This is a genomic window from Zunongwangia mangrovi (assembly GCF_900112105.1).
GTDB lineage: Bacteria > Bacteroidota > Bacteroidia > Flavobacteriales > Flavobacteriaceae > Zunongwangia > Zunongwangia mangrovi.
This window is the reverse complement of the sequence record NZ_FOKV01000008.1, coordinates 115,343-173,013: the sequence shown is the minus strand read 5'-3', so window position 1 is coordinate 173,013 and position 57,671 is coordinate 115,343. Positions and strand designations below refer to the sequence as shown.

At 36.1% G+C, this 57,671-nt stretch carries 53 protein-coding genes and 6 tRNA genes (2 of these 59 running past the window's edge); 21 read left to right on the top strand and 38 right to left on the bottom strand.

The annotated features are described in order from the left end of the window. Window positions 1-123, bottom strand: partial view of a M1 family metallopeptidase gene (locus tag BM201_RS15465; protein WP_092544223.1) — the 5' portion only. The gene continues 1,992 nt to the left of window position 1, outside the view; only the first 123 of its 2,115 coding nucleotides appear in the window; it begins with the start codon at window positions 121-123; its stop codon lies off the left edge, out of view. 162 nt (window positions 124-285) lie between these two features. Here BM201_RS15465 and recG point away from each other — a divergent pair, with 162 nt between their 5' ends. Both recG and pheT read left to right on the top strand, forming a co-directional pair. Beyond that, a complete protein-coding gene (gene recG, locus BM201_RS15460) occupies window positions 286-2,385 on the top strand; it encodes an ATP-dependent DNA helicase RecG (protein WP_092544221.1) in 2,100 nt (699 codons plus the stop codon). A gap of 98 nt (window positions 2,386-2,483) precedes the next feature. Next, complete coding sequence (gene pheT / locus BM201_RS15455; protein ID WP_092544219.1) at window positions 2,484-4,910, top strand: phenylalanine--tRNA ligase subunit beta; 2,427 nt, start codon at window positions 2,484-2,486, stop codon at window positions 4,908-4,910. A gap of 82 nt (window positions 4,911-4,992) precedes the next feature. Here pheT and BM201_RS15450 read toward each other — a convergent pair whose 3' ends face one another. Next, window positions 4,993-5,577, bottom strand: a complete 585-nt coding sequence (locus tag BM201_RS15450; RefSeq protein ID WP_092544217.1) for a DUF4136 domain-containing protein — start codon at window positions 5,575-5,577, stop codon at window positions 4,993-4,995. A 195-nt stretch (window positions 5,578-5,772) separates the two neighbouring features. Between BM201_RS15450 and BM201_RS15445 the strand changes: the two genes are divergently transcribed. The 3 genes from BM201_RS15445 (at window position 5,773) to BM201_RS15435 (ending at window position 7,046) form a co-directional block, all read left to right on the top strand. After that, window positions 5,773-6,507 carry a hypothetical protein gene (locus BM201_RS15445; RefSeq protein ID WP_092544215.1) on the top strand — a complete coding sequence of 245 codons (735 nt, stop codon included), beginning with the start codon at window positions 5,773-5,775 and terminating at the stop codon, window positions 6,505-6,507. Window positions 6,508-6,604: 97 nt separating this feature from the next. After that, entirely contained in the window at window positions 6,605-6,853 is a 249-nt protein-coding gene (locus BM201_RS15440) for a putative signal transducing protein (RefSeq protein ID WP_092544213.1), read from the top strand. After that, window positions 6,846-7,046: a hypothetical protein gene (locus BM201_RS15435; RefSeq protein WP_092544211.1), complete on the top strand. Its 201-nt coding sequence runs from the start codon at window positions 6,846-6,848 to the stop codon at window positions 7,044-7,046. The genes BM201_RS15440 and BM201_RS15435 overlap by 8 nt, the downstream gene beginning before the upstream one ends. Window positions 7,047-7,186: 140 nt before the next feature. Here BM201_RS15435 and BM201_RS15430 read toward each other — a convergent pair whose 3' ends face one another. Then, window positions 7,187-8,215 (bottom strand): 3-oxoacyl-ACP synthase III family protein, encoded by a 1,029-nt coding sequence (locus tag BM201_RS15430; RefSeq protein WP_092544209.1) that lies wholly within the window; start codon window positions 8,213-8,215, stop codon window positions 7,187-7,189. A 139-nt stretch (window positions 8,216-8,354) separates the two neighbouring features. On the opposite strand from BM201_RS15430, the gene BM201_RS15425 reads away from it, so the two are divergent. Then, on the top strand, window positions 8,355-10,817 hold the full coding sequence (locus BM201_RS15425) for an alpha/beta hydrolase family protein (protein WP_092544207.1): 2,463 nt from the start codon (window positions 8,355-8,357) through the stop codon (window positions 10,815-10,817). A 126-nt stretch (window positions 10,818-10,943) separates the two neighbouring features. Here the strand turns inward: BM201_RS15425 and BM201_RS15420 are convergent, their stop codons facing one another. Beyond that, window positions 10,944-12,251, bottom strand: coding sequence for an ABC1 kinase family protein (locus BM201_RS15420; RefSeq protein ID WP_092544205.1), 1,308 nt, complete (start codon window positions 12,249-12,251; stop codon window positions 10,944-10,946). Between the two features lie 53 nt (window positions 12,252-12,304). Beyond that, window positions 12,305-12,979 (bottom strand): TetR family transcriptional regulator C-terminal domain-containing protein, encoded by a 675-nt coding sequence (locus tag BM201_RS15415; protein ID WP_092544203.1) that lies wholly within the window; start codon window positions 12,977-12,979, stop codon window positions 12,305-12,307. 222 nt (window positions 12,980-13,201) lie between these two features. Between BM201_RS15415 and htpG the strand changes: the two genes are divergently transcribed. Both htpG and BM201_RS15405 read left to right on the top strand, forming a co-directional pair. Beyond that, window positions 13,202-15,085: a molecular chaperone HtpG gene (gene htpG, locus BM201_RS15410; RefSeq protein WP_092544201.1), complete on the top strand. Its 1,884-nt coding sequence runs from the start codon at window positions 13,202-13,204 to the stop codon at window positions 15,083-15,085. A 209-nt stretch (window positions 15,086-15,294) separates the two neighbouring features. Next, entirely contained in the window at window positions 15,295-16,116 is an 822-nt protein-coding gene (locus BM201_RS15405; RefSeq protein WP_092544199.1) for a hypothetical protein, read from the top strand. Window positions 16,117-16,181: 65 nt separating this feature from the next. Here BM201_RS15405 and BM201_RS15400 read toward each other — a convergent pair whose 3' ends face one another. Then, window positions 16,182-18,410, bottom strand: a complete 2,229-nt coding sequence (locus BM201_RS15400; RefSeq protein ID WP_245758668.1) for a tetratricopeptide repeat-containing hybrid sensor histidine kinase/response regulator — start codon at window positions 18,408-18,410, stop codon at window positions 16,182-16,184. A 147-nt stretch (window positions 18,411-18,557) separates the two neighbouring features. Between BM201_RS15400 and BM201_RS15395 the strand changes: the two genes are divergently transcribed. Together BM201_RS15395 and BM201_RS15390 are read left to right on the top strand one after the other, a co-directional pair. Further along, entirely contained in the window at window positions 18,558-18,917 is a 360-nt protein-coding gene (locus BM201_RS15395) for a DoxX family protein (protein WP_092544195.1), read from the top strand. A gap of 1 nt (window position 18,918) precedes the next feature. After that, a complete protein-coding gene (locus BM201_RS15390; RefSeq protein ID WP_092544193.1) occupies window positions 18,919-19,497 on the top strand; it encodes an alpha-ketoglutarate-dependent dioxygenase AlkB family protein in 579 nt (192 codons plus the stop codon). Here the strand turns inward: BM201_RS15390 and BM201_RS15385 are convergent. Continuing rightward, complete coding sequence (locus BM201_RS15385) at window positions 19,494-20,276, bottom strand: S1/P1 nuclease (protein WP_092544191.1); 783 nt, start codon at window positions 20,274-20,276, stop codon at window positions 19,494-19,496. The two genes, BM201_RS15390 and BM201_RS15385, sit on opposite strands and share 4 nt — an antisense overlap. 124 nt (window positions 20,277-20,400) lie before the next feature. On the opposite strand from BM201_RS15385, the gene BM201_RS15380 reads away from it, so the two are divergent. The 8 genes from BM201_RS15380 (at window position 20,401) to mqo (ending at window position 27,618) form a co-directional block, all read left to right on the top strand. Further along, on the top strand, window positions 20,401-21,261 hold the full coding sequence (locus BM201_RS15380) for an SPFH domain-containing protein (RefSeq protein WP_092544189.1): 861 nt from the start codon (window positions 20,401-20,403) through the stop codon (window positions 21,259-21,261). Window positions 21,262-21,263: 2 nt separating this feature from the next. Next, window positions 21,264-21,746 (top strand): hypothetical protein, encoded by a 483-nt coding sequence (locus tag BM201_RS15375; RefSeq protein ID WP_092544187.1) that lies wholly within the window; start codon window positions 21,264-21,266, stop codon window positions 21,744-21,746. Next, entirely contained in the window at window positions 21,743-22,645 is a 903-nt protein-coding gene (locus tag BM201_RS15370; RefSeq protein WP_092544185.1) for an alpha/beta hydrolase, read from the top strand. Before BM201_RS15375 ends, BM201_RS15370 begins: the two co-directional genes overlap by 4 nt. A gap of 3 nt (window positions 22,646-22,648) precedes the next feature. Next, window positions 22,649-22,819: a type II toxin-antitoxin system antitoxin gene (locus BM201_RS15365; RefSeq protein WP_092544183.1), complete on the top strand. Its 171-nt coding sequence runs from the start codon at window positions 22,649-22,651 to the stop codon at window positions 22,817-22,819. After that, window positions 22,819-23,634 carry an HAD family hydrolase gene (locus tag BM201_RS15360; RefSeq protein ID WP_092544181.1) on the top strand — a complete coding sequence of 272 codons (816 nt, stop codon included), beginning with the start codon at window positions 22,819-22,821 and terminating at the stop codon, window positions 23,632-23,634. The genes BM201_RS15365 and BM201_RS15360 overlap by 1 nt, the downstream gene beginning before the upstream one ends. Window positions 23,635-23,813: 179 nt before the next feature. Continuing rightward, entirely contained in the window at window positions 23,814-25,079 is a 1,266-nt protein-coding gene (locus tag BM201_RS15355) for a DUF819 family protein (RefSeq protein WP_092544179.1), read from the top strand. A 142-nt stretch (window positions 25,080-25,221) separates the two neighbouring features. Beyond that, the gene (locus BM201_RS15350) at window positions 25,222-25,971 is read left to right on the top strand and encodes a DUF4369 domain-containing protein (protein WP_092544177.1); all 750 of its coding nucleotides are present in this window, start codon (window positions 25,222-25,224) and stop codon (window positions 25,969-25,971) included. Window positions 25,972-26,109: 138 nt separating this feature from the next. Continuing rightward, the gene (gene mqo, locus BM201_RS15345; protein ID WP_092544175.1) at window positions 26,110-27,618 is read left to right on the top strand and encodes a malate dehydrogenase (quinone); all 1,509 of its coding nucleotides are present in this window, start codon (window positions 26,110-26,112) and stop codon (window positions 27,616-27,618) included. 135 nt (window positions 27,619-27,753) lie between these two features. Here mqo and BM201_RS15340 read toward each other — a convergent pair whose 3' ends face one another. From BM201_RS15340 to idi, 5 genes are all read right to left on the bottom strand, one after another. Beyond that, on the bottom strand, window positions 27,754-28,443 hold the full coding sequence (locus BM201_RS15340) for a hypothetical protein (RefSeq protein ID WP_139219254.1): 690 nt from the start codon (window positions 28,441-28,443) through the stop codon (window positions 27,754-27,756). A gap of 329 nt (window positions 28,444-28,772) precedes the next feature. Then, window positions 28,773-28,846: transfer RNA gene (locus BM201_RS15335), tRNA-Thr, on the bottom strand. 12 nt (window positions 28,847-28,858) lie between these two features. Continuing rightward, the gene (locus tag BM201_RS15330; protein WP_013070668.1) at window positions 28,859-29,125 is read right to left on the bottom strand and encodes a hypothetical protein; all 267 of its coding nucleotides are present in this window, start codon (window positions 29,123-29,125) and stop codon (window positions 28,859-28,861) included. 85 nt (window positions 29,126-29,210) lie between these two features. After that, complete coding sequence (locus BM201_RS15325) at window positions 29,211-29,621, bottom strand: 6-pyruvoyl trahydropterin synthase family protein (protein WP_092544171.1); 411 nt, start codon at window positions 29,619-29,621, stop codon at window positions 29,211-29,213. Then, window positions 29,621-30,136 (bottom strand): isopentenyl-diphosphate Delta-isomerase, encoded by a 516-nt coding sequence (gene idi / locus BM201_RS15320; RefSeq protein ID WP_092544169.1) that lies wholly within the window; start codon window positions 30,134-30,136, stop codon window positions 29,621-29,623. The genes BM201_RS15325 and idi overlap by 1 nt, the downstream gene beginning before the upstream one ends. Before the next feature lie 162 nt (window positions 30,137-30,298). Between idi and BM201_RS15315 the strand changes: the two genes are divergently transcribed. The 3 genes from BM201_RS15315 to BM201_RS15305 all read left to right on the top strand — a co-directional run bounded on the left by BM201_RS15315 (window position 30,299) and on the right by BM201_RS15305 (window position 34,369). Further along, window positions 30,299-31,888 (top strand): peptide chain release factor 3, encoded by a 1,590-nt coding sequence (locus BM201_RS15315; RefSeq protein WP_092544167.1) that lies wholly within the window; start codon window positions 30,299-30,301, stop codon window positions 31,886-31,888. Window positions 31,889-32,174: 286 nt separating this feature from the next. Then, complete coding sequence (locus tag BM201_RS15310; RefSeq protein ID WP_092544165.1) at window positions 32,175-33,542, top strand: alanine/glycine:cation symporter family protein; 1,368 nt, start codon at window positions 32,175-32,177, stop codon at window positions 33,540-33,542. Between the two features lie 269 nt (window positions 33,543-33,811). After that, a complete protein-coding gene (locus BM201_RS15305) occupies window positions 33,812-34,369 on the top strand; it encodes a hypothetical protein (RefSeq protein ID WP_139219252.1) in 558 nt (185 codons plus the stop codon). A 24-nt stretch (window positions 34,370-34,393) separates the two neighbouring features. Here the strand turns inward: BM201_RS15305 and BM201_RS15300 are convergent, their stop codons facing one another. The 26 genes from BM201_RS15300 to BM201_RS15175 all read right to left on the bottom strand — a co-directional run. Next, entirely contained in the window at window positions 34,394-34,708 is a 315-nt protein-coding gene (locus tag BM201_RS15300) for a DUF3467 domain-containing protein (protein WP_084839970.1), read from the bottom strand. Between the two features lie 188 nt (window positions 34,709-34,896). Then, window positions 34,897-39,198 (bottom strand): DNA-directed RNA polymerase subunit beta', encoded by a 4,302-nt coding sequence (gene rpoC / locus BM201_RS15295; RefSeq protein WP_092544161.1) that lies wholly within the window; start codon window positions 39,196-39,198, stop codon window positions 34,897-34,899. A gap of 76 nt (window positions 39,199-39,274) precedes the next feature. Then, window positions 39,275-43,087: a DNA-directed RNA polymerase subunit beta gene (rpoB, locus tag BM201_RS15290; RefSeq protein WP_092544159.1), complete on the bottom strand. Its 3,813-nt coding sequence runs from the start codon at window positions 43,085-43,087 to the stop codon at window positions 39,275-39,277. 131 nt (window positions 43,088-43,218) lie between these two features. Next, on the bottom strand, window positions 43,219-43,596 hold the full coding sequence (gene rplL / locus BM201_RS15285; RefSeq protein ID WP_092544157.1) for a 50S ribosomal protein L7/L12: 378 nt from the start codon (window positions 43,594-43,596) through the stop codon (window positions 43,219-43,221). Window positions 43,597-43,653: 57 nt separating this feature from the next. Continuing rightward, on the bottom strand, window positions 43,654-44,175 hold the full coding sequence (gene rplJ / locus BM201_RS15280) for a 50S ribosomal protein L10 (RefSeq protein WP_092544155.1): 522 nt from the start codon (window positions 44,173-44,175) through the stop codon (window positions 43,654-43,656). A 9-nt stretch (window positions 44,176-44,184) separates the two neighbouring features. Continuing rightward, window positions 44,185-44,883, bottom strand: a complete 699-nt coding sequence (gene rplA / locus BM201_RS15275; RefSeq protein ID WP_092544153.1) for a 50S ribosomal protein L1 — start codon at window positions 44,881-44,883, stop codon at window positions 44,185-44,187. A gap of 19 nt (window positions 44,884-44,902) precedes the next feature. Next, window positions 44,903-45,340, bottom strand: coding sequence for a 50S ribosomal protein L11 (rplK, locus tag BM201_RS15270; protein ID WP_092544151.1), 438 nt, complete (start codon window positions 45,338-45,340; stop codon window positions 44,903-44,905). Between the two features lie 70 nt (window positions 45,341-45,410). Next, a complete protein-coding gene (nusG, locus tag BM201_RS15265) occupies window positions 45,411-45,962 on the bottom strand; it encodes a transcription termination/antitermination protein NusG (RefSeq protein WP_092544149.1) in 552 nt (183 codons plus the stop codon). Between the two features lie 7 nt (window positions 45,963-45,969). Continuing rightward, window positions 45,970-46,167, bottom strand: coding sequence for a preprotein translocase subunit SecE (gene secE / locus BM201_RS15260; RefSeq protein WP_092544147.1), 198 nt, complete (start codon window positions 46,165-46,167; stop codon window positions 45,970-45,972). 15 nt (window positions 46,168-46,182) lie between these two features. Then, window positions 46,183-46,255: transfer RNA gene (locus BM201_RS15255), tRNA-Trp, on the bottom strand. Between the two features lie 56 nt (window positions 46,256-46,311). Continuing rightward, on the bottom strand, window positions 46,312-47,499 hold the full coding sequence (tuf, locus tag BM201_RS15250; RefSeq protein WP_092544145.1) for an elongation factor Tu: 1,188 nt from the start codon (window positions 47,497-47,499) through the stop codon (window positions 46,312-46,314). Window positions 47,500-47,556: 57 nt separating this feature from the next. Continuing rightward, window positions 47,557-47,628: transfer RNA gene (locus BM201_RS15245), tRNA-Thr, on the bottom strand. A 100-nt stretch (window positions 47,629-47,728) separates the two neighbouring features. Then, window positions 47,729-47,801: transfer RNA gene (locus BM201_RS15240), tRNA-Gly, on the bottom strand. A gap of 38 nt (window positions 47,802-47,839) precedes the next feature. Beyond that, window positions 47,840-47,922, bottom strand: a tRNA-Tyr gene (locus BM201_RS15235). A gap of 194 nt (window positions 47,923-48,116) precedes the next feature. Next, window positions 48,117-48,190 (bottom strand) — tRNA-Thr (locus BM201_RS15230). Between the two features lie 98 nt (window positions 48,191-48,288). Next, the gene (gene hpf, locus BM201_RS15225; RefSeq protein WP_092544143.1) at window positions 48,289-48,591 is read right to left on the bottom strand and encodes a ribosome hibernation-promoting factor, HPF/YfiA family; all 303 of its coding nucleotides are present in this window, start codon (window positions 48,589-48,591) and stop codon (window positions 48,289-48,291) included. Between the two features lie 33 nt (window positions 48,592-48,624). Further along, window positions 48,625-49,518 (bottom strand): tyrosine-type recombinase/integrase, encoded by an 894-nt coding sequence (locus tag BM201_RS15220; RefSeq protein ID WP_092544141.1) that lies wholly within the window; start codon window positions 49,516-49,518, stop codon window positions 48,625-48,627. 114 nt (window positions 49,519-49,632) lie between these two features. Next, window positions 49,633-49,827, bottom strand: coding sequence for a 30S ribosomal protein S21 (rpsU, locus tag BM201_RS15215; protein WP_013070650.1), 195 nt, complete (start codon window positions 49,825-49,827; stop codon window positions 49,633-49,635). Between the two features lie 178 nt (window positions 49,828-50,005). Next, on the bottom strand, window positions 50,006-51,190 hold the full coding sequence (locus BM201_RS15210) for an acyl-CoA dehydrogenase family protein (RefSeq protein ID WP_092544139.1): 1,185 nt from the start codon (window positions 51,188-51,190) through the stop codon (window positions 50,006-50,008). Between the two features lie 128 nt (window positions 51,191-51,318). Then, a complete protein-coding gene (locus BM201_RS15205; protein WP_092544137.1) occupies window positions 51,319-52,173 on the bottom strand; it encodes a helix-hairpin-helix domain-containing protein in 855 nt (284 codons plus the stop codon). A 27-nt stretch (window positions 52,174-52,200) separates the two neighbouring features. Further along, window positions 52,201-54,285 carry an amino acid carrier protein gene (locus BM201_RS15200; RefSeq protein ID WP_092544275.1) on the bottom strand — a complete coding sequence of 695 codons (2,085 nt, stop codon included), beginning with the start codon at window positions 54,283-54,285 and terminating at the stop codon, window positions 52,201-52,203. A 156-nt stretch (window positions 54,286-54,441) separates the two neighbouring features. Further along, window positions 54,442-54,672: a PspC family transcriptional regulator gene (locus BM201_RS15195; RefSeq protein ID WP_092544135.1), complete on the bottom strand. Its 231-nt coding sequence runs from the start codon at window positions 54,670-54,672 to the stop codon at window positions 54,442-54,444. 13 nt (window positions 54,673-54,685) lie between these two features. After that, window positions 54,686-55,963 (bottom strand): DUF2851 family protein, encoded by a 1,278-nt coding sequence (locus BM201_RS15190; RefSeq protein WP_092544133.1) that lies wholly within the window; start codon window positions 55,961-55,963, stop codon window positions 54,686-54,688. Between the two features lie 64 nt (window positions 55,964-56,027). Then, window positions 56,028-56,768 carry an SGNH/GDSL hydrolase family protein gene (locus tag BM201_RS15185; RefSeq protein ID WP_092544131.1) on the bottom strand — a complete coding sequence of 247 codons (741 nt, stop codon included), beginning with the start codon at window positions 56,766-56,768 and terminating at the stop codon, window positions 56,028-56,030. Between the two features lie 85 nt (window positions 56,769-56,853). Further along, on the bottom strand, window positions 56,854-57,342 hold the full coding sequence (locus BM201_RS15180) for a Gmad2 immunoglobulin-like domain-containing protein (protein ID WP_092544129.1): 489 nt from the start codon (window positions 57,340-57,342) through the stop codon (window positions 56,854-56,856). A gap of 12 nt (window positions 57,343-57,354) precedes the next feature. Then, window positions 57,355-57,671, bottom strand: the 3' portion of a protein-coding gene (locus BM201_RS15175) for an alanine/glycine:cation symporter family protein (RefSeq protein WP_092544127.1). 1,771 nt of this gene lie beyond the right edge of the window; 317 of the gene's 2,088 nt are visible here — the last part of the coding sequence; its start codon lies beyond the right edge, outside the window; it ends in the stop codon at window positions 57,355-57,357.

Here is a 57,671-nt window from a genome sequence, read left to right as displayed (position 1 = left end):
AATACTTACCTCAGCATTCACCTTTTTAAAATCTACAAACTCGATTTGATTTTCTGGAGTTACCGATTGTGCCTGCGTTAAAAAAGCATTTAAAAATATAAGGGAAAAGAATATTTTCTTCATTACTGGAAACTGTCGTTTGGTACTGCCAAATTACAAAATTTAATGCCAGAGGCTTCGATTTACCGCCAATCTTTCGGCAGTAATCAATGATCGCTAAAAAGAAATAGCATAAAATGTGCCTGAAATAATTCTAAAATTAGGCATTTTAATATCTTCGTTTTTATGAATTCTAATATTCTACAAACTCCGATCGATTATTTAAAGGGCGTTGGCCCCAATCGTGCCGATGTGCTACGGAAAGAATTAGGAATTCATACCTACCAGGATCTGGTGAATTTTTTCCCTAATCGCTATCTCGACAAAACCCGCTTTTATAAAATTGCCGAATTACAACGAAACTCGGCTGAAGTGCAGGTGGTGGGAAAAATAGTGAATATTAAAACTGTAGAGCAAAAACGAGGAAAACGCCTGGTTGCCGATTTTGTAGATGAAACCGGCCGTATGGAACTGGTTTGGTTTAGAGGCCATAAGTGGATTCGAGAAAACCTGAAATTAAACACGCCATACGTAGTTTTTGGAAAAACCAACTGGTTTAATGGCATCTTTAGTATGCCGCATCCCGAAATGGATACGCTCGCCGATTTTAAAAAGCAGCTTCGCGCGGCGATGCAGCCCATTTATCCTTCTACGGAATTATTACAGAAAAAAGGGATTACCAATCGCGTGGTAAATAAAATGCTGCAACAGCTTTTTACGGAAACCCAGGCGCGATTTTTTGATACGCTAAGCGAAGAAATTAAGAACGAATTTAAGCTAATTTCGAAAGCTGAAGCCCTTTTTAATATCCATTTTCCTAAGAATGCCGAGTTGCTCGCAAAGGCACAGTTTCGCTTAAAATTTGAAGAGCTTTTTTATATTCAGTTGCAATTATTGCTGAAAAATCAGCTGAGAAAACAAAAAATAAAAGGCTTTGTTTTTGGCGAAATTGGAGAAAATTTCAGCGGATTTTACAAAAATCACTTGCCTTTTGATCTTACCGAAGCTCAAAAAAGAGTGATCAAGGAAATTAGGGCAGATCTTGGAACCGGCGCACAAATGAATCGTTTATTACAAGGGGACGTAGGTTCTGGAAAAACCATTGTGGCTTTAATGAGCATGCTAATTGCGATTGATAATGATTTTCAGGCCTGTTTGATGGCTCCAACAGAGATTTTAGCGATTCAGCATTACCAGGGATTAGTCGAACTATGCGAAAAAATGGATCTTTCTATTTATTTGCTTACCGGTTCATCCAAAAAAACGCATCGACGTGAGCTACATGAAAAACTTGAAAGTGGCGAGATCGACATCTTAATTGGTACGCACGCACTGTTAGAAGATAAGGTAAAATTCAACAATCTTGGCTTAGCAATTATCGATGAGCAACATCGTTTTGGTGTCGCGCAACGAGCAAAATTATGGCGAAAAAATAAAATTCCGCCTCATATTTTAGTAATGACAGCTACTCCTATTCCGCGTACTTTGGCGATGAGTTTATATGGAGATCTGGATATTTCAGTAATCGACGAATTACCACCGGGAAGAAAACCGATAAGAACAGTACATCGTTTTGATAGCAATAGATTGAAAGTTTTCCGCTTTCTAAAAGAAGAAATCGACAAAGGCCGGCAGGTTTATGTGGTGTATCCTTTAATTCAGGAATCTGAAAAAATGGATTATAAGGATTTGATGGATGGGTATGAAAGTATCGCCAGGGAATTCCCTGATTATCAAATTTCAATAGTTCATGGGCAAATGAAACCTGCAGATAAAGATTACGAAATGCAGCGCTTTGCGGAAGGAAAAACCGAAATTATGGTCGCAACCACCGTGATAGAAGTTGGCGTAAATGTTCCCAATGCCAGTGTGATGGTTATAGAAAGTGCTGAAAGATTTGGGCTTTCACAATTGCACCAGTTACGCGGACGTGTTGGACGTGGCGCCGAGCAGAGTTACTGTATTTTAATGACCGGCCATAAATTATCGAACGATAGCAAAACAAGATTAGAAACTATGACGGCGACCAACGATGGTTTCCAAATTGCTGAAGTCGATCTAAAACTCCGCGGCCCGGGAGATATTATGGGAACACAACAAAGTGGTGTACTTAATCTTAAGATTGCAGATATAGTGAAGGATAACGACTTACTAAAAACAGCACGGCATGTAGCTCAAAAAGTGCTTAAAGAAGATCCAAAACTGGCCTTAGAAAAGAACAAAATTTTACGATTTACTTACGGCCAATTAGCCAAGCATCAAAACATCTGGAATTATATTTCCTGATTGTAGAAATTAGCCAAAAATCCCTTAGAATTTTACAAACCTTAGATTATGCCAAAATAATTGGTAATGCTATCTTTGTGGATTGTAAAATTACTTAGATGAAGATTTCATACAACTGGTTAAAACAATTTATAAAGCTTCCTGAAGATGCCGAAAAAACCGGAGAATTACTAACAGATCTTGGTTTAGAGGTTGAAGGAATTCAGAGTTTCCAAAGTGTAAAAGGTGGTTTAGAAGGTATCGTGGTTGGGCACGTTCTTAGTTGCGAAAAGCATCCAAATGCCGATAAACTAAATCTTACCAAAGTAAATATTGGTGATAACGAAGAAGTACAAATTGTTTGTGGTGCACCAAATATTGCTGCCGGGCAAAAGGTTCCGGTTGCAACTATAGGAACTGTTCTTTACGATGAAAAAGGTGAAGAATGGAAGATCAAAAAAGGAAAAATTAGAGGCGAATCTAGTTTTGGAATGATCTGTTCTGAAAAAGAAATCGGAGTTGGCAGTAGCCACGAAGGTATTATGGTGATGGATGCAGATCTTATCCCGGGAACACCTGTGGCTGAAATTTTTAATGTTGAAAATGATAAGGTTTTTGAAATTGGTTTAACGCCAAACCGTGCCGATGCCATGGGACATTGGGGTGTTGCCAGAGATCTAAAAGCAGGTTACCAGCAAACCAACAAAACCTTAGAGTTAATCACGCCATCGGTAAGTAATTTTCATGTAGACAGCCGTAGCTTAAGAATCCCGATCTTTGTTGAAGATTCTTCATTGGCACCACGTTATTGTGGGATCACGCTAAGCGATGTGAAAGTTGGTGAATCTCCTAAATGGTTACAAAATCGTCTAAAAGCAATTGGCCTTACGCCAAAAAACAATATCGTAGATGTTACTAATTATGTAATGCACGAGCTTGGGCAACCACTACACGCTTTTGATGCGGCCAAAATAACAGGAAACGAGATTCACGTAAAAACTGTTGAAGCCGGTACAAAATTCACCACTTTAGACGAAGTTGAAAGAGAACTGCACGAAGAAGATCTTATGATCTGTGATAAAGAAAAACCTCTTTGTATTGCCGGAGTTTTTGGCGGATTGCATAGCGGAGTTTCACAAAACACCACTCAGATTTTCTTAGAAAGTGCTTATTTTAACCCGGTTAGCGTGCGTAAAACTGCTAAAAGACATGGTTTAAATACCGATGCTTCTTTTAGGTTTGAACGTGGCATCGATCCTAGCATTACAGAATACGCATTAAAACGTGCCGCTCTTTTAATTACTGAATTGGCCGGTGGAGAAATTACCAGCGATATCGACGATCTTTATCCTAAGAAAATCGAAGATTTCCAGGTATTCTTAACCTTCGATAAAGTAAACAAACTAATTGGTGAGAATCTTGAAGAAGAAACCATCAAATCGATCTTAGCTTCATTAGAAATTCGCGTGAATAACGTTACTGAAACCGGTATGGGATTAACGATTCCTTCTTACCGTGTAGACGTTCAGCGAGAATCTGATGTTATCGAAGAGATCCTTAGAGTTTACGGTTATAACAATATAAAATTCAACGAAAAGTTTAATGCTTCGGTTTCTATTTCATCGAAATTCGAAGATTATAAACTTCAAAATATAATCGCTAATCAACTTGTTGGGCAGGGATTCTACGAAACGATGGCCAATTCTCTAACCTCGCCATCGCATTTAGAACTTACCGAGCAGTTAAAAAGCGAATACAATGTTGAAATGCTGAATCCGCTTAGTGGTGATCTTTCAGTAATGAGACAATCGATGCTTTTTAGTGGTTTAGAAAGTATTCGATATAATTTAAACCGAAAAAGAAGAGATCTTAAACTTTTTGAATTTGGTAAAACCTATCACAGCTACGTTAGCGGTCGTGTAGAGAACAAGCACTTATCGATATTTGTGAGCGGTGATAGATCTACTGAAAGCTGGAATGCAGCTGCACAAAAAGGAACTTTCTTTTATTTAAAAGGAGTGATTGAGGCAGTTTTCCAAAGATTAGGCATTAAAACTCTAAAATCTGGAGCTTCTAAATCTGATATTTTTGCTGAAGGTTTAATGTTAAGTTCTGCGAAATCGAAGTTGGTAGAATTCGGGGTAATAAAAAAATCGATCCTGAAGCATTTTGATATCGATCAGGAAGTTTTATTTGCAGATTTTAATTGGGATGCAGTAATCGAAATTGCTAAAACCCAATCGAATAAATTTGTTGACATCCCTAAATATCCGGCAGTACGACGCGATTTCGCTTTACTTTTAGATGAAGCGATTTCGTATGCTGAAATTGAAACTATTGCTACACAAACTGAAAAGAAATTACTTAAAGAAGTAAATCTTTTCGACGTGTACCAGGGTGATAATCTTCCGGAAGGCAAAAAGAGTTATGCGGTAAGTTTTACTTTTCAGGATGAAAATAAAACGATGACAGATAAGCAGATCGACAAGATTATGAGTAAGCTTCAGTATCGTTTCGAAAATGAATTGAAAGCGAAACTACGATAAATTCCGAAGAAAAAATCTATAAAAATAAAGGCTGAAATTCGATAATTTCAGCCTTTATTTTTTTCAGTATGTATTGATATGATTACGGAAATTGTTTGAAAATTTCGTCTACATATTTCCTTACATCGCGCTCTGTTCTGCGATCATCGATCTCAACTTCATTGGTTGTTCCTCTCCAGATAATCTTGTTGTTTTTTCGGTTTATGAAATCAATTACAATAGACCTGGATGAATAAGGCACCTGCTGAATATTATCGCCAGTAATACGCTGTATGGTATAATAATCCTTATACATAAAAGGCTTGTAATAATCACCTATGTAAAAATCTGGACGATAATAAGAATAACTGGTATACACAGGGTCTGCATTAACCTCAACCTTATCATCGAACATCGTGTGCACATAGATTAAAACCTGCGGCTGATCTTCTTCATAGCGATAACCTTCGTCATCCATATTTTCGTTGATAGTATTTACAATTTCAGAATTAATTTCTTCATTATTGTAACCGGGTGTGCTAATCTTATTCTTATTAGGCAAAAATGCGTAAGTTGAATAATTCTTGAGATCTTTTGGGTTCTCGCCAACTTCTATAGATTTTCCCCCTCCGCAACTTGCTAAAAGGATAACAATCGATAAAAGTCCGCTCCATTTAAGTAGTTTCATAATTTAGGAATTTTACTGCATAATAATAGCTTATGCGCATTTCCCAAAATGATTTAGCATTGTTTAGACATAATTTTAACAAGCATTTAGAAACGTATAAAGTAAAGAAGCTGTTGTCAAATTTATCAATTAACAGCTAAGAGATTGGTATTTAAACCGATATTGTATATTTTAGTGGCACATGCAAAGTGATTGATGATGATGAACTTTCCCCGAACCAACATTGAAAAACAACTTTTAAGATCGCGAAATAAAAGAACTTCTGAAGATCGATTTTTAGCTGAAATTAATTCGGTTTTCAAACAAAATGAAGATAGAGATCAGGATATTTTAAAAGCATTAGAAAATGCTGGTGAAGAAAATATCTCAAATTCATTGAATTTCGACCTGCTGGAATCTAATCGCATTTTTCATATAAGCGATATCCAGAAAATATGTATCGATTACCGATTACGTTTCTTAAGCTCTTCTCTTTTTAAAGCTGAAATTCCTTACGATGCCATTATGGCGATTCGAAAACTGGAAAACGATCACAACACCAGTCTTTCTGGTTTTAGAATTATCGCTCCTGCCCGATTATTTAAATTAGAAAATGCAGATGACCCTTTATTAATGGCACCTATGGGTAACGAATATTACTACCTGGTTCATAAATGGGGGAACGATCTTCATCCTTTTAGAAAATTATTAATGTGGCCATTTAAGCAATTAGAGAATTTTATCTTTTCGATGTTTCTACTAAGTTTAGCCATTACCTATTTAATTCCGCAGGAAATTTTCGCACACGGCGGTAAACAAACAACAACTGAATTTTTAATGATCTTGTTTTTTGTGTTTAAATGGGTTGGCGGTCTGGCTATTTTCTATGGCTTTAAAAAAGGAAAAAATTTTAGTGAATCGATCTGGGACAGTAAATACTACAACGCCTAAAACCCCACAACAACTGCCTATAAATAACGTTAAACTCTAATTAAATAGGGCTTTTAAAATACCCAATATTTGTATTTTAGAATCTTAAATTGATATTATGAGCAATAACGAAACATACGAAAGGGTTTACACCGGTAGCGAGGTAAACGTACAATATTTACAGGAATTATTTAATAAATCTGGAATTTCTAATCGTGTACGTAACGATATGGAATCTGGTTTAAGAGCAGGTTTTGGTGGCGGAATCCCAGGACAGGTTCAGCTTTTTGTAATTAAAAGTCATTTTGATGAAGCTGCCGCTATAGTAAAAGCGACATTCCCAAATGATGTAGCCGAACATGAGTAAAGAAAAATTGCCTTCTAAAGGCCGTAATTACGCGTATCTAGCCGTTGGTATTTTTTCGCTTGGATACGGTGCATATCGCGTGATTAGTTTATACGAAAATTACCAGAAATATGAACTTCAGTTTGCGATTGCTATTGGCTTTGTAGCTGCTGGAGTAATTTGTATCTATAGGTTTTTTAAATCTTTAAAGTAAACTACCTCGTGGCGAGTCCTCGAGGCATTTGTTGGAAACAAATTTTTAATTTCGAGGCAAGCCTCTGGGTATTATACCCTTTGGCGGTGCCAATAAAAAAGCGGCTTTTAGCCGCTTTTTTATGTTTTCGATCTATTATTTTACCACTCGATTACAGCACTAGCCCAGGTAAATCCACTACCAAAAGCAGCTAAAACAAGTGTATCGCCTTCTTTTATTTTCCTCTCTTCCCATGCTTCAGTTAAAGCAATAGGAATAGACGCTGCGGTTGTATTCCCATATTTCTGAATATTATTATATACCTGATCGTCTCTTAATTTGAATTTCTGCTGAATGAATTGCGAAATCCTAAGATTAGCTTGATGCGGAATTAGCATATCAATATCACTTACGTCCATTCCATTAGCTTTTAATCCTTCCATAATAACTTCAGAAAAACGAACCACGGCATTTTTAAATACAAATTGGCCGTTCATATAAGGATAATAAGGAATATCTTTCAACTGGCTTTCATCTCCTGCCGCCTTATTTTCAGCAATGATCTCTGGAACCCAATGATTGGTACTAGGCCCTTTTAGACTTAGTTCTAATGCATGTTTCCCTTCAGAATGTAAATGAGTAGATAAAACTCCCTGCCCATTATGGTCACTTCTGGTTAATACCGCTGCTCCTGCTCCATCTCCAAAGATCACAGAAACAGAGCGCCCACGTGTTGTAAAATCTAAACCACCACTATGATTTTCACTTCCTATTAAAAGGACATTTCTATACATTCCTGTCTTGATAAATTGATCTGCTACAGAAAGTCCATAAATAAAACCACTGCATTGATTACGAACATCCAGTGCGGGGCAGGTATGGATATCCAACATTTCCTGTATTTGCACACCGCACCCAGGGAAATAATAATCTGGGCTTAAAGTCGCAAAGATGATCAAATCTATATCGTCTTTACTAATATTTGCTCTTTCTAAGGCAATTTTGGCAGCTTTTGCTCCCATTCCTGCCGTAGTATTTCCATCGCCTTTTTTAATATGCCTTCTTTCTTTAATTCCTGTTCGTTCCTGTATCCAGGCATCATTAGTATCCATTATTTTGGATAGATCATCATTGGTCACCACATTCTCTGGCACATATTTTCCTAATCCGGCAATTTTAGACTGATACATTCAGTTTATTTTTAAATTATTAAAAATTTATCCTCTTAAATTTAGTAAATATCTAAATTCTTAGGCTTGCAATATAGTAAAGATTAACATTTTATAGAATATCTTATCTTAGTACAACTAATATTCTAAAACCAATCCAATGAAAAAACAAATCATCGTTTATTTTCTATGCTTTGCTGCTTCTATTTTCAGCAATTATGCACAGGAAAATCTCACTTATCAAAAGCCACCAAAACCAATATTAGATCTGGTAGACGTGCCATTAGCTCCCGGAACTTATATTAATAGCAAGGGAGATCTTATGTTATTTCTTTACCGCGATCAATACAAGACTATTGCAGAACTAAGCGAGAAGGAATTACGTCTTGGTGGTTTACGAATTAATCCGGTAACCAATATTAGTAGCCGGGCTCGCTATTACAACGATATAAAAATAAAAGCTTTTAAAGCTGATGAACCTACAAACGTAAAAGGTTTACCTGAGAACCCAAGAATAGCAAATCTTAGCTGGTCCCCAAATGAAAAGAAACTCGCCTTTACACATACCTCTGAAACCGGAGTAGAATTATGGGTTATAGATATTAAATCTGCCACAGCCAAAAAACTTAGCGATGCTAACTTAAATGCCAATATGGGAAATACTATTAACTGGTTTAAAGATAGTGAAGCAATACTTGTTAAAATGCTGCCGGCAGATCGTAAAGAACTTATAGACGAAGCTATGGCAGTGCCAACAGGACCAACGGTTAGTGTAAGCGATGGTAAAGAAGCACAAAATAGAACGTATCAGGATCTTCTGAAAGACCCGAATGATGAATATAATTTTGAGCAGCTTGCAAGATCTTCTTTATTTAAAGTTGATCTGGATGGACATACCGAAGAATGGATGAAAGCTAAAATGTACGATGATATAAGCTTTTCTCCAGATGGGGAATATGTTATGATAACTACCATTAAAAAACCATTTTCTTACCTGGTGCCTTATTATAGATTCCCTGCAGAAACCAATATTTATACAACCGATGCCAGCCTGGTAAATATGGTGAATGATGTACCGCTTTTGGAAGATCTGCCACAAGGTTTTATGTCTACTCAGGAAGGTCGCAGAAGCCTAAATTGGCGAGCAGATAAACCTGCGACTTTAATTTACGCCGTGGCTTTGGATGGTGGTGACCCTGAAGTTGAAGTAGATCATCGCGACCAGGTTTTTATGTTAGAAGCTCCATTTGACGGAGAAGGAAAGGCTTTCTTCAAAACCATAAATCGCTATAGCGGAATTATGTGGGGTGATGATAAAACTGCTATTGCCATGGATTACTGGTGGAATACAAGAAATAGAAAAACCTACCTGATCGATCCATCGAAAAATAATGAAGATCCTAAAGTTCTTTTTGATAGAAATTACCAGGACGTTTACAGTAATCCAGGAAATTTTGTAACGCATAAAAATGACTTCGGAAGATATGTTTTAGAACTTGACGGGAAAGATGCTTATTTAATTGGTGCTGGCTATTCTGAAAAAGGACAATATCCATTTATTGATAAAATTGATTTATCAACTGGCAATACCAACCGACTTTACCAATCTACTTTTGAAGATAAAAAGGAAAGTATCGTTGAAGCTTTAGATATGGACAAAGGTGAAATACTGGTAAGAATTGAAGCTTCAACAGAGTATCCTAATTATTATATTAGAAACATCAAGAAAAAAATTGGTTTGCAGCAAATCACTAATTTTGAAAATCCTTTTAAAAGTTTAGAAGAAGTAAGTAAAGAAGTGATCACCTACAAGCGTGAAGACGGTTTAGAGCTGAACGGGACACTTTATTTACCTGCGGGATACGATAAAGAAAATCCTGAAAAACTACCTATGATCATGTGGGCATATCCAAGGGAGTACAAGGATAAAAATTCAGCTTCACAAAACACTAGTAATGCAAATGATTTTACCTATCCTTATTACGGTTCTCCTATTTATTGGGTAAATAAAGGTTATGCCGTTTTAGATGATGCCGCGTTCCCAATTATTGGCGAAGGTGACGAGCAACCAAATGATACTTTTAGAAAACAGTTGGTAGACAATGCGGCTGCGGCTATCGACGCGGTAGATAAGATGGGATTTATCGATCCAGATCGTGTTGCAGTTGGCGGGCACAGCTATGGTGCTTTTATGGTGGCTAACCTATTATCACATTCTGATCTTTTTGCTGCCGGAATTGCGCGAAGTGGAGCCTACAATAGAACATTAACGCCATTCGGTTTCCAGAGTGAAGAGCGAAATTACTGGGAAGCACCAGAAGTTTACTATACCATGTCTCCATTTATGCATGCCGATAAAATGAAAACTCCCTTACTGTTAATTCATGGAGAAGCCGATAATAATTCGGGAACCTATCCTATGCAAAGCGAGCGCTATTTTAACGCATTGAAGGGACTTGGGGCTACTGCCAGACTAGTAATGCTACCTAAAGAAAGTCATGGATACAGTGCAAAAGAATCGGTTTTACATGTTCTTTGGGAACAAGATGAGTGGTTAGAAAAATATGTAAAGAATAAACCAAAAACCGATGTAAAAGCCAGTAAGGAAGAAATCCAGGATTAGTTAAAACCAACACTAATTTTTAAAAGCCTTCTGAAAATTTTCAGAAGGCTTTTTTTAATAAGAAAAGCGCAATTTCTAAGAATAAAATTGCGCTTTTCAACCTAACCAATAAATCAAAATATTACACTATAAGTAATCACGGAATCTATTTATTTCTACTTTAGCTTCCAGATCATGTAATAAGTTATAAAGTCCGAAGAAAGTCCTGTTTATATAAAGAAAATGCTTACTTCCGCGATTCCCGTTCATCTTTCTCAATTCTTCGTCCTTGCTGTATTTCTCACTCAATTTTGTAATCGAATTCCAAAAGCTCTCATCTGAAAAGTCAAAAGTTTCAGAGTGAAACGGACTCGTAAATAAATTCAGCATTTCATGAAATAATGCCGAAAAATATCGAATCTCGTTTTCAGTATCGTCTTTCCTTAAAATTTCAAGTTCATATAATTTCTCATTGAAAAATTCAGGATTATTAATGTTTTCTTTTTTAGCTAATTCAAAATAAGGCACATAAAAATCATCTGGCACTTTCTTAATACAACCAAAATCGATAGCGATCAAATTTCCTACTTTATCGACTAAAAAATTACCGGGATGAGGATCGGCATGCACTTCTTTTAACCCATGCATCTGGAACATGTAAAAATCCCACAAGGCCTGTCCTACCTTATTTGCCTTTTCCTGATCTTTATTTGATTTGGCAAAGTCACTTAGATGCTGGCCATCCATCCAATCCATCGTAATAATTCGCTCGCTGGATAGTTCTTCGTAATATTGCGGAAACTTAAGATTTGGAATGTGAGCACAAGCTTGCGAAATCTCCTTACTCTGCTTCACTTCCAAAATATAATCTGTTTCTTCTAACAGCTTCCCTTCTACTTCTTTAAAGTATTTTTCGGAATCTTTTCCCTGAAGATTAAACATTCTGGTCGCAATTGGTTTTACCATTGCTAAGTCTGAACTTATACTATCGGCCACCCCGGGATATTGGATTTTCACAGCAAGTTTTTTCCCATTTTTTGTTGCCCGGTGTACCTGCCCAATACTTGCAGCATTAACAGATTGCGAAGTAAATTCGTCGTATAATTCTTCAGGGTAATTTCCGTTATATTTCTTGAAGGTTTTTCTTACTAAGGGAGCAGATAGTGGTGGTACGCTAAATTGTGCCAAACTAAATTTCTCTACATAAGCGCTTGGCAGCAAACTTTTTTCCATCGAAAGCATTTGTGCAACCTTAAGCGCACTACCCTTTAAGCTTTTTAAGCCATCATAAATATCACTCGCATTATCGCGATCTAGATCGTCACGAGTAAGCTCTTTATTGAAGGCTTTTTTACTGTAATATTTTAAATAATTCCCACCAATTTTTGCTCCGGTTTGTACCAATTTGCTGGTACGACCAATTTTACCTGTAGGTATTTTATCTATCGATTTCATTTAATTTTTCCTTTAATGCCTTTCGGCCTTTTCATAGCAATTTTTTGAAAAGCTTATTTAGCCATTCTTTCTTTGTATAGAAATTTTCCGAAATCTACCACACGTTCTAAAGGTGTATTATCAAAAACATCGAAAACCGTATTTACAGATTTCTCGATAGCCACATCTGTACTTTCAAATTGTGCAGAGTTGTCGTCCATCCAAAATTTCATTAAGAACAATAACTGTATCCAGGCTGCTTCAGAAAACACTTCATCTGGCTGCTGTAGGAACTTCAGTGTTTTATCCTTATTTCCTTCCTCGATCAATCCTTTAGCAAAAGATTTTACGTTTTTACGCAATCCCTTAAGTTGCTCTAGGTTTTTAATTGGTTTTGGATCTTTTTTCAGTGTAAATAACACATAACTTCTATTCGCGGTAAGCACTTCAAAAAAAGTATAATAGAAAGTCAGCATTTTTTCACGGTTAGTGAAGTTTGGATACTCCGGACTTTTTTCGATAACATTTTTGGCATTTAGATAAAACTTTTTCCAAATTCCTTTTTCTAAGCCTTCGAAACTTCCGTAGAAATTATAAAACTCTTCTTCACCAATTTTGTTCTCTTTACAAAATTTATAAACCGTCTTTGGAGCATGCTCATTTTCCAGCACATAATCCATGTAAAGGCTTATTAATTTATCTGAATCTAATTTCTTTTTAGCTGTGGTTGTTTTCTTTGTCGTCGCCATAATTTCTTTTTCTCTTGTTCAAATATAGTAATTGTTTAACCTATAACTTAATTAGTTAAACAAAATGTTTGTTAAAAATAATATCTCTCCAGATTGAAGTTCAAAAAATTATCTTCTTTCGCCATTTACATTTACAAGTCTTATGCCAAGTTGGCAGCAAACCTCTAATGGTATTTTTTTTGGTTAATAGAAACTGAATTTGATAATAAAAACTAAAAATATATGGCAACTGGAAAGATTAATGTATCTGTAGATAACATTTTCCCGCTGATAAAGAAATTCCTTTACAGCGATCACGAAATTTTCCTAAGAGAGTTAATTTCTAATGCTACCGATGCAACTTTAAAATTAAAGCACCTTACTAATATTGGTGAGACCGATGTTGAATATGGTAATCCTGTGATCGACATTAAAGTGGATAAAGAAAATAAGAAAATCCACGTGATCGATCAGGGTATTGGGATGACCAAAGAAGAAGTTGAAAAGTACATTAACGAAGTAGCTTTTTCTGGTGCAGAAGAATTCCTTGAAAAATATAAAGATTCTGCCAAAGACAGCGGAATTATTGGTCATTTTGGGCTTGGTTTTTATTCTGCTTTCATGGTAGCCCATAAAGTTGAAATTATTACCAAATCTTACAAAGATGAACCTGCTGCACATTGGACGTGTTCTGGTACAACCGAGTTTACTTTAGAAGGTTCTGATAAACAAGAACGCGGAACGGAGATTATCCTTCACGTAAATGAGGATGACGAAGAGTTCTTAGAAGAAAATAGAATCGAAGAGCTATTGGTGAAGTATAATAAGTTTATGCCAATCCCAATTCGCTTTGGAACTAAAGAAGAAACTATTCCGCTTCCAGATGATGCACCTGAAGATGCAAAGCCAGAAACCAAAACGGTAGACAACATTATTAACAATCCAGATCCTGCTTGGACAAAGCAGCCTACAGATCTGGAAGATCAGGATTATAAAGATTTTTACCGTGAATTGTATCCAATGCAGTTTGAGGAACCTTTATTCCACATTCACCTAAATGTAGATTATCCGTTTAATCTTACCGGGATTCTTTATTTCCCAAAGATGTCTCAGGATATGAACATCCAGCGTGATAAAATCCAGCTTTATCAAAATCAGGTTTTTGTAACCGATAATGTTGAAGGTATTGTACCTGAATTTTTAACGATGTTACGCGGAGTTATAGATTCTCCGGATATTCCATTGAACGTTTCTCGTTCTTATCTTCAGGCAGACGGTGCGGTGAAGAAGATTTCAAGCTATATTACCAGAAAAGTTGCTGATAAATTAAAGTCACTTTTCAATAATAGTCGTGAAGATTTTGAAGCGAAATGGAACGATATTAAGGTAGTTATCGAATATGGTATGCTTACTGAAGATAAGTTTTATGATAAAGCGCAAAAATTTGCTTTATACCCAACCATCGATAACGAATACTATACTTTTGAAGAGTTAAAAGAAGCTATCAAAGGAAACCAAACCGATAAAGATGGTAACCTGGTTGTACTTTATGCTTCGAACCAGAATGAGCAACATAGCTATATTCAGGCAGCGAAAGAGAAAGGATACAAAGTATTGCTATTAGATTCGCCTATTATTTCTCACTTGCTACAAAAATTAGAATCTTCAGAAGAAAAGATCACTTTTACCAGAGTAGATTCAGATCATGTAGATAATTTAATCAAAACAGATGAGGAGAAGATCTCTAAATTATCTGATGATGAGAAAGAGAAATTAAAAGGTGATTTTGAAAAAGTAGTACCAAAAGAAAATTATACCATTCAAATGGAAGCGATGGATAGTACTGCTGCTCCACTTATGATCACTCAGCCAGAGTTTATGCGTAGAATGAAAGAGATGCAGCAAACCGGCGGTGGCGGAATGTTTGGAATGGGTAATATGCCAGAGATGTACAATCTTGTGGTAAACACCAACCACCCATTAACTTCTGAAATTTTAAGTGCAGACGAGGAAACTCAGCAACGTCTAATTAAACAATCTTTAGACCTTGCCAGACTTTCACAAAACTTGCTTAAAGGTGAAGAACTAACTGCTTTTATTAAGCGTAGTTTCGACATGGTGAAATAGAAATTTCATATCATTAGTTTATATTAAAGCGCTGTTTCAATTTTGAAGCAGCGCTTTTTTTATTGGCACCGCCAAAGGGAACAATATCCAGAGGCTTACCTCAAAATTAAAAATTTGTTTAACGAATGCCTCAAGAGCTTGCCCCCAGGTATTTTACTCTATACTGAAAGTTTTACATCAAAATTGCTACTAAGGTAAAAATCAAAACAATGAAAAAACTACTTCTATTTTCTACAATCTTAGTTCTATTCGCCTGTAAAGATAATTCTGAATCTACTTCTTCTGAAGAAAAAATAATGACAGAACCCGATGGCGGCATTGGTGATGGTGCGATTTCTCCCGCAATGCAATTCCCAATCGCTATTGAAAATGCACATAAAAAGGATGAATTTTTAAAGCATAAAGCCGTACAGTTTGACATCGCTTTGATCTTTGGCGGTAACGAACGTTTAAATGCGAAAATCACCACGCTAACCAATTCAGGAAAAATTAAAATTGAAAAAGAGGATAGTTCTACTCTAACTTTCGATGGTGAAAATGCATGGATTGCACCTGCTGCTAAAAATTATGAAGGAGCAAGATTCGACATGTTTACCTGGCAATATTTTTTTTCCCTACCATTTAAACTTACCGATAATGGCACAAATTGGGAAATGCCAGAACAGCGAATTATGGATAGCAGCAAGGTAAATTCGGCTAAATTGACCTTTGGAGAAAATGTAGGAGATGCGCCAGACGACTGGTACGTAATCTATCAGGCAGAAGATAAAAAACTAGCTGCTGCGGCATATATTGTAACACTAAACAGAGAAGTAAGCACTGCGGAAGCAAATCCACATGCCATAAATTATCATAACTATGAAACTGTCGACGGAGTTCCATTCGCTACAAAATGGACCTTCCATAACTGGTCTCAGGAAAACGGAATCGAAAATGAAATTGGCGAAGCCAGAATCTCAAATATCAAATTTGTAGATTCTGATGACAAATTTTTTGAAGCACCTGAAAATGCGGAGGAAGTCAAGAAGTAAAACTTCAATTTAGTTATTGAATGCAATTGAAACTTGAAAAAAATCTCTATCTAAAATCAACAATTTTACAGGGCAATAGGAATAATATTTCTATAAACTACTCTGTAAAATTGTTGTACATCGTAGGGTTTTACGATAATATCGTTCATACCGGCACTGTGAATTTCTTCTCTAATTTCTTCTACCTCAACTGCGGTAAGTGCTACAATTGGAATCTCTTCGTTGAATTTTCTAATTTGCTGTGTAGCTTCCATACCTGTGATTCCCGGCATATTCACATCCATTAGTACGAGATCAAAAGCTGTGCTCTTCACTTTTTCTACCGCTTCATGACCATCTTGGGCAATTTCACAAACAAAGCTTTTCTGCTCTAAAATACGCTTGGTCACCACCTGGTTTATTCGGTTATCATCAACGATTAAGATTCGGTTTTGCAATTTTGAATCCAAATCATCTGCAAGATCGACCTGTAAATCTTCAATTTTTGACACTGGAACGTCTGCTTTATTCAAGTCCTTTTTAAACTTGATTGTATAACTAAAACAAGATCCTTTATTTTCTTCACTTTCCAGGTGAATATCTGAACCAAATAATTTAAGCATCTTTTTCACGATTGGTAGACCCAATCCTGTTCCCTGGTAATTATAGTTAGTAGGCTTCAACTGCGAAAATTCTTCAAAGATCTCCTTTTGTTTACTTAAAGGGATTCCTATTCCATCATCTTTCACTTCAAATTTAATAGCTAAAAATTCTTCGGAATCTTCAACAATTTCATCTTCTACATTAACTTTTATCCAAATATTACCACGTTCTGTAAACTTAAGTGCATTCCCCACCAGGTTTACCATGATCTGAGATAAACGTACTGAGTCTCCCATTAAAAATGAAGGGATATTTTCGTCAATTTCAAGATGAATGGTATTTTTATTCTGAATTCTGGTAAACTCAAGCGTCTGCATAATACTTTGCAGCAATTCTCTAAAATTGAAAGAAATACATTCTAATTGTACTTCTTTAGATTCCATTTTATTGATCTGGAGCACGTCATTGATCAAGGCCAGTAAATAATCTGCCGAGAATTTTAATGATTTTAGATCTTTTTGATGATCTTTTAATCCCTTATCTTCTAATAGCAATGAGGTTAATCCAATTACACCGTATAAGGGTGTTCTTAATTCATGACTTACTGTAGAGAAAAACTGTGTTTTAAGATTTGAAAGTCGCTCGGTTTCTTCTTTGGACTTTCGTAATTCTGTATTCTTTTCCTGTAATTCTGCAATTAGTGTTTTTCGCGATCTATTTATTCTATTTAAAAAGATAAGAATGATAAATAATACGATCGCTGCAACGATTAAAAGAATTAGTTTCTCATTAGATTTAGCGATTATCTGCTCCTGGTAAACTTTTTCCTGTTTTGCTAATTCTAAATTTTTCTGATATTCACTAACATCAAATCTGGCGTTTGCCGACTGGATCTGTGCAGTTTTACTATGCTCAAAAATTTCAGATTCATATTCATTTTGAGTTTTTAAGGCCTGGTAAGCTTCTTTAAACTCTCCATTTCTAAAAAGCATTTCGGCATACCATTTATAGGTTTCAGCTCCTTCGTAAGCAAGGCTATCTTTATTTACAATTCTGGTAGACCTTTCGAAATAAGCTTTAGCAGAATCTATTTGGTTGGTTTCTGTAAAATATCTTCCGTAGAGCATATCCAATTCAGCATCCAGATATTCAAAATTCTGACTTTTAAGAACAGTTTTTGCGCTGTCTAAATATTCCTTGGCTTTACCTGGCTGGTTTTTATCCAGGTATGTCCACGCAATATTGATATTTGGCGCTATTAATTCTTCCTGATTATTCAATTTGGTTGCGAGATCTATTACTCGTTTATAATAAGAAATTCCCTTAAGATAATTGTCTTTAGTTTCAGAATAGATATTCCCCATATTATTGTACGCCCACATAATAAGCGTATCGTTTTTTGTGGAATTTGCATATTCTAAAGCCCGCTCGTAATGCGATTTTGCACGTAAAGTATCTCTTAATTCTTCATAAGCGACTCCCAGATTGTTGTGCCCATGATATAAATAATAATCGCTACCAAGAGAATCTGCTAAATGAATAAGATCCATAGAAGATTGAATCCCTTCATGATAATTATAATCTACAAAAAAATCTATGGAATGATTAAGCAAATCTTCTAAACTATCCTTTTCAACCTCTTTATTCTGAGCGGTTAGAGGCAGAATAAAGAAAATTATAAAGAGTGAAGTAAGCAGTAGTTTTCGTATCAAGACCAAAGGAAATAGTTAGCGACATCCAGCGCGGAAAATTACTCTATTTAAGATAATTACACAAAAAAATGTGCTAAACTAGCTAAATTAGTTTTAAAAGTATTCTTATTAAACTTAATAAAGCTATCTTCCTTAAAAATTAGTACTATGAAATATCCCTGGCATCTCTATTTAATGGGAATTATGTATGTAATTGCCGGTATTAATCATTTTATCAAACCAAAAATGTATGTGAAGATCATGCCGCCTTACATCCCGGCTCATCTTAACATGGTTTACTTAAGCGGTATCGCAGAGATCGTTTTAGGTATTGCTGTTTGTTTTGCCATGACTAAAAATTATGCGATTTATGGGATTATCGCCATGTTGCTTGTTTTTTTCACCGTTCATTTTTATATGCTTTCTTCTCCTGAAGCCGGAGCCGGAATACCAAAATGGATATTGATCCTTCGTATTCCGTTGCAATTTTTATTAATTTGGTGGGCATGGTTTTATTTAAAGTATTAATATGACTGAAGAAATAGAACTTCCTAAAGCGAATTTAATTTATGATTCGCAATTTCTCGATGCTGATTTTTCTCAAAAACTTTTCAAAGAACTTTACACCCAAACCAATTGGATACAGGAACCTATCAAAATCTTTGGTAAAGAAATGATGCAACCACGATTAACGCATCTTTTTGGAGAGAAATCTTATTCCTATTCCAACATAAAAATGGATCCTGAGCCGTTTCCTGAAATGCTTCAGCAATTAAAAAATAAACTCGAAAACTTTACAAAATCGACATTCAATGTTTGTCTTGTTAATTTGTATCGAGACGGGCAGGATAGCATGGGCTGGCATAGCGATGATGAAAAAGAATTGGGCAAAAATCCAACAATTGCATCGATAAGTTTAGGTGGTGAGCGTATGTTTCACCTTCAGCATAAAACAAAAAAGGAGCTAAAACAAAAATTTGTCTTAGCTCCCGGTAGTTTATTAATTATGGCAGGAGAAACCCAACATTTTTGGAAACATCAGCTTCCTAAAACTAAAAAAAAGGTTGCTCCAAGGATCAATCTTACCTTTAGGCAGATTTTGGACTAATTATAAATATCATTAAGCACTTTCGCTAAACGAATACCTCCTCTTTGCAACTGCTGTCTTACCGTAGGAAACCACTCGTACATATATTTATAACTAAGATCGTTATCTTCTTCAACAGATTTGTATAATTTTTCGGCAAGACTTCGGCTTTCGTACACCCAATCCAACAATTCACCTTCCTGAATAGCTTTTACCTGGTATTTGCTTAACTCGTCTCTATTCTCAGCAAGTTCGGTATAACTCATTTGATAAGAATCGATCATTTTGCTATCCCAAACACTGTGTATATTGGTCTTTTTTCCAAACCACTCTACATCTACTCTATTTCCACCAAGATCGACTGCATGACCAACATGAAAAGGTTGGTGAAGATCTCCCACAAAATGAACCAGCATTTTAAGATAGAATTGCTTATCCTCTCTACTTGCATTCTTATCCTTTAAAACCTCAACACATTTTCTAATTCCCATCACCAGGTCACCGTCTTCACTGGCCGTTTCTGGATCGTATTCGGTTGCATTTGGATCTAAATTCACATAATGCCAGGGGCTGTATTTTCTATAAGCAGGATCACTTTTAATATCGTCTCCATGATTGGCTACAAATGCCAAACTATGCCCATCTAATAATTTCTCGATAGCTTTTTGTGCTTTTCTAGACAGGTGTACCTGCGCAATTTCGCCAGTAGTTCTGTGTCCTGTTTTACCCCAATCTGCATCATTTGCAAATGAAAACTGACTAATAAATACGACTACAAATAGGATTAATAATTTCTTCATTCCAGATAAATTTTAGCGCAAATATAACCAAGCTTAAGTAATTTAAATGTTAAACCTCGAATCTGTTAATTTTTAATTCAATATATTTATAATATCAATTTAATATCAATTAAACTACTATATCATGACACAGGAAAAATCTTCATCGCCATCGAATGGCTATTTTATGTTATTTGTCTTCATTGTTCTATTCTTCGGAAGTATTTTTGGCTTAATCGCCTTTAAATTACCCTGGTTTATCTTAGGAATTGTGATCGCTCTTTTTCTAGCTCCCGGTTTTTTACTGGTAAACCCCAACGAATCCAGAGTACTTCTATTATTTGGGGATTACCGCGGAACGGTTAAGAAAAACGGACTTTTTTGGACAAATCCTTTTTACACCAAAAAGAAAATCTCACTACGTGCTAGAAATTTTGATAGTGAGCGATTAAAAGTGAATGACAAGCTGGGGAATCCTGTAATGATCAGCACTATTTTAGTTTGGCGTGTTCGCGACACCTACAAAGCTTCTTTTGATGTTGATAATTTTGAAAACTTCGTAGTAGTACAAACAGATGCTGCGGTTAGAAAATTAGCCAGTTTGTATCCTTACGATAATTTTGCAGATGAAGGTTTAGATGAAGATATTACGCTACGAAGTAGTATGAACGAAGTAAGTGATGCTTTAGAAAAAGAGTTGGAAGAACGCCTAGAAATTGCTGGGATCGAAGTATTAGAATCAAGAATTGGTTACTTAGCTTACGCCAATGAAATTGCCAGTGCGATGCTGAAAAGACAGCAAGCTACCGCTATTGTTGCCGCTCGCCATAAAATCGTAGAAGGTGCGGTAAGTATGGTAGAAATGGCTTTGGATGAATTAGGCAAAAAAGAGATCGTTCATTTAGATGAAGAACGCCGTGCGGCAATGGTAAGCAACCTGATGGTAATTTTGTGTGGTGATAAAGATGCATCGCCGGTAGTGAACGCAGGAACACTAAACCATTAAAAATGCGCGTATTTAAGGAAGAACAGCGATTCAATCAATGGTGGCTTATTGTAATTTGCATACTTGCAGGGATTGGGATTCTACTAAATTTGGCGAGGCTTCTGGATCTTTCGGGAGAAATTTCAACAGGTAAGTTATTGGGATCTAGCCTAGGATTAATTGTATGCGTTGGAATCTTTTTTGTAAAAATGCATACTAAAATCGACAAATCTGGGATAAAGGTTTGGTTTAGTCCGTTTAGGTTTACAAAAAAATATTATCACTGGGAAGATCTAGAAAATGCTCATACAAGAAAATACCGCCCGATTAGTGAATTTGGAGGCTGGGGAATTCGGGTTTTCAGAAAACACAAAGCCTATAATATAAAAGGCGATAAAGGCATTCAGTTAAAAACCAAAGAAGGTAAATTCTTTTTAATTGGCACACAACAAACCCAAAACGCAGATCGCGTAATTAATCGATACTTTAAAAATTCAGAAGAATGAAAAAAATACTATTCATATTATCGATTTTCAGTATTAATTTTTGTTTTGCTCAATTTCAGGAAAAAGAAATAGAAGTGAACAAATATGTTCACGGCACGCTATGCCTTTCTTCCGAAGAAACCGAAACTGTAGCACTAATTATTGCGGGTTCTGGCCCAACCGATCGGGATGGAAGTAATCCTATGTTACCTAACCATAGCCTGGAAATGCTGGCGCATGGTTTAGCTGAAAATAATATCGCGAGCTTTAGATACGATAAGAGAATATTTAGATTACAAGAGCTAAAATTAACTGAAGCCGACCTCTCTTTTGATGATTTTATTGAAGATGCCATTACCGGGCTAAATTATCTAAAAGACTCCCTGAAATATAAAAAGATAGTAGTGATTGGGCATAGCCAAGGCTCCTTGGTAGGAATGATCACAGCACAAGAAGGTGCTTCCGGATTTGTTTCTCTTGCGGGACCTTCAGAAAAAATGAGTACTAAGATCATTGAACAGGTAAGCAATCAATCTAAGGCTTTTGGCGACACCACAAGGGTTCACTTTCAGGAACTCCAGGAAAAAGATACGATCGAAAAAGTTAATCCTTTTCTTATGGCCATTTTTAGACCTTCGGTTCAGCAATTTTTAAAATCATGGGATAAATATGAGCCAAAAGAAGAACTTAAGAAACTTGATATTCCCATCCTAATCGTAAACGGAACGAGAGATGTACAGGTAAATGTTAAAGATGCTGAAGACTTAAAAAGTGTGGTAAGTGATGCCGAATTATTACTTTTGGAAAACATGAACCATATTTTAAAATCTGAAGGCGAAACCAGGAAAAATGAAGATGAAGAATTAGTTTTGCATCCAAAATTGATTCCTGCGCTAACAAAATTTATTCAGGAATTATAGAATATGGGTAAGAAAAAGGCATTTGCATTACGGGTAGATGAAAACATGCTAAAAGCTGTTGAAAAATGGGCTTCAGATGAATTTCGAAGTACCAATGGGCAGATCGAGTGGATGCTAAGCAAATGTTTAAAAGAAGCGAATAGACATCCTAAAAATAAAAACAAAGAAAACTAATGAAGTATAAAATTGTCTTTTCAGACATCGACGGTACTCTTTTAAATAAAGAAAGAGAACTTTCCCCACTCACTATAAAAATGATCAAAGAAGTAAAAGAACAGGTTCCTGTAGTTTTAATTTCAGCAAGAATGCCAGAGGCTATGCACCATTTACAGGAAGAACTTGATATTAGAGAATTACCAATAATCGCTTACAATGGCGGATTGGTATTGGTGAACGACAAAGCAATTAGCTCGGTGGTAATTCCGCTGGATACTCTTAAAAGCATCCATGATTTTAATACTGAAAACGATCTAAATGTTCATTTAAGTTTATATCATCATGACGAGTGGTATGTTCCGCAAACCGATTTTTGGGCAGAACGAGAAGAAAACAACACTAAAGTAGCACCACAAATAAAAGCAAATGCTGAAGTGATCGAAAAATGGACTTCAGAAAATAAAGGTCCGCACAAAATAATGGCGATGGGTGACGAGGATAAAATCGATAAAATAAGTGAGTTTTTATCAAAAAACTACAGCGAAGATTTGCACTTTTATCGTTCCAACAAAAACTACCTGGAGATCGCTAACAAGAAGATCTCTAAATTCTCTGCCATCGAATATTTATTAGAAAACCATTTTAAAATTTCTACGGAAGACACGATAGCATTTGGTGATAATTATAATGATGTAGAAATGGTTGGCGGTGTAGGCATGGGTGTTGCAGTGTCTAACGCTCGCCAGGAAGTAAAAGATGTAGCTACCACCATTACCGGGCATGGTAAAGAAGATGGTGTAGCGCAAAGTCTTCATAAAATATTTTCTCTATAACCTACATTTAATAGATTAAATACACTTCGCATAGGCTTTTTAAAGAATACCTTTTATTTTGAAATATCCCGATCCCGATACTTATTGGGATCGGGATTTATATAATCTTGATTATCGAATAGAACTTAAAATTAGGAAGGTAGAATATAATTTGTATTTTGCCTGCAAATCTTATTTTCATGGAAGATATGCCGGTTTTCACTAACGATGCAGTTGTTTTAGGATTGCTAATGATCTCGCTTGGTTTTGTTTTTTATACCTCGTCGATCAAAACTGGGTTTTGGGCCAAATTCTATAAAATTGTTCCTGGTGTATTAATGTGTTATTTAATCCCGGCGATTTTAAATTCTGCCGGACTTATAGATTCATCTGTTTCCAATTTATATTTTGTAGCCAGCCGATATTTATTACCTGCTTCATTAGTTTTAATGACCTTAAGTATCGACCTGAAAGCGATATTTAACCTGGGACCAAAAGCCCTTATCATGTTCTTCGCTGCAACGATCGGGATTATCATTGGTGGGCCAATCGCGATTTTATTGATCTCTATCGTATCTCCCGATACTGTTGGAGGTGCAGGATTCGATGCTACCTGGCGTGGTCTATCTACACTTGCCGGTAGTTGGATTGGTGGTGGTGCTAATCAAGCAGCAATGTTAGAGATCTATCAATATAATCCTGAAAAATATGGAGGGATGGTTTTAGTAGATATTGTCGTAGCTAATCTTTGGATGGCTATCGTTCTTTTGGGTGTTGGAAAAAGTGATCGCATTGATAGATGGCTTCAGGCAGATAACTCGGCCATAACTGAATTAAAAGATAAAGTTTCAGCATATACAGAAAGTGTAAAACGTATCCCTAGTTTGCCCGATTTCATTATTATTCTTGCTTTAGCATTTGGTGCAGTGGGAATTGCACATTTTGGTGCCGATGAGATTTCAAGCTTTCTGGTAAGCACTTTTGAAGTTTTTCAGGATAAGAAAAGTTCTTTAGCTTCTTTTTCTTCAGAATTTTTCTGGATGATCACCATTGCTACGGCTATTGGTATTATTCTTTCGTTCACTAAATTCAAACAATATGAAGGTGCCGGAGCCAGTAAAGTAGGAAGTATTTTTATTTATGTACTGGTAGCCACCATAGGAATGAAAATGGATCTAGGTGCCGTTTTCGATAATCCGGGATTAATAGCAATTGGCCTTGTTTGGATGGCGATTCACGTAATTATTTTACTGGTAACCGCGAAATTGATAAAAGCGCCATATTTTTTCCTTGCCGTTGGAAGCCAGGCCAATGTGGGTGGAGCTGCATCTGCCCCTGTTGTGGCAGCCGCGTTTCACCCGTCACTAGCTACTGTTGGTGTTCTTTTGGCCGTATTTGGATACGTTGTGGGAACATACGGAGCGATTTTGTGTACCATTCTTATGCAATTAGCTTCAGGAAGCTAGAAAACTAAAATTAATATTCAGAAAAAATTTTCAGCATCATCAAGTATCAGGAAAGAAGGAATTCAAATTTTAACCCGCCAATAATAGTTATAAAATAGAAAAATATAAGATATTTGCCCTGCTTAAAAACCAATACGATACAATGAAAAAACTTAGCTTACTTTTACTTACAGTTCTTAGCATAATTGCCTGCTCTCAAAAAGAAACCAACTTAAAAGTTTCTGGGAATATAAAAGGACTTAAAAAAGGTACGCTTTACCTCCAAATGATCGAAGATACATCTTTAGTAAATATAGATTCTGTTACAATTAATGGAGATTCTAATTTTTTATTGGAGGCCAATATCGATAGCCCGCAAATGATGTATCTATATCTAAACAAGATCGATAATTCTGAATTTGATGATCGTCTTGATTTCTTTGCAGATCAGGGAGAGGTTAAAATAAATACTTCCTTAGAAAAATTTGAAACCGATGCTAAGATCACCGGTTCTAAAAACCAGGAAAAATTAATGGAATATCGTAAAATGATGAGTCGTTTTAACGATAGTAACCTTGATATTATCAAAGAAAATTTTGAAGCTCAAAAAGCTGAAGATGAAGAAAAGCTTATAGAACTAGATAATCGCTACGATCGCCTTCTTAAAAGAAAATACCTTTACACGGTAAACTTTGCTCTTAACAATAAAGACTTAGAATTAGCTCCTTATTTGGCTTTATCTGAAGTTTTTGACGCGAACATAAAGTATCTTGATACGATCTACGGTTCGTTAGAAAAGAACGTACAAAAATCGAAATACGGTAAGCAACTTAAAGAATTTCTAAAAGAACGTCGCGAAGAAGAGAAATTAGAGGAGAAAATTGAAGCTGAAAATGAAGAAGCGAATTCTTAATTCCTGAAAATATAAAATTCCAAGCCGCTTTTTAGCGGTTTTTTTTATTCCTAAATTCAAGAAAATCAATACTAAGCTTTAAGAGAACCTTAGTATAGCTTGCAGGTCCTTTTCTTTAACTTTGAGAAAAAGGCTTATATGATTGCAAAACCCAATCCCAAAGAAAAGTATGATTTAATATGTATTGGTGGCGGAATTATGAGTGCAACTTTAGCACTTATGACCAAAATCATCGATCCCGATGCCAATCTTATAATTTTTGAACGTTTAAAAGATGTCGCACAAGAAAGTACTGAAGCCTGGAATAATTCGGGTACGGGCCATTCTGCATTTTGCGAGCTAAATTATACACCACAGCAGGAAGATGGCAGCATCGATATTTCTCAAGCCAAAGAAATCTTTCAGCAATACGAACAATCCAAGCAATTCTGGTCGTATTTACTAGAAAAAGATATGCTGAAAAAGCCCAAAAGCTTTATTCATTCTTTACCGCATCATAGTTGGGTTACCGGACAAGACAATGTTGATTTTCTAAAAAAAAGACATGCTGAAATGACTAAGAGCTTCATGTTCGAAGAAATGAAATTTTCTAAAAAACCTGAAGATCTTAAGGAATGGTTTCCGTTGATCATGAAAGATCGAAACCCATCTGAGCCTATGGCGGGAACAAGAATGGAATTAGGAACGGGAGTTAATTTTGGAAATCTAACCGAGCAATTTTTTAAAATTCTAAAAGAAGAATTTAATGTCCCTATTCTTTTAGATCATGATGTATTGGATATCGATCCCGATGGAAAAGATGACTGGTTAGTTGAAGTAAAATATAATAAAACAGGCTATAAAACTTATTACGATAGTGAGCATGTTTTTATTGGTGCCGGTGGTGGCGCACTTCCCCTACTTCAAAAAGTAGATATCGAAGAAAAAGAAGGTTATGGCGGATTCCCGGTAAGTGGCCAATGGCTATTTTGTAAAAACCAGGAAGTCATCGAGAAACACCACGCAAAAGTTTACAGCAAAGCCGGACCAGATGCACCACCAATGTCTACACCGCACTTAGATAGTCGTTTCATTAATGGAAAAAAGCAATTGCTATTTGGTCCTTTTGCAGGTTTTAGCACTAAATTTTTAAAAGAGGGTTCTTTACTAGATCTACCAAAATCGATAAAATTAGACAATATCCCATCGATGTGGGGTGTTTTCTGGCATAACATTCCGCTTACAAAATATTTGCTAGAGCAAATTAAAATGGATCATGAAGATCGAATGAATGAGCTTAGAACTTTTGTAAAGGATGCCAAATCGAACGAATGGGAATTAAAGGTTGCAGGCCAACGTGTACAGATAATTAAAAAAGATGAAGAACAAGGTGGGACGCTAGAATTTGGGACAGATGTTGTTCATTCTAAAGATGGCAAAATCACAGCGCTATTAGGCGCTTCGCCAGGAGCTTCAACCGCAGTACATATTATGATCGATGTGCTAAAAATTGCTTTTCCAGGGAAACTAAAAGAAGAAACAGTAAAAGCCAAATTAGATGAAATGATCCCTTTTTGGAACCGAAAAATTTCTGAAGAAAATAAAGAGGAATTTAGAGAAATTCAGAAAAAAACATCCAAATTATTAGAGTTGGATGTATTGCATTAATTAATTAGATGTGAGATGTGAGAATTTAGAAGCTAGATTCTAGACTTAGAATTTCAAATAATACATGTGTAAAGTATTTAAAAACAAAAAACTCCTTAAATCTTACAACCCAAGGAGTTTTTTATTATCCTTTTTTTATTCTAAGATAAACTCATTAACTATCACTTGGTTTTGGTAACCATCTTCATAAGTAATTTTTGTTGCAACATTAGTTTCCTCGTCAATAGTTGCTTCAATTTTATATTCTTCCTCTGGTTTTAAAATATCATTCACACTTTGTAAAACATTCTTAGAGGTTTCTCTGGTTGCAAAAGCATTGGTTTCGCCACCTAATAGATTATATACTTCTTTACCAAAAGTAGCATCATAAATAAATGCTTCGGGATTAAAATATTCCGTATATATGTAAACATATTCTACGTTCCCAAACTGATTTACACTTATTTTATTAGAATTATCATCATACGTCGAAATAACGGTATTATTATCATTATCTGAATAATACGGGCCATTGGCTTCGTAATAAACTAGATCTCCTTTTTCTGAAAAAACATATTTATACGTTTCAGGATTTTCTATATATTCATCATCAATATCCTTTTTGGTAAAAGAACTAGTATATATAGCATCTTGGGTATAAGTAAAAACAGATTTATAATAGTTGTCATCATAATCATCTTCAATAAAATTCACATAACTCTCTAATCGTCCCTCTTCATCATAGTTAAATTCCAAACTCGCAAGAACACTATCATCTTGCACCCTCATTGATTTTACAAGTTTTCCATCTGAATTATATTGATAGCTTGCATTCGATATATCCACTGAAACGGTTTGATTATTATTATAATTCACTCTATATCTATGATAAACACTTTCAATTATTTTATTATTTTTTAAATAAGATACAGTAGAATCACTGATTTGTAAAGAACCATCATAATTTCTACGATAGGTTGCAGATATCCATTTACTTGTTTTAACATTTTGATTAGAAGTTTCTGTTCTTTCGCTATCATCAGAGGAGCAACTCTGGAAAATAACAAATGTTAATAGTAAAAATACTATAAAGTAATTTCTTTGCATTAAAGATAATTTGTGTTAAACATTAAAACAAAAAACTCCTTAGAAAAATCTAAGGAGTTTTTTGTTTGAGCCGATGGAGGGACTCGAACCCACGACCTGCTGATTACAAATCAGCTGCTCTAGCCAGCTGAGCTACATCGGCATTACTCTTTTATTAAAGAGCGTTTACTTTTTCAATAAGCTTTTCAGCTTTAGCTTCTAGTTCTTTTTCTATCGCTTTAAAATGCTGAGATTTATTCTCTACATCCTTTTGGTTGATCTTTACGATTAATTCGTCAAAATCTGCGATAGCTTCATCAACTATGGCTTCTGTTTTTGCTTTATCCTCTTCTGGATTAGCTTCCTGGTGAATGTATGCTGCTTCGATGATGTCACCAAATACATTATTCACATCTCTCTTCAATAATCTTTTACTTGCCATAGCTTATAATTTCGGCTGCGAATTTAAATCATTTTCTGAATATAAAAACACTTTTTCAGAAAAAATTTTAAGTAACTATTAATTTTTATTCTCCTTTATAAGAAACGTAGTTTCTAGGGGTTTCGTATAGCGTTACCTCAAGGTCTAAATTTGCTCTAAGTTTATCGCGTAATTTATTCCAAATCACCACGGCAATATTTTCTGCAGTTGGATTTAAACTTTTAAATTCTTCAACCTCAACATTCAGATTTTTATGATCAAAAGGTGTTTCCACTTCAGTATAAATTAGATCCTTTAATCGTTTAAGATCCATAACAAATCCGGTTTCTGGATCTACCTCTCCCGTTACCGCGACAATTAGCTCGTAATTATGCCCGTGAAAATTTGGGTTACTGCATTTTCCAAACACCTCGAAGTTCTTCTCGTCGCTCCACTCCTTTTTAAAAAGTCGATGTGCGGCGTTAAAATGAGCTTTTCTATGTACGGTTAATCTCATTACGAAATATGATTATAATATTTATCGAATATGATCTTAAACCACTCGGTATAAACATCTGGATTCACTTTCATATCTTCTTTCACTTCTTCTAAACTCACCCATTTCCAGGCATTAACTTCATCTGGGTTTGGATTTGGATCTTCATCATAATGGCCAACCAAAATATGGTCGAACTCATGCTCTGTAAGTCCATTTTGGAATGGAGCTTTGTAGATAAAAGAAATAGTGTCCTTAAGTTCTGTCGTAAATCCCATTTCTTCCATCAATCGGCGTTTGCCTGCCTCGATATTCGATTCTCCTTCGCGTTGATGGCTACAGCAGGTATTGGTCCACAGTCCCGGTGTATGATATTTGGTTAGCGCACGCTGTTGCAGCATAAGCTCTCCATTTTTATTGAATACAAAAACCGAAAATGCACGATGTAGTAAAGCTTTTTCGTGCGCTTCAATCTTTTCCATTAAGCCGATCTGCTCGTCTTTTTCGTTCACTAATATTACCTGATCTGTTCCCATCATAAAATTTAGAGCTCCAAATGTACAAAATCGTACTTATCTTAAAAATCTATGTTTTTGCGGCCAAAATTCAATATTAGTCAATCAGCTTTAAATAGAACGCACAACGCATGTTTAAAATTCCTTAAAATAATAGTATTTTTGCGCCTCAAATATCGGTAGATGAAAACTTTTCAGAAAGAATTACGACGTAGAAGAACATTTGGTATCATTTCTCACCCAGATGCTGGTAAGACAACATTAACTGAAAAGCTCCTTCTTTTTGGAGGTGCGATTCAGGAAGCGGGTGCAGTAAAATCGAATAAGATCAAAAAAGGAGCGACCAGTGACTTTATGGAGATCGAGCGCCAGCGTGGGATTTCTGTAGCGACTTCGGTTTTGGCATTCGAATATAAAGACATCAAAATTAATATTCTGGATACGCCGGGTCACAAGGATTTTGCTGAAGATACGTTTAGAACCTTAACGGCTGTTGATAGTGTAATTGTGGTAATCGATGTCGCAAAAGGGGTCGAGGAGCAAACTGAAAAGCTGGTAGAAGTTTGCCGTATGCGTAATATCCCAATGATCGTTTTTATCAATAAATTAGATCGTGAAGGTAAAGATGCATTTGAGCTTTTAGATGAAATTGAACAAAAATTAAATCTAACGGTAACTCCTCTTTCTTATCCTATTGGGATGGGATACGACTTTAAAGGAATCTACAATATTTGGGAAAAGAACGTAAACCTGTTTACGGGTGACCCTAGAAAAGACATCGAAGATACTATCGAAATTTCAGATCTTAGTTCGTCTGAGTTAGATGATTTAATCGGAGCGGAATCTGCAGATGAACTTCGTGATGAGTTAGAACTTGCGCAAGGTGTTTATCCGGAATTTGAAAACAAAGCTTACCTGGAAGGTCGTTTACAACCCGTATTTTTTGGTTCGGCTTTAAACAATTTTGGTGTTCGTGAATTGCTAGATTGTTTTATTGATATTGCGCCGCCACCAAGACCAAAAGAAAGTGATATTCGAGTAGTTGAGCCTGCTGAAGATAAATTTACCGGATTTGTATTTAAGATTCATGCCAATATGGATCCTAAGCACCGTGATAGATTGGCTTTTGTTAAGATCGTTTCTGGGAAATTTGAAAGAAATAAGAACTATTTGCATGTTCGCCATGGTAAAAACCTGAAATTCTCTAGCCCAAATGCGTTTTTTGCTGAAAAGAAAGAGATCGTAGATACTTCTTACGCAGGTGATATTGTAGGACTTCATGACACCGGAAACTTTAAAATTGGTGATACACTTACTGAAGGTGAAACTTTAAATTACCGCGGAATCCCAAGTTTCTCGCCAGAACATTTTAGATATATCAACAACGCCGATCCTATGAAATCTAAGCAATTAGAAAAAGGTGTCGACCAGTTAATGGATGAAGGTGTTGCGCAGCTTTTTGTACTAGAATTTAATGGACGTAAAGTTATTGGAACCGTAGGAGCGCTTCAGTTTGAAGTGATCCAGTATCGATTAGAGCACGAATACGGTGCGAAATGTACCTACGAAAATCTGAATGTTTTTAAAGCAACCTGGGTAGAAGCTGAAGATGAAAAGAGCGAAGAATTTAAAGATTTCAAACGTGTAAAATCTAAATTCTTAGCTCAAGACAAACAAGGACAATTGGTATTTTTAGCCGATTCTCAATTCTCTTTACAGATGACTCAGCAAAAATATCCTTCGATCAAATTTCATTTTACTTCGGAATTTTAAGCATCACTGATGCTTTTTTTCCCTTCGGGATTATGCTTAATTAAATTGATTGTCCGGTATTTGTACTAATTGTGATTTTGTCATTCCGGACTTGATCCGGAATCTCATACAGATTTTGAAAAACAGTACTTTAAGGATGAGACCCTGAACCAAGTTCAGGGTGACTTCATCTCTTATATGTATTATGAATATTCAAAAAAAATTAAATTGAAATATTCACGAAACTTAGCCTTAAACGATCAAGAATAGCTGTTTATTTACTATATTTTCGGCATAAAGCTGAATTATGGAAAGTATCGACAAGTTTGTCGCAGATTTTGCCTCTGCCGTTTGGGGATTGCCATTGGTTATCTTGCTTATTGGCGGTGGAATATTTTTACTGATTTACTCTAAATTTCTTCCGTTTCGATATTTAGGTCATTCTATCGATCTTTTAAAAGGTAAATATGACGATCCTAACGATCCGGGTGAAATTAATCATTTTCAGGCTCTAGCTACGGCTTTAAGTAGCACGGTTGGGATGGGAAATATTGCCGGTGTTGCTGTCGCCATTGCCGTGGGTGGCCCGGGTGCTGTTTTTTGGCTTTGGGTGAGCGCTATTGTGGGAATGGCTACTAAATTTTTCACCAATACGTTAGCCGTAATGTATCGCGGTAAAGACTCTGAAGGAAAAATTCAGGGTGGTGTGATGTATTTTATTGTAGAAGGTCTGGGCCGAAATTGGAAGTTTTTGGCAATTATTTTTAGTGTTGCGGGACTAATTGGTGCTTTACCTATTTTTAATGTTAACCAGCTTACCAAAGCGATCAATTCGATACTTTTAGAACCAAACGGAATAGCTACCGGAAACGTTTCTAATTTTTCTATTGGTGTTATTCTTACGGTCATCACTTCAATTGTGGTTTTAGGCGGCTTATATCGAATTAGCCGAACGGTTTCCAAGCTTGTTCCTGCAATGGTTGTGCTTTACTTCTTTTCAGTTTTAGCGATTCTATTTATCAATTTTGAACAACTTCCGCAGTATATTTCTCTAATTTTCACAGATGCTTTTGCTGCAAATAATTACCAAGGAGATCCTCTTTTTGGCGGATTGTTAGGCGGATTGATTCTGCTTGGGATACGTCGCGGCGCATTTTCTAACGAAGCGGGTATTGGTACTGCAACTATGGCTCACGGTGCTAGTAAAACCTCTCAGCCTATTCGTGAAGGACTGGTAGCAATGCTTGGGCCAGCAATAGATACATTGGTGGTTTGTACATTAACTGCACTTACAATTTTGGTTACGGGCGTTTGGCAAACCAGTGAAGCTAGTGGTGTTGCTTTAACCGCTAAAGCATTTGGTGATTCTATCCCGGTTTTTGGGCCTTACTTATTACTAATTTGTATTGCAGCATTTAGTATTTCGTCGCTATTTTCATATTCTTACTACGGAACCAAATGTCTTTCTTTCCTAATTGGAGCAAAACATAAGCATTGGTACAACTATTTTTACATTATTAGTATTATGCTTGGCGCCACTACAGAACAAAGTATCATCCTGAATCTTATTGATGGTTTCTTTGCCCTAATGGCAATTCCAACTATGATCTCCACATTGATACTTGCGCCTAGAGTTATGAAACAGGCAAAGTTATATTTTAGCCAGTATAAGTGATTTTGAAGAAATCTTTCTTAAACGAAATAATCCGAAAAATTGAAGAATTGAGAGAACAAACTATACTCTCAAATCTCATTTTATTTTTAGCTGGAACAGCATTCATGCTTTTCTCAGTTACGTCCATAGTAGTGATATTTAACTTTCATTGGAGTTTGGAGAATATAAGTGCTATACTCTTATGTTCATTACTTTGCGGACTTACTTCGTTACTATTAGGAGTGATAACTTTAGCCTTTTCAAGAAAACCTTTCCATTATCTACTAGTAATGCCTGTTATTTTCATATACTTTATGATTGGTGGTTTTTCTTCTAAATATATCAGAAATGATCTATTACCATCAGATCATGGTAGCTATATTGGTTTCACAACAAGGGCAACAGACCAAAAAGAACTAGGTCTAGAGAATATTACAGATGAACGAGGATCGAAAACAATTATAGTTGAAGAATTTACGGATCCAAAGATCAAAGGCAGAGTGGTAAAATATCAAACAGATCGTTACAACACTCTAAAAGCCATGTATAAAGCAGAAAATAGCCTCGTTATGGAATCCAGCCATATGTATTGGCAAACTGCCGTGCTTGAGGGCTTTTTCTATCAAGAAAATTCTAATAACTGGAAAAATGGTTTTTATGGTTTTCTTAATATCTTGAATTTCATCATTCCCATATATCTTAGCCTATTTATTTTTGAAATGATACTTCTCTTGTTATCAAATTACAAACTTTCTATGCTAGATCTCATCTTCCATAGATCCAAGGAAGATCCTACAGAAATGAATAAAAATACAAAAGCCTCCAAATTTATCGAATCTGAAGGCTAATATTATATAATTTCAGGACATCCTTTAAGCTTGCCCTGTTGGACCAAAATTCATTGGAATTGGTGATTTTTCGTAATCTTTTATTTCACCGTGTTGTTTCTCAAATCGTTCTACATTATCGGCTAATGCTTTTAAAAAGCGTTTTGCGTGCTGCGGTGTAAGAATAATTCTGCTTTTCACCTTACTTTTGGGTTTCCCCGGCATAATATTCACAAAATCTACCACAAATTCTGAGATAGAATGATTTATTATGGCAAGATTAGAATAGGTTCCTTCAGCAACAGCTTCATCTAATTCAATATTAATCTGGCCTTGTTTCGGCTTCTTCTCTTCACTCATCTTTAAATGTTTTTTTCAATTATCGAGAGACTTAATTTCTTTTCAGAATAAATAATGGGTTAAAATATCGATTTTCAACAATTCCCGATCTAATTATTTCTTTAAAAATACAAAAAATCCCGTCGTTGAATTTATCAAGACGGGATTTTGCTGTTTATCACGTATGTTCTTTATCAAGAACTTCGCTATTAGTTATAATTAACTTCCTGCTTTTTCTCTAGCATTTCGTCGAATTCTTCCTTAGAACCAACAATAATGCTATCGTATTTACGCATACCTGTACCTGCAGGGATTCTATGTCCTACAATTACATTTTCCTTAAGTCCTTCTAAAGAATCGATCTTACCGCTTACAGCAGCTTCGTTCAATACCTTAGTAGTTTCCTGGAAGGATGCAGCAGAGATAAATGACTTCGTTTGAAGTGATGCTCTTGTAATACCCTGAAGAACCGGAGTTGCAGTTGCTGCAACAACGTCTCTTGCTGAAGCCAGATTCTTATCTTCTCTTCTAAGCTGAGAATTTTCGTCTCTTAGCTCTCTTAGAGAAACAATTTGTCCTGGTTTTAGGTTTTCTGAATCTCCAGCATCTTCAATTACTTTCATTCCAAAGATCTTATCGTTTTCTTCGATAAAGTCTGATTTATGAACTAATTGATTTTCTAAGAAAATAGTATCTCCTGGATCAACAATTCTTACTTTACGCATCATCTGGCGTACAACAACTTCAAAATGCTTATCATTAATCTTCACCCCTTGTAGTCGATATACTTCCTGTACTTCATTTACAAGATACTGCTGTACTGCGTTTGGCCCTTTAATGTTAAGGATATCTTCTGGAGTAATAGATCCATCAGAAAGTGGCATACCGGCACGAACATAATCATTTTCCTGAACTAAGATTTGGTTAGAAAGTTTAACTAAGTACTTCTTCACCTCTCCTAATTTAGACTCAACGATAATCTCACGGTTACCACGTTTAATCTTACCAAACGAAACAACACCATCAATTTCTGAAACTACAGCTGGGTTAGATGGGTTACGTGCTTCGAAAAGCTCAGTCACCCTTGGAAGACCACCGGTAATATCACCCGCTTTAGATGATTTACGAGGAATCTTCACTAAAATCTTACCAACTCCAATTTTCTCAGCATTATCTACCATAAGGTGAGCACCTACCGGCAAGTTATAAGAGCGAATTACTTCGTCTTTCTTACCTAGAATATGCAAGGTTGGGATAAGCTTTTTGTTACGAGATTCAGAAATTACTTTTTCCTGGAATCCTGTTTGCTCATCAATCTCAACCTGATAAGTAACACCTTGTTCTACATTTTCGTATTTGATCTTACCAGCAAATTCAGAAATGATCACACCGTTATATGGATCCCACTGACATACTGTAGTACCTTTTTCGATCTCTACTCCGTTTTCGATAAAGATTTCAGAACCATAAGGAATGTTGTTCGTACTTAGAACAACGCCTGTTTTCTTGTCCTTAACCTTAATCTCTGCAGTACGAGAAATTACGATATCAGAAGTACTACCATCTGGAGCTTCTCCTTTAACAACTTTAAGATCATCAATTTCAGCAATACCATCAAACTTAGTGATAAGTTTGTTTTCTTCTGAAATGTTTCCTGCAATACCTCCAACGTGGAAGGTACGTAGCGTAAGCTGTGTACCAGGCTCACCAATAGACTGAGCAGCTACAACACCTACAGCTTCACCTCTTTGAACAAGTTTATTTGTGGCAAGGTTACGACCGTAACAGTTAACACAAATACCTTTCTTCGCTTCACAGGTAAGTGGTGAACGCACCTCTACACTTTCGATTGGTGCTTTTTCAATCATTTCAACGATTTCCTCGGTGATCTCTGCTCCAGCTTCAACGATCAATTCATCTGAAGTTGGGTTATAAACATCATTTAAAGAAATACGTCCTAATATTCTTTCTCCAAGAGATTCTACGATCTCTTCGTTCTTTTTAAGTGGTCTAACTTCTACACCTCTTAATGTTCCGCAGTCTTCCTCGTTTACAATCACATCCTGAGAAACATCAACAAGACGACGAGTTAAGTAACCAGCATCTGCTGTTTTAAGTGCCGTATCCGCAAGACCTTTACGAGCACCGTGAGTAGAGATAAAGTATTCAAGAATCGAAAGACCTTCTTTAAAGTTAGAAAGAATCGGGTTTTCGATAATTTCACCCCCACCAGAGTTAGATTTCTTAGGTTTCGCCATAAGACCACGCATACCTGTAAGCTGACGAATCTGCTCTTTAGATCCACGAGCTCCAGAATCAAGCATCATGAATACTGAGTTAAATCCTTGCTTATCTTCACGAATTCGCTTCATCGCTAATTCGGTAAGACCGGCATTTGTTGAAGTCCAGATGTCAATTACCTGGTTATAACGTTCGTTATTGGTAATAAGTCCCATGTTATAGTTACCAATAATACCTTCTACCTGCTCGTTAGCTTCGTCGATCATTGTTTGTTTTTCAGCAGGGATAATAATATCACCTAAACTGAAAGACAATCCACCACGGAAAGCGAATCCATATCCAAGAGATTTAATCTTATCAAGGAATTCTGAAGTTTCAGGAACACTTGTTAACTTAAGGATCTTACCAATAATTTCACGAAGAGATTTTTTAGTAAGTACCTCATTAATATAACCAGCTACTTCTGGTACAGTCTCGTTAAATAGAACTCTACCTACTGTAGATTCTATAATTTGGTAAACTAACTCTCCTTCTTCGTTATAATCTTTTGCTCTAATTTTAATAGGAGCGTTAAGATCTACTCTCTTCTGGTTGTAAGCAATTACAACTTCTTCAGCAGAATAGAAAGTTAATCCTTCTCCTAAAACAGGTTCTTCTTCTGTAGATCTTTTAAGTTTGGTCATATAATAAAGACCAAGAACCATATCCTGAGAAGGTACGGTAATAGGAGAACCATTAGCAGGGTTAAGGATATTGTGAGAAGCTAACATTAATAACTGTGCTTCTAAAATAGCCTCTGGCCCAAGCGGTAAATGCACCGCCATTTGATCCCCATCAAAATCGGCGTTAAATGCCGTACATGCTAATGGGTGTAATTGTATCGCTTTACCCTCGATAAGTTTAGGCTGGAATGCCTGGATACCAAGACGGTGAAGCGTAGGAGCACGGTTTAGCAATACAGGATGTCCTTTAAGAACATTTTCTAAGATATCCCATACCACTGGCTCTTTCTTATCTATAATCTTTTTCGCAGATTTCACTGTTTTTACAATACCTCTTTCGATTAATTTTCTGATTACGAAAGGCTTGTAAAGTTCTGCCGCCATATTCTTTGGAAGACCACACTCAAACATTTTAAGTTCTGGCCCAACAACGATTACTGAACGTGCTGAATAATCCACACGCTTACCAAGTAAGTTTTGACGGAAACGTCCTTGCTTACCTTTTAATGAATCTGAAAGGGATTTAAGCGGACGGTTAGAATCAGTTTTTACCGCTGAGGACTTTCTTGTATTATCGAATAATGAATCTACAGATTCCTGAAGCATACGTTTTTCGTTACGTAAAATTACTTCTGGAGCTTTAATTTCCATTAAACGCTTAAGACGGTTGTTACGAATAATCACCCTTCTATAAAGATCGTTAAGATCTGAAGTTGCGAAACGACCACCATCTAGAGGTACAAGAGGTCTTAATTCTGGTGGAATTACCGGGATAACCTTCATGATCATCCATTCTGGTAAATTCTCACGATTTTTATTTGCATCACGAAGTGCTTCTACAACTTGAAGACGTTTTAATGCTTCAGTTTTACGTTGTTTAGAAGTTTCGTTATTTGCCTTATGTCTTAATTCGTAAGAAAGTTCATTAAGATCTATTCTTTTTAGAATTTCGATAAGACATTCAGCTCCCATTTTAGCGATAAACTTATTTGGGTCGCTGTCTTCTAAATATAAATTTTCCTGAGGAAGTTCATCCAAGATATTAAGATATTCTTCTTCAGTTAAGAAATCCATTTTCTTTAAAGGATCTCCATTCTCATTTTTAGCATTACCAGGCTGAATTACTACGTATCTCTCGTAGTAAATGATCATATCTAATTTCTTAGAAGGAAGACCTAGTAAATACCCTATTTTATTTGGTAAAGAACGGAAATACCAGATATGAGCTACAGGAACTACCAAATTGATGTGCCCAACACGGTCTCTACGAACTTTCTTTTCTGTTACCTCTACACCACAACGGTCACACACGATCCCTTTGTAACGTATTCTTTTATATTTTCCGCAGGCACATTCGTAATCCTTAACAGGACCAAAAATACGCTCACAGAACAATCCGTCACGCTCTGGTTTGTGCGTACGATAATTGATAGTTTCCGGTTTAAGGACTTCACCACGAGATTCTGCGAGGATAGACTCAGGAGAAGCTAAACCGATAGAGATTTGATTAAATCTCTGTACTGTATTCTTATCATTATTTCTAGCCATAATAAATGCTGCTATCTAATTATTGTGAAAATACTGAAAATCGGAGCGACTTATAGCCGCTCCAAAAAACAGTGTTTTATTCTTCTAATTTTAAATCCAGTCCAAGACCTTTCAACTCATGCATTAATACATTGAAAGATTCTGGTAATCCTGGTTCTGGCATAGGCTCTCCTTTAACGATACTTTCGTAAGTTTTAGCCCTTCCTATCACGTCATCAGATTTTACGGTTAAGATTTCTCTTAAGGTACTTGAAGCACCGTATGCCTCAAGAGCCCAAACCTCCATCTCACCAAAACGCTGACCTCCAAACTGAGCTTTACCACCAAGTGGTTGCTGAGTAATAAGAGAGTATGGCCCAATTGAACGAGCGTGCATTTTATCATCGATCATGTGACCTAATTTCAGCATATAAATTACACCTACTGTAGCTCTTTGATCAAAACGCTCACCAGTACCACCATCAAATAGATAAGTGTGACCAAAACGTGGAATTCCTGCTTCGTCTGTTAATTCATTGATCTTATCCAATGAAGCTCCATCAAAAATTGGTGTTGCATACTTCTTACCTAATTTTTGACCTGCCCATCCAAGAACAGTTTCATAAATCTGACCAATGTTCATACGAGAAGGTACCCCAAGTGGATTCAATACAATATCAACTGGTGTTCCATCATCTAAGAATGGCATATCTTCCTGACGAACGATACGTGCAACAATACCTTTGTTACCGTGACGTCCTGCCATCTTATCACCTACTTTAAGTTTACGTTTCTTAGCGATGTAAACTTTTGCAAGTTTTAAGATTCCTGATGGAAGCTCATCCCCTACTGAAATTGTAAATTTCTCTCTTCTTAAGTTACCCTGAAGATCGTTCTCTTTAATTTTGTAATTATGTAGAAGATCTGCTACAAGTGCATTTGTATGATCATCTGTAGTCCAGGTTCCCTGAGTAAGGTGAGTATAGTCATCTACAGAGTTTAACATCTTTAATGTATACTTCTTACCTTTAGGTAATACCTCTTCTCCTAGATCGTTTTGTACACCCTGAGCTGTTTTTCCACCTACGATAGCAAATAATTTATCTATTAGTTGAGATTTAAGCACTGCAAATTTAGCTTCGTACTTTTTCTCTAAAACAGCAACATCTTCCTTATCCTGTGCTCTCTTACGCTTATCTTTAATTGCACGAGCAAATAACTTCTTGTTAATTACCACACCACTTAAAGATGGCGAAGCTTTTAATGAAGCATCTTTAACATCTCCTGCTTTATCACCAAAAATCGCTCTAAGAAGTTTTTCTTCTGGTGTAGGATCACTTTCTCCTTTTGGAGTGATCTTACCAATAAGAATATCTCCAGGCTTCACTTCAGCACCTACTCTAATCATACCGTGTTCATCAAGATCCTTAGTAGCATCTTCAGAAACATTAGGAATATCGTTAGTAAGCTCTTCGTTACCTAATTTAGTATCACGAACCTCTAAAGAATATTCGTCAATATGAATAGAAGTAAAGATATCGTCTCTTACAACTTTTTCTGAAATTACAATCGCATCCTCAAAGTTATATCCTTTCCAAGGCATAAAGGCAACCTTCATATTACGTCCAAGTGCCAATTCACCTTTATCGGTTGCATAACCTTGACATAATACCTGACCTTTAGTTACTCTATCTCCTACGCTAACAATTGGCTTCAGGTTAATAGAAGTTCCCTGGTTTGTTTTACGGAATTTAATAAGATCGTAAGTTTTAGAATCAGAATCGAAACTTACCATTCTTTCTTCCTCGGTACGATCGTACTTGATTGTAATTTTTTGTGCGTCTACATACTCTACTTCACCTTCTCCTTCAGCATTAATTAATACACGAGAATCTGTAGCCACTTGTCTTTCCAATCCTGTTCCAACGATTGGAGAATCTGCTCTTAACAATGGAACTGCCTGACGCATCATGTTAGATCCCATCAATGCACGGTTCGCATCATCATGTTCTAAGAACGGAATTAATGATGCTGAAATTGATGAAATCTGGTTTGGTGCAACGTCGGTATAATGAACCTCTTTAGGATCTACAACCGGGAAGTCACCTTCCATACGAGCTATAACTTTTTCTGTATCGATGGTACCATCTTCTCCTAAAGGAATATTTGCCTGAGCAATTTTCTTTCCTTCTTCTTCCTCTGCGCTGAGATATATAGGCTCTTCAGAAATATTGATCTTACCTTCTTCTACAGTTCTATATGGAGTTTCGATGAATCCCATTCCGTTTACCTTGGCGTATACTGAAAGCGAAGAAATAAGACCAATGTTAGGACCTTCAGGAGTCTCAATAGGACATAATCTTCCGTAGTGAGTATAGTGAACGTCACGAACCTCGAAACCAGCACGCTCTCTGGAAAGACCACCAGGTCCTAATGCAGAAAGACGACGCTTATGAGTAATCTCAGCTAATGGATTTGTTTGATCCATAAATTGAGAAAGCTGGTTGGTACCAAAGAACGAATTAATTACAGAAGACAATGTCTTTGCATTAATAAGATCGATAGGCGTAAACACCTCATTATCTCTAACGTTCATTCTTTCACGAATAGTACGAGCCATACGTGCAAGACCAACACCAAATTGCTGAGATAATTGTTCTCCTACAGTTCTAACACGACGGTTAGATAAGTGATCGATATCATCGATCTCTGCTTTAGAGTTAATTAACTCAATTAAATATTTTACAATGGTAATGATATCTTCTTTAGTAAGCACCTGCTTATCCATAGCAACATCAAGACCAAGTTTTTTGTTCATTCTATAACGACCAACTTCTCCTAAACTATAACGCTGATCTGAGAAAAATAACTTATCGATAATTCCTCGTGCAGTTTCCTCATCTGGCGGTTCAGCATTACGTAATTGACGATAAATATGCTCTACCGCTTCTTTTTCAGAGTTTGTTGGATCTTTTTGAAGTGTATTATGAATTATAGCATAATCACCGGTAGAATTATCTTCTTTATGAAGAAGAATTGTTTTAGTTCCCGTTTCAAGGATTTCTTCTATGTGATCCTTATCTAACTCGGTATCACGATCTAAAACAATCTCATTACGCTCAATTGATACAACTTCTCCAGTATCTTCATCCACGAAATCTTCGTACCATGTGTTAAGAACACGCGCGGCTAATTTTCTACCTAATACTTTTTTAAGTCCTGTTTTTGAAACTTTAACTTCTTCTGCAAGATCAAAGATTTCAAGAATATCTTTATCGCGCTCAAATCCAATTGCGCGGAAAAGTGTAGTTACAGGTAATTTTTTCTTTCTATCGATATAAGCATACATCACGCTATTAATATCGGTAGCAAATTCTATCCATGATCCTTTAAATGGAATTACTCTGGCAGAATATAATTTTGTTCCATTTGCGTGGAAAGATTGTCCAAAGAATACTCCTGGAGAACGGTGAAGCTGCGAAACAACAACACGCTCTGCTCCGTTAATACAAAAAGTACCACTAGGAGTCATATAAGGAATAGTTCCTAAATAAACATCCTGAACGATGGTTTCAAAATCCTCATGCTCCGGATCCGTACAGTATAGTTTTAGCCTAGCTTTTAAAGGCACACTATAAGTAAGACCACGCTCAATACACTCTTGAATAGAATATCTTGGTGGGTCTACAAAATAATCTAAAAATTCTAATACAAATTGGTTACGGGTATCCGTAATTGGGAAGTTTTCAAGGAAGGTATTATAAAGACCTTCATTTCCCCGCTCTTCTGATTTTGTTTCTAATTGAAAGAAATCCTGGAAAGATTTGATCTGGATATCCAAAAAATCTGGATAATCAGGTCTGTTCTTTACAGAAGAGAAACTAAATCTTTCAGTTTGCTTTGCTAACATCAATGGACGGATTATAATTTATATAAAAAATGGTTGCGATAAAAGCCTAAGCCCTATATACGCAAAAAGGGTTTAGACCTTCAGGAGCGTATCCTGAGGTCTAAACCTAAATAATATTGCTCTCGTCAAGCTTATTTAAGCTCAACCTCAGCTCCTGCTTCTTCTAATTGAGATTTTAAAGCTTCTGCTTCATCTTTAGCAACTCCTTCTTTAACTGGTTTTGGAGCACCATCAACTAATTCCTTAGCATCTTTAAGTCCAAGACCTGTTAATTCTTTTACTAGTTTTACTACAGCTAGCTTAGATCCTCCTGGAGCTTTAAGAATTACATCAAATTCAGTTTGCTCTTCAGCAGCGTCTTCACCACCACCAGCAGCTCCACCAGCAACAGCTACAGCTGCAGCAGCAGGCTCAATACCATACTCTTCTTTTAAAATATCAGCTAACTCATTTACTTCTTTAACTGTTAAGTTAACTAATTGTTCTGCGAATTCTTTTAAATCTGCCATTTTCTATCGTTTTAAATTTTTTGTAAAAGTTATATTTATTAAAAAGTGCGTACTATACTAGTCCTCTTTTTCTGAAAGAGTTTTAAGGATACCTGCAAGTTTTCCACCACTAGATTTAAGTGCGGAAACAACATTCTTAGCAGGAGATTGAAGTAATCCAACAATATCCCCAATAACCTCTTCTTTAGATTTAATATTAGAAAGAGCATCTAGATACTCATCTCCAACATAAATTGCTTCATCAATAAAAGCACCTTTAAGAATAGGCTTTTCGTTTTTCTTTCTAAATTCTTTGATCACTTTAGCTGGCGCATTACCAGTTTCAGCAATCATTATAGAGGTGTTACCTTTTAAAGTACTAGGAAGATCTCCAAATTCTTTATCTGAAGCTTCCATCGCTTTAGTTAGCAACGTATTCTTAACTACCGCAAGTTTTACATTAGCTTTAAAACAAGCTCTACGTAAGTTAGAGGTTGTTCCGGCATCTAAACCTGAGATATCTGCAATATAGATAGTTGAAGTATCAGCTAACTGGGCAGTTAAATCTTCTATTACTTTTGATTTTTCTTCTCTTGTCATAATACCTTATTATTGCTCAGTAAACCTTTTTGTATCTATTGCTAGACCAGGCCCCATTGTACTGGACATGTGAATACTTTTAATGTATACACCTTTAGCTGCCTGAGGTTTTAGTTTTACAAGCGTAGTTAATAATTCTCTTGCGTTACCAGCGATCTTATCTGAATTAAAAGATACCTTACCGATTCCTGCATGTACTATACCGGTTTTATCAACTTTAAAGTCTATTTTACCAGCTTTAACATCAGACACGGCTTTAGCGATATCCATAGTAACAGTACCAGTCTTAGGGTTTGGCATAAGACCCCTTGGTCCTAATACACGTCCTAATGGTCCTAATTTACCCATTACGCTAGGCATCGTGATAATTACATCTACATCTGTCCAACCACCTTTAATTTTATCGAGGTATTCGTCAAGACCAACATAATCTGCTCCTGCACTCTTAGCTTCTTCCTCCTTATCTGGAGTAACTAAGGCAAGAACCTTCACATCTTTACCAGTTCCATGAGGTAATGTAACCACGCCTCTAACCATTTGGTTAGCTTTACGAGGATCTACATTTAAACGAACCGCTAAATCCACTGAAGCATCAAAACTTTCGCTAGAAACTTCTTTGATCAAAGCAGCAGCTTCAGCAACCGTATAGGCTTTACCCTTTTCGATTTTAGATTGAGCTTCTTTTTGTTTTTTAGTCAACTTTGCCATTTTCTAAATTCTTTTTGGATTAAAACGGTGCATCACCCTTTACTGTTATACCCATAGAACGAGCTGTACCTGCTACCATTTTCATTGCAGATTCTACAGTAAATGCATTTAAATCCTGCATTTTATCTTCTGCAATTACTTTTACCTGGTCCCAAGATACACTTGCTACTTTCTTTCTGTTTGGTTCTCCTGAACCCTTTTTTGTTTTTGCTGCTTCCATTAGCTGTACGGCTGCAGGTGGAGTTTTGATAACAAAATCAAAAGACTTATCAGAATAAACAGTAATTGCTACTGGTAGCACTTTACCTTGTTTATCCTGAGTTCTACCATTGAATTGCTTACAGAATTCCATGATATTAACTCCGGCAGCACCTAAAGCAGGTCCAACTGGTGGTGAAGGGTTAGCAGCACCTCCGCGAACTTGTAGTTTTACAACTTTACTTACTTCTTTTGCCATTTTTTACATTTTTAGAAGATAGTTTATTAAAGTGGAAGCAAATAAAAAACTATCAAAAAATTTGTAACAATTATATTTTCTCAACTTGCATATAGCTAAGTTCTAATGGTGTTTTTCTACCAAAAATCTTAACCATAACTTCAAGCTTACGCTTTTCTTCATTAATCTTTTCAACAGTTCCATTAAAACCATTAAATGGACCATCGATCACCTTTATAGTTTCTCCCAATGTAAAAGGAATTGCTACGTTATCAGTTTTCACAGCCAATTCGTCTACTTTACCAAGCATGCGATTAACTTCTGATTGTCTCAATGGAACAGGATCTCCTCCTTTAGTTTCTCCTAAGAAACCAATTACTCCATTAATTCCTTTAATAATGTGTGGGATTTCACCTCCAAGGTTAGCCTGAACCATTATATATCCAGGAAAGTATACTCTTTCTTTATTGATCTTTTTCCCATTTCTAATTTGAATAACTTTCTCGGTTGGAACCAATACTTGATCAACCCAATCCTCCATACCCATGTGGGAAATTTCACGCTCTATATAATCTTTTACTTTATTTTCTTGTCCACTTACGGCACGAACTACATACCATTTTTTATCCTTTACGTCTGCCATAACTAGATTACGATTTTACCCATTCAAAATATCCCTCTATAACATTGCTAAATAGCGTATCAACACCCCAAATAGCTAAAGAGAAAATGATAGAAAAAACTGCAACAAGAATTGTTAGCCTTTGAGCTTCAGGCCAACTTGTCCAGGTAACATGGTTTTTCAATTCGTTATAAGACTCTGATATATAATTCGCAATTCCTGCCATTCCTAAAAGTATTTGCACGGGTTGAGAGGCTCGAACTCCCGACACCTGGTTTTGGAGACCAGTGCTCTACCAACTGAGCTAAACCCGTATGATAAAAGAAGGTATCCTGCTCTTCACAGGATACCTTTTATATTCAAACTATAATTAGTCTAAAATTTCAGTTACCTGACCAGCACCTACAGTTCTACCACCTTCACGGATAGCGAAACGTAGACCAACATTCATTGCAATTGGCTGAATTAATTCAACAGTAATTGTAAGGTTATCACCTGGCATTACCATTTCTACACCTTCAGGAAGATTAATTGTTCCTGTTACATCAGTTGTACGTACGTAGAACTGAGGACGGTAGTTATTATGGAATGGAGTGTGACGCCCACCTTCTTCTTTCTTAAGGATATAAACCTCTGCCTTAAATTTAGCGTGAGGAGTTACAGATCCAGGCTTAGTGATTACCATACCTCTAGAGATCTGAGTTTTCTCGATACCTCTTAATAAAAGACCTACGTTATCACCAGCTTCACCTCTATCAAGAATCTTACGGAACATCTCAACCCCAGTAATAGTAGAAGTTAATTTACCAGCTCCCATACCAATGATCTCTACAGGATCTCCAGTATTAGCTACACCAGTTTCGATACGCCCAGTTGCAACAGTACCACGACCAGTAATAGAGAATACATCTTCGATAGGCATTAAGAAATCTTTATCCACATCACGTTGTGGTAATTCGATCCAGCTATCTACAGCTTCCATTAAATCTAAAACAGACTGAGTCCATTTATCATCACCTTCTAAAGCACCTAGAGCAGATCCAGAAATTACAGGACCATTATCTCCATCATACTCATAGAAAGAAAGAAGATCTCTTACCTCCATTTCTACTAGCTCAAGAAGCTCCTCATCATCTACAAGGTCAACTTTGTTTAAGAACACAACGATTCTTGGAATACCAACCTGACGACCAAGAAGGATGTGCTCACGAGTTTGTGGCATAGGACCATCAGTCGCAGCTACAACAAGGATAGCACCGTCCATCTGAGCAGCACCAGTTACCATGTTCTTTACGTAATCGGCGTGACCTGGACAGTCAACGTGAGCATAGTGACGGTTTGCAGTCGCGTACTCTACGTGAGAAGAGTTAATAGTAATACCTCTTTCTTTTTCCTCAGGAGCGTTATCGATTTGATCGAATGCACTAGCTTCAGAATATCCAGCATCAGCTAATACTTTAGTAATAGCTGCAGTTAAAGTAGTTTTTCCGTGATCCACGTGTCCAATCGTACCAATATTAAGGTGCGGTTTGGAACGATCATAAGTTTCCTTTGCCATAATTAATACTTATTTAATCTTAGTTATATATTAGTGTTCAATTTTATACTAAACCAGAGCCAACGACGAGAATTGAACTCGTGACCTCTTCCTTACCAAGGAAGCGCTCTACCCCTGAGCTACGTCGGCAAACATCGATAGCCCAACTATCGGATTGCTTTAAACAACAAAAACCATAAGCCACGTCGCAGCTTACGGATATTATTGATCTCATTTAATAATTTTGTAGAGCGGGAGACCGGGTTCGAACCGGCGACATTCAGCTTGGAAGGCTGACGCTCTACCAACTGAGCTACTCCCGCATAAAAACAACAAAATGATTTTGTTGTTCTATTTTAAGTGGGGAGAGCAGGATTCGAACCTGCGAAGGTAAAAACCAACAGATTTACAGTCTGTCCTCGTTGGCCGCTTGAGTATCTCCCCTCAAAACTATTATACCATTATTTCATAGAACTACAACCCGAAGGCCAGCTTTATGATGGTATCAAAACGGCTGCAAATTAAAGTAATTTTACAGCACCATCCAAAGCTTTTTTCAAAAATTTTTTGAAAAATTTTTAGTTATTTAACTCTTAATAAGTTAGCAAAACTAAAGCTTTCAGATTCAAAATTTCAAGAGCCGATGGAGGGACTCGAACCCACGACCTGCTGATTACAAATCAGCTGCTCTAGCCAGCTGAGCTACATCGGCAAACTTACTTTTTACAATAAAAAAGTCCGCTATTTCTAACGGACTGCAAATGTATATAAATTATTTAGTTCTCAAAATATATTTTTGAGATTTTTTTTCTAAGCATATGCTTTCGACTTCTCTTTCCTTTTAATTAATTGACGCTGCAAAGAGTTAACACACTCATCTACACACTCTTCAAAGGTTTTACACGTTTTTTTAACCATAACATCCCCACCGGGAATACTAAGTAAAATTTCTGTAATCTTATTTTCTTTATCACTGGTTTTTTGAACTTTCAAAAAAACGTCTGCATAAATAACCTTGCTGTAATAATTTTCAAGTTTATCCATTTTCTTCTGAATAAAATCAATCAGCTTCTTATCTGCGTTAAAGTTTACAGATTGCACGTTTACTTTCATAACATCAAAAATTTAATTAAACAAAAGGTTTAGCTAGTTCTTATTGTTACGAGGATGAGCATTTTTATGAATATTTTTTAGCTCTGCTATACTATTATGCGTGTAAACCTGGGTTGCTGCAAGACTGGAATGCCCCAATAGCTCTTTTACCGCATTTAAGTTAGCTCCTTCATTCAATAAGTGCGTCGCGAAGGAATGTCGTAATATATGAGGACTTTTCTTTAACTTAACCGACGCCTTACTAAAATAGGTATTTATAATCCTATAAACAAGACTTTCACTCATTTTATCTCCCCTTGAAGATACGAATAAGTAAGAAAATCCTGAAGCCTTAGGTATAGCGCCACTTCGCTCATTTAAGTACAACTCAATCGTCTTCGTTACACTTATCAATAACGGAAGATATCTTTCTTTATTTCTTTTACCAAGGACTTTGATCGTAGCCTTTTTTAGATCAAGATCACTAAGCTTTAGATTAATTAGCTCTATGCGCCTTAAACCAGTAGAATAAAACAGCTCTATAATAGCCTTATCTCTTAAACCTTCTAAACTACTTGTATCGATATTTTTTAACACCTCTAAAACTTCTTTTTCTGAAAAAGGAACCTGAACCTTCTTCGCCATTTTTAAAGGCTTATGCTTCTGCAAAGGTGAAATTGAAAGCTCCCCCACTTTCTGCAAAAAATAATAATAAGATTTTAGTGAAGAAATTTTACGATTAATACTTCTATTAGAAATATTATTTTCTGAGAGACTAACAATCCAATTGCGTACTTGAGAATAATTAACTTCTTTTAGATTAGAAACTTCAAACTCCAATAAAAGATATTCCTGAAAAGAAACTATATCTGCTTCATAAGCCTTAATGGTATGAAGAGAGTAGTTTCTCTCTAATTGAAGATAATCTTTAAACTGAAGTACAGACATAAAAAAACTGTTGACAAACAAAGTTATAAAACTTTATCTATCAACAGTTATATTTTTTTACCAAAGGAGCAGGGCTTCTCTGAATATATTCGATCTTAAAAAAGAAAGGAAATACTAAATATCTTCCTGATCTCTAAGGTGCTGAATATACTGCGCTTTTTGCACTTGCGCCCTACGTTCTACAGACGGCTTTGTGAAATGCTGACGACTTCTTAGCTGACGCATTGTTCCTGTTTTATCGAATTTACGCTTAAAACGCTTAAGCGCTCTATCAATGTTCTCTCCGTCTTTTACTGGTATTATTAACATAGATCCACCTCCTTTCTTTGAAAATTAGGCTGCAAATATACTCCTTATTTCCTTACAACCAACTAATATTTTATTTTATTCTAAACTTTTTTAAAAACTTCTTTTACAGGTGCCTTATATTCTTTTTTATCAATCACCATTTTGGCGATAATCTTGAGATTATTTTCGCCAAAATACCCTAAGATTTAAAAACTTCTTTGACCGGCGCTTTATATTCCTTTTTATCGATTACCATTTTGGCGATAATTTCTCGCAAAATTTCAGAGGTGCCGCCACCTATTGGGCCTAGTCGGCTGTCTCTAAACATCCTGGCAAGTGGGTAATCTTCCATATAACCGTACCCTCCTAACATTTGTAAACTTCCGTAGATCACCTCGTCAGCGATCTTTGTACTTAGAAGTTTCGACATACTGGCTTCCTTAACAGGATACTCACCTTTTCCAAGCTTATAAGCCGTAGCATAATTAAACTCCTTAATCACTGTCACTTCACTCATCATATCGGCAATTTTGTGTCGTAAGGCCTGGAACTCGTTTATTTTTTTACCAAAAGCCTCTCGCTCGCTCATATAGTTTATCGCGTAATCTAAGGCAAACTCGGCTCTCGCATGAGCATTCACTCCCATAATTAAACGCTCCATAGCGAAATGCTGCATAATATAAGAGAAACCTTTATTCTCTTCTCCTAATAAATGATCTGCTGGAACTTCAACATTATCAAAAGCAATTTCTCCGGTATCTGAAGCACGCCATCCTAGCTTATTCAATTTAGAGGCTGACACTCCTTTAGCATTTCTATCTACAATAAAGATGCTCATCCCTTTACTCTTTAGCTCGGGACTGGTTTTTGCCGCTACTACCAGGTAATCTGCATAAACTCCGTTGGTGATAAATGTTTTAGAACCGTTTATTATATAGGTATCACCTTTTTTTTCTGCCGTGGTTCGCATTCCTGCAACATCAGATCCACCAAATGGTTCGCTAACACATAGCGCTCCAATCATTTCTCCATTAATACTTGGCGTTAGGTACTTTTCTTTCAGCGCTTCGCTTGCTTCTATTTTCACATGTGTCATTGCTAGATAAGCATGAGCCCACATAGCCGCAGCAAAACCACCAGAGTTTATCTTTTGTAATTCTTCCAGGAATATTATGGTATAGAAAATATCAAGATTTAAGCCGCCATATTCTTCTGGTTGATACAAGCCAAAATAGCCCATCTCGCCAAATTTCTCCCAAATAAAACGGTCTATTGTTCCCGTTTCTTCCCATTTGTCGATGTGCGGAACAACTTCCTTTTGTAAAAACTCTTTAAAACTCTCTCTGAATAGAGCATGCTCTTCAGTAAAATACATGGAATTCATTTAATCTTAATATTGTAAAAAAATAGTCGATCTATTTCGATAAAAAATACCGCTAAATTAAATTCATTTTTAGATTTACCTTATAAAATGAACTTAAAATTAAGAATATAGTATTTTTTTACAATATATCAATTAAAACTTAAATATAATTGAATTCTATCAAATTTAGTTATAGGAAAATCATCGATTTTTGATAAAACTTCAATTGAATCTATTCCTTCGTGCAGAGTTCTATAATTTATAACTGCTTTCGCCAATTCATAATTAAAATATGGTAGCTCAGAAAGTTCTAAAACGCCGATTTCATTAATATTTTTTCGATCAAAATGGTCTGGAATAGCTTTTAGATGTTTTGAAAGCTCTTTGCGCACTTCATCCGAAAGTCCATAAACATCTTTTAGCTGAATTAAACTTCGATAACCACCAATACTCGATCTGTATCTTACAATTCGATTAGACAGCACCTCGCCTATTCCTTTTATTTTCTGAAGTTGCTGTACAGAAACCGAATTAAGATCGAATTTTAAAATAGGTGCCGGTTTTGTAGAATTTGAAGTATTATTTTTAGTAACCCATTCAGGAAATTTAAAATATGGTGACAACTGCAATAGTAAAGAATCTGAAACACCTGTTACAGTTTGAAAATCTGCAGCAGAATTAATCCATTTGCCAGAAGAACGAAATTCTAACAGGCGATCGATCTCTTTTACCGTCATCCCCAGCCGATAAGCCTTGTAATCGGTAAGATAATTAGGGTTGAATGGATAAATCGTATCCTTTTTAGAACTAGCTTTCTGTAAACTATCTAATTTATGCTGAAATTGTAAAATTTCAGCCTTAGTTTCTTCTGAAGTATTTTCTTCAGCAATAAAAAAAGGATAGCTAAAATAAAGAATCTGAAGAATAACGATAAGTGCGATTAAAAGAAAAATCCCATTCCGTTCACTTTTATTGAAAACGAAATGGGATTTCCAGTATTTCATATATATGTCTATGTTTAGACTACACTTTTATTGCATAGTCGTCTTTGGCTTACCATCTTTTGTAAACAATTCGCCAGCCTTTAATTTTCTAAAGTACTCACGAAGATCTTCTCTTACCTCTCCACTCATTATATAAAGACCAATAATGTTAGGGAAAGACATTGATAGAATCATCATATCAGAGAAATCTAACACAGCACCAAGGCTAATAGAAGCTCCAATTACAACAAATACTAAGAAGAATACTTTATAGATCAATTCAGATTTTGTACTCTTTCCAAAAAGGAACGTCCATGCACGCATTCCGTAGTATGACCAGGAGATCATTGTAGAGAATGCGAATAAAAATACCGCTACAGAAAGTACATAAGGGAACCAATCGATAACACTTGCAAAAGCATCTGAGGTTAACTGAGTACCTCCAACACCTTCAACTTCGTGCATACCAGTAAAGATCAATACTAAAGCAGTTAGTGTACAAACTACTACCGTATCGATAAATGGCTCTAATAAAGCTACGAAACCTTCAGAAGGTGGATTGTTTGTTTTTACCACACTGTGCGCGATCGCTGCTGAACCTACACCGGCTTCGTTAGAGAATGCCGCTCGTTGGAATCCAACAATCAATACCCCGATCACACCACCTTTTAATGCAGACGGACTAAATGCTCCATCCCAGATCGCGTTGAATGCGGGACCAATATTTTCGAAGTTCATACCAATAACCACAAAAGCACCTACGATATAAACTGCTGCCATTACAGGAACGATTTTACCCGTAACATTTGCAATACTATTAATACCACCAATAATTACAACTCCTACAAGAACAGCTAGAATGATACCAAACCAAAATCCATTTCCTTCTAACATTGGGAATTGCCCAGAAAGGATCTCGAAAGATTGGTTAGCCTGAAACATGTTACCACCTCCAAAAGAAGCACCAACGCCTAATATTGCAAAGAATCCTGCAAGAAAACGTCCAAAGCTTTTCATGTTACGCTTTTCCAAACCGTAACGCAAGTAGTTCATTGGGCCACCAAATACACGACCTTCAGAATTTATATGTCTATATTTTACACCTAGCGTACATTCTACGAATTTTGAAGACATTCCTAGTAAACCAGCAACGATCATCCAAAAAGTAGCTCCTGCTCCACCAAGTGAAACCGCTACTGCCACACCAGCAATATTACCTAAACCAACGGTTGCAGAAACCGCAGTTGCTAATGCCTGGAAGTGTGTAATTGTACCCGGCGCATCAGGATCATCGTATTTTCCTCTTGCTAATTCAAAAGAATGCTTAAATCCTCTAATATTAATAAAGCCCATTCTTACCGTGAAAAACGCTGCTCCAAATACCAACCAAATTACGATAAACGGAATTGGATGTGATTGTGGATCACCATTAGGGTGCGTTAAGATCACAGGCTCATCATATTCTATTTGTGCTAAATAGTGTGCACCAGTTTGGATAAGATCTTCAGAGTTTTGGTAATCAAAAATACTACCTCCCTCTTCAACAAGATATTTTAAATTACCAGATGCACCAGCGTAAACAGGTGTATCACCATTATTACTAGAAGTCACAACAGCGATCTGATCGCCTTTTTCTACATGCGAACCTTCCTCGATTAGCCAGTTCTTTAATACGAATTTATCCTGAACATCTGCACTCCAACCCGGAGTTTCAACATTTTTCACATCAGCATAAACGATAGGATCGTAAATACCAATAGCAGCAAAAGGATCCCAAAAAAGAACAGCTGTTAATCCCTCAACAGCTGGCGTAAATGTTCCATTAAATTTTTCAGTAATTGCTTCTGCCTTTACTCTGGTTTCAACAGTAGCCGTATTACCATTACTATCCTGAACCAGTACCGTATAAGGTACACCTTCTGTAAGCCCCTCAGCTTTCGATGAACTAAGTGGGGTGTCTTGATCAGACCATTTATAAGTGTAAGGTGGGGTTCCTCCGGTTACTTCAACGTCTATAAATCCGTCGTTAATTTTATTTGTGGGGTTTCCGACTTTTGTTTTTACTTCTAGATCCTGTGCCTGAAGTAATGCCACAGGAAGCAGCAATAACATTGAAAGTAAGTACTTTCTCATATACAGATTAGTGTTTAATTTAGATTTGTTTTTTCCGCTCAGCAAGATGCTAAAAAATTAGGCTATTTCAAATTTTTGGCCGTTAAAATGTCAAGGTTTTGTTAATGAATCTTAACAAAATTATTAATTACCCCCCTAACTTTTAAAAGATTAGCGCTAAAGATCGAATACCGAAGTTCTTTTGGTATACACAAGATCTTTAAGTTTTAACCAAAAGGCAAGCGTCAAATAAACCGCAAAGCCAATTCCAAATGTGAAAAACGTAACGTAAATAAAGAATAACCTTACGCTTTTTGCCCGCATCCCTATTTTATCTGCAAGACGAGATGACACATAAAATCCATTACGTTCTAAATAGTATCGCAGATTGTAAAACTTTCTTTTCACATCGCAAATATAATTAATATTTCCCTTTTATAAACTTTGCTCCCAAAGCGCATTTTAAGCACCTGTTTACATCACAGTACGAACGTTTTAGTTGTAGAAGAGATTGAGAATGCATGGCATTTTTAGACAATTTGGGTTTTAATTGATAGAAATTCTTCACTACAGAATTTTTCTCTAAGCCAACTTCAGTAATTAAGTCGAGATACGATTCTTCTGCGATATGATTAGATTTTGCGAAAGCATACTGCAAGGGTACGATGGTATTAATTATTAAAAGATCTATAAACGATTTTGAAAGCCGCTTTGGTTTTGGTTTATGATTACTGCGGAAGTTATAATGTGTTGTCCAGAATTCTGAAACCTCAGCAGAAAATATATCATAGATCTCATTTTTAGATTTTGCTTTACTGACTACCGAAAAGACCGAAGCCGATCGCGAAAAAACAGCAGCCAATTGCGCTAGCCTGATCGTAGGAAAATTATCTGGCCGCAACCTGAAGAAGACGGGTTTGGTTTCAATAGGTAATCCTAAACTGAACTTCTTCTGCAAAAATTCATATTCATTTTTTAAAGATTTGAAATAGTTTTCTTCAACATCTTCATCTAGCAAACCAGCCTTGCCAAGTAATACCGCTTCCAATTGAAATCGATCATTCGATAATTTCCTAATGACTTCATAATCGATCGAATTGGCTAGCGCCAAAAAAGAATCTCCATTCTTATTGAGCCCAAAATTTTTAACCAGTAATTTAAACAAAGTCGCTTCCCAATCATTTTTACTTTGTTTCAGTAAATCAAAAATAAGTTTTGTCTTTTCTTCTAGACGTTCAAAATATAAACGTGTTAGCCAGCTTTCAATATCAAAATCGTCGAAATTAGGAAAGTATTTTTCACAATTGATCCACTCATTTTCTTTCGAAAATAATTCAAGGTAATTTTGATGAATTTCAGGATCAATTTTTCCTTTGAGCTCTAAAGACGGAATTAAACTTTCATCTTTTCTGAAAATATCTGTATCGTGATACCATACCACATGAAGAATTACATTATCGTAAGCCGAATCTGTTTCGTGATGGTGCGCATACCAATCTGAAGATTTTAGATGGATCTCAACATTCCCAGCCCAAAGCTGATCGCCAATTTTAATTTTTGAAGTGAAAAAATCTGGACCGCTATCAAGATTGTGCGTTCCCGGATGGTAAATGTGAAGCAATTCACCTGCTGCTGTCTTCAGCTCGGTTTTATCAAACTTCTGGAATTGCCATATATAATGTAAAAATTCTTCCCGCACCTTCTAAAGTTAAGGAAGAATCTTTTAAGATTTTAAAAATCAAGACTATAAAAGTCGAAAATCCTTATTCCTGTGGTAATTTTTCAACAACATTCAGCATAAAATGTTCTACCCATAAACGGTACATCTTACCACTAGGATGCAGATCGTCGTCTGCAATAAGATCTGGATTATCTGCAGCTCTTCTAGAAATTGGGGTGATATTATAAAAACTAACATCAAATTCTTCAGCTACGCGGCGAAAAACCTCGTTAAAAGCATCGATATCGCGACCAATTTCATCCTGATTGGCAGCACCAAAAGGCGTCACGCCATAATCTGGAATACTCACTGCAAAAACACCATCTTCCATCTTTTTAGAATGGTTTATTGCCTTTCTAAAAATTTCACGAAGTTCTTCTTCGTATTCTGTGATGGGTTTGTTTTGATATTGATTATTTACTCCAATTAAAATCGAAATCAGGTCGAAATCCCGCTGCACATTTAATTCAGAATTTATGCCGGCAATAAGATCGGCCGTAGTCCAACCGGTTCTGGCAATGATCTTAGGAGGCGCCATGGCATAGCCTCGATCACGCAATTCTTCCGTAAGTTGTACCGGCCAACGCTCAGATTCTTCAACACTCTCGCCAATCGTATACGAATCTCCAAGTGCGAGATAGCTATATTGTGCTTCTCCGTTGGTATTTTCTGAAGTTGTATCTTCTTCCTCTTCGGTTTCTGCAACCGACTTTGTTGCTACTGAACTGGTACTGCATCCCACCGCTAGAAAGGAAGCCAGAATTAAAAATTGCAGGTATTTCATCTTTTATTTTATGCTTTAAAAGTAACTAATTTCAACTAATACGGAAGCACAGAAACCTAATTCTACACTCAAACATCATTAACTATTAATCTTGCTGAATAAAACGAACTGGAAATTTATACTGATTTTCATTTTCTTCTAAACCTGAAGGATTCGCACGCTCAAAAACTAAATATCCACTTTTCTGACTCCTAACTTCAAATTCAAGATTTCCTTCAAAATTCACCCAATTTCGCGTCATCCAGTCATCTGTTGCCTTAATATAAGTTTTAGCTAGTAAGTTTCCATTTTCGTCTAACAATTTTACCGGCGCATCAGCTTCAAAAAACCAGTATCCTTTTGCTTTACCAGAAAGTTGGAGCGGAGATTTGATCACCGCCCCTTCTTTTGGTGTATTTATTTGTATTAATTCTGAAATTTCTTCAGAAGTTTTTTCGGCTTCAACTGAAGCTGCATTTTCTTCCGTAGAAATTATTCCCTCTTTCGAATGATTTTCGCTCCCTTCATTTTCTGAAGTTTTCTTACAAGAAGAAACCAAGTTCAAAATGGCCAAAATCAATACATATTTTTTCATATTCCGTATAAATTAATCGGATTCTCTAAATTTTGGATTAATAAAGATCTCGTTATTACGTAAGCGTTTCATATAGTTCTTAAGATCGCCCCGAATTTCAGAAGACATCACATAAAGTCCGATAATATTAGGGAACGACATTGCTAAGATCATCATATCAGAGAAACTAAGCACCGCACCAAGACTTACAGAAGCTCCTACGATCACAAATAACAAGAACATTATTTTATAAATAAGTTCAGACTTTTTACTTCTTCCAAAAAGATAGGTCCAAGAACGCATGCCGTAATACGACCAAGAAACCATAGTAGAAAATGCAAATAAGAAAA

Excerpts from the sequence above, each read along its gene's own strand:
- BM201_RS15445 (WP_092544215.1), top strand. The coding sequence starts at position 5,773 with ATGATGATGAACTTTCCCCGAACCAACATTGAAAAACAACTTTTAAGA.
- rplA (WP_092544153.1), bottom strand. The coding sequence starts at position 44,883 with ATGGCAAAGTTGACTAAAAAACAAAAAGAAGCTCAATCTAAAATCGAA.
- BM201_RS15440 (WP_092544213.1), top strand. The coding sequence starts at position 6,605 with ATGAGCAATAACGAAACATACGAAAGGGTTTACACCGGTAGCGAGGTA.
- rpoC (WP_092544161.1), bottom strand. The coding sequence starts at position 39,198 with ATGGCTAGAAATAATGATAAGAATACAGTACAGAGATTTAATCAAATC.
- BM201_RS15375 (WP_092544187.1), top strand. The coding sequence starts at position 21,264 with ATGCGCGTATTTAAGGAAGAACAGCGATTCAATCAATGGTGGCTTATT.
- BM201_RS15180 (WP_092544129.1), bottom strand. The coding sequence starts at position 57,342 with ATGAAAAAATATGTATTGATTTTGGCCATTTTGAACTTGGTTTCTTCT.
- BM201_RS15425 (WP_092544207.1), top strand. The coding sequence starts at position 8,355 with ATGAAAAAACAAATCATCGTTTATTTTCTATGCTTTGCTGCTTCTATT.
- BM201_RS15305 (WP_139219252.1), top strand. The coding sequence starts at position 33,812 with ATGCCTGTTATTTTCATATACTTTATGATTGGTGGTTTTTCTTCTAAA.
- BM201_RS15385 (WP_092544191.1), bottom strand. The coding sequence starts at position 20,276 with ATGAAGAAATTATTAATCCTATTTGTAGTCGTATTTATTAGTCAGTTT.
- BM201_RS15370 (WP_092544185.1), top strand. The coding sequence starts at position 21,743 with ATGAAAAAAATACTATTCATATTATCGATTTTCAGTATTAATTTTTGT.
- BM201_RS15420 (WP_092544205.1), bottom strand. The coding sequence starts at position 12,251 with ATGAAATCGATAGATAAAATACCTACAGGTAAAATTGGTCGTACCAGC.
- BM201_RS15395 (WP_092544195.1), top strand. The coding sequence starts at position 18,558 with ATGAAATATCCCTGGCATCTCTATTTAATGGGAATTATGTATGTAATT.
- BM201_RS15355 (WP_092544179.1), top strand. The coding sequence starts at position 23,814 with ATGGAAGATATGCCGGTTTTCACTAACGATGCAGTTGTTTTAGGATTG.
- BM201_RS15310 (WP_092544165.1), top strand. The coding sequence starts at position 32,175 with ATGGAAAGTATCGACAAGTTTGTCGCAGATTTTGCCTCTGCCGTTTGG.
- idi (WP_092544169.1), bottom strand. The coding sequence starts at position 30,136 with ATGGGAACAGATCAGGTAATATTAGTGAACGAAAAAGACGAGCAGATC.
- BM201_RS15450 (WP_092544217.1), bottom strand. The coding sequence starts at position 5,577 with ATGAAACTACTTAAATGGAGCGGACTTTTATCGATTGTTATCCTTTTA.
- BM201_RS15390 (WP_092544193.1), top strand. The coding sequence starts at position 18,919 with ATGACTGAAGAAATAGAACTTCCTAAAGCGAATTTAATTTATGATTCG.
- BM201_RS15315 (WP_092544167.1), top strand. The coding sequence starts at position 30,299 with ATGAAAACTTTTCAGAAAGAATTACGACGTAGAAGAACATTTGGTATC.
- recG (WP_092544221.1), top strand. The coding sequence starts at position 286 with ATGAATTCTAATATTCTACAAACTCCGATCGATTATTTAAAGGGCGTT.
- BM201_RS15360 (WP_092544181.1), top strand. The coding sequence starts at position 22,819 with ATGAAGTATAAAATTGTCTTTTCAGACATCGACGGTACTCTTTTAAAT.
- BM201_RS15220 (WP_092544141.1), bottom strand. The coding sequence starts at position 49,518 with ATGTCTGTACTTCAGTTTAAAGATTATCTTCAATTAGAGAGAAACTAC.
- nusG (WP_092544149.1), bottom strand. The coding sequence starts at position 45,962 with ATGGCAGACGTAAAGGATAAAAAATGGTATGTAGTTCGTGCCGTAAGT.
- rplK (WP_092544151.1), bottom strand. The coding sequence starts at position 45,340 with ATGGCAAAAGAAGTAAGTAAAGTTGTAAAACTACAAGTTCGCGGAGGT.
- rpoB (WP_092544159.1), bottom strand. The coding sequence starts at position 43,087 with ATGTTAGCAAAGCAAACTGAAAGATTTAGTTTCTCTTCTGTAAAGAAC.
- rplJ (WP_092544155.1), bottom strand. The coding sequence starts at position 44,175 with ATGACAAGAGAAGAAAAATCAAAAGTAATAGAAGATTTAACTGCCCAG.
- BM201_RS15210 (WP_092544139.1), bottom strand. The coding sequence starts at position 51,190 with ATGAATTCCATGTATTTTACTGAAGAGCATGCTCTATTCAGAGAGAGT.
- BM201_RS15415 (WP_092544203.1), bottom strand. The coding sequence starts at position 12,979 with ATGGCGACGACAAAGAAAACAACCACAGCTAAAAAGAAATTAGATTCA.
- pheT (WP_092544219.1), top strand. The coding sequence starts at position 2,484 with ATGAAGATTTCATACAACTGGTTAAAACAATTTATAAAGCTTCCTGAA.
- hpf (WP_092544143.1), bottom strand. The coding sequence starts at position 48,591 with ATGAAAGTAAACGTGCAATCTGTAAACTTTAACGCAGATAAGAAGCTG.
- BM201_RS15365 (WP_092544183.1), top strand. The coding sequence starts at position 22,649 with ATGGGTAAGAAAAAGGCATTTGCATTACGGGTAGATGAAAACATGCTA.
- mqo (WP_092544175.1), top strand. The coding sequence starts at position 26,110 with ATGATTGCAAAACCCAATCCCAAAGAAAAGTATGATTTAATATGTATT.
- BM201_RS15330 (WP_013070668.1), bottom strand. The coding sequence starts at position 29,125 with ATGGCAAGTAAAAGATTATTGAAGAGAGATGTGAATAATGTATTTGGT.
- BM201_RS15430 (WP_092544209.1), bottom strand. The coding sequence starts at position 8,215 with ATGTATCAGTCTAAAATTGCCGGATTAGGAAAATATGTGCCAGAGAAT.
- BM201_RS15380 (WP_092544189.1), top strand. The coding sequence starts at position 20,401 with ATGACACAGGAAAAATCTTCATCGCCATCGAATGGCTATTTTATGTTA.
- BM201_RS15350 (WP_092544177.1), top strand. The coding sequence starts at position 25,222 with ATGAAAAAACTTAGCTTACTTTTACTTACAGTTCTTAGCATAATTGCC.
- secE (WP_092544147.1), bottom strand. The coding sequence starts at position 46,167 with ATGGCAGGAATTGCGAATTATATATCAGAGTCTTATAACGAATTGAAA.
- BM201_RS15435 (WP_092544211.1), top strand. The coding sequence starts at position 6,846 with ATGAGTAAAGAAAAATTGCCTTCTAAAGGCCGTAATTACGCGTATCTA.
- tuf (WP_092544145.1), bottom strand. The coding sequence starts at position 47,499 with ATGGCAAAGGAAACTTATGATCGTTCCAAACCGCACCTTAATATTGGT.
- BM201_RS15200 (WP_092544275.1), bottom strand. The coding sequence starts at position 54,285 with ATGAGAAAGTACTTACTTTCAATGTTATTGCTGCTTCCTGTGGCATTA.
- BM201_RS15325 (WP_092544171.1), bottom strand. The coding sequence starts at position 29,621 with ATGAGATTAACCGTACATAGAAAAGCTCATTTTAACGCCGCACATCGA.
- BM201_RS15405 (WP_092544199.1), top strand. The coding sequence starts at position 15,295 with ATGAAAAAACTACTTCTATTTTCTACAATCTTAGTTCTATTCGCCTGT.
- htpG (WP_092544201.1), top strand. The coding sequence starts at position 13,202 with ATGGCAACTGGAAAGATTAATGTATCTGTAGATAACATTTTCCCGCTG.
- BM201_RS15300 (WP_084839970.1), bottom strand. The coding sequence starts at position 34,708 with ATGAGTGAAGAGAAGAAGCCGAAACAAGGCCAGATTAATATTGAATTA.
- BM201_RS15205 (WP_092544137.1), bottom strand. The coding sequence starts at position 52,173 with ATGAAATACTGGAAATCCCATTTCGTTTTCAATAAAAGTGAACGGAAT.
- BM201_RS15185 (WP_092544131.1), bottom strand. The coding sequence starts at position 56,768 with ATGAAATACCTGCAATTTTTAATTCTGGCTTCCTTTCTAGCGGTGGGA.
- rpsU (WP_013070650.1), bottom strand. The coding sequence starts at position 49,827 with ATGTTAATAATACCAGTAAAAGACGGAGAGAACATTGATAGAGCGCTT.
- rplL (WP_092544157.1), bottom strand. The coding sequence starts at position 43,596 with ATGGCAGATTTAAAAGAATTCGCAGAACAATTAGTTAACTTAACAGTT.